The organism is Pseudomonas sp. FDAARGOS_761 (assembly GCF_013343155.1).
Taxonomy (GTDB): domain Bacteria; phylum Pseudomonadota; class Gammaproteobacteria; order Pseudomonadales; family Pseudomonadaceae; genus Pseudomonas; species Pseudomonas aeruginosa.
In genome coordinates this window covers 424,351-481,467 of sequence record NZ_CP054572.1, presented here as the reverse complement: position 1 = coordinate 481,467, position 57,117 = coordinate 424,351, and the positions used below count along the sequence as shown (strand labels likewise).

At 57.1% G+C, this 57,117-nt stretch carries 52 protein-coding genes and 7 pseudogenes (1 of these 59 only partly in view); 36 read left to right on the top strand and 23 right to left on the bottom strand.

Annotation, left to right across the window (positions count from 1 at the left end; genetic code table 11):
• From FOC67_RS02285 to crpP, 7 genes are all read left to right on the top strand, one after another.
• Positions 1–1,190: the 3' portion of an STY4528 family pathogenicity island replication protein gene (locus FOC67_RS02285; protein ID WP_009315868.1), read on the top strand. It extends 136 nt beyond the left edge of the window; the window shows 1,190 of its 1,326 coding nt (coding positions 137–1,326); its start codon lies beyond the left edge, outside the window; it ends in the stop codon at positions 1,188–1,190.
• Positions 1,187–2,212, top strand: coding sequence for a hypothetical protein (locus tag FOC67_RS29685; RefSeq protein ID WP_256679269.1), 1,026 nt, complete (start codon positions 1,187–1,189; stop codon positions 2,210–2,212). The genes FOC67_RS02285 and FOC67_RS29685 overlap by 4 nt, the downstream gene beginning before the upstream one ends.
• Before the next feature lie 156 nt (positions 2,213–2,368).
• Positions 2,369–3,097 carry a PFL_4669 family integrating conjugative element protein gene (locus tag FOC67_RS02270; RefSeq protein ID WP_009315862.1) on the top strand — a complete coding sequence of 243 codons (729 nt, stop codon included), beginning with the start codon at positions 2,369–2,371 and terminating at the stop codon, positions 3,095–3,097.
• 5 nt (positions 3,098–3,102) lie between these two features.
• Positions 3,103–3,648 carry a DUF3158 family protein gene (locus tag FOC67_RS02265; RefSeq protein WP_009315860.1) on the top strand — a complete coding sequence of 182 codons (546 nt, stop codon included), beginning with the start codon at positions 3,103–3,105 and terminating at the stop codon, positions 3,646–3,648.
• 47 nt (positions 3,649–3,695) lie between these two features.
• Complete coding sequence (locus FOC67_RS02260; protein WP_009315858.1) at positions 3,696–4,526, top strand: phage regulatory protein; 831 nt, start codon at positions 3,696–3,698, stop codon at positions 4,524–4,526.
• 29 nt (positions 4,527–4,555) lie between these two features.
• Positions 4,556–5,044, top strand: a complete 489-nt coding sequence (locus FOC67_RS02255) for a single-stranded DNA-binding protein (protein ID WP_003105748.1) — start codon at positions 4,556–4,558, stop codon at positions 5,042–5,044.
• Between the two features lie 133 nt (positions 5,045–5,177).
• On the top strand, positions 5,178–5,375 hold the full coding sequence (gene crpP, locus FOC67_RS02250; protein WP_003109353.1) for an ICE-associated protein CrpP: 198 nt from the start codon (positions 5,178–5,180) through the stop codon (positions 5,373–5,375).
• Between the two features lie 65 nt (positions 5,376–5,440).
• On the opposite strand, the gene FOC67_RS02245 is transcribed toward crpP, so the two are convergent.
• The 4 genes from FOC67_RS02245 to vapB form a co-directional block, all read right to left on the bottom strand.
• Positions 5,441–5,659: a hypothetical protein gene (locus tag FOC67_RS02245; RefSeq protein WP_003105747.1), complete on the bottom strand. Its 219-nt coding sequence runs from the start codon at positions 5,657–5,659 to the stop codon at positions 5,441–5,443.
• A gap of 199 nt (positions 5,660–5,858) precedes the next feature.
• Positions 5,859–6,119: a hypothetical protein gene (locus tag FOC67_RS02240; protein WP_003105742.1), complete on the bottom strand. Its 261-nt coding sequence runs from the start codon at positions 6,117–6,119 to the stop codon at positions 5,859–5,861.
• Between the two features lie 21 nt (positions 6,120–6,140).
• Positions 6,141–6,551, bottom strand: a complete 411-nt coding sequence (vapC, locus tag FOC67_RS02235; RefSeq protein WP_003105740.1) for a tRNA(fMet)-specific endonuclease VapC — start codon at positions 6,549–6,551, stop codon at positions 6,141–6,143.
• On the bottom strand, positions 6,551–6,781 hold the full coding sequence (vapB, locus tag FOC67_RS02230; protein WP_023132185.1) for a type II toxin-antitoxin system VapB family antitoxin: 231 nt from the start codon (positions 6,779–6,781) through the stop codon (positions 6,551–6,553). The genes vapC and vapB overlap by 1 nt, the downstream gene beginning before the upstream one ends.
• Before the next feature lie 318 nt (positions 6,782–7,099).
• Here vapB and topA point away from each other — a divergent pair, with 318 nt between their 5' ends.
• From topA to FOC67_RS02205, 5 genes are all read left to right on the top strand, one after another.
• Positions 7,100–9,019, top strand: coding sequence for a type I DNA topoisomerase (gene topA, locus FOC67_RS02225; RefSeq protein ID WP_031627730.1), 1,920 nt, complete (start codon positions 7,100–7,102; stop codon positions 9,017–9,019).
• 13 nt (positions 9,020–9,032) lie between these two features.
• The gene (locus tag FOC67_RS02220) at positions 9,033–9,779 is read left to right on the top strand and encodes a hypothetical protein (RefSeq protein WP_236079791.1); all 747 of its coding nucleotides are present in this window, start codon (positions 9,033–9,035) and stop codon (positions 9,777–9,779) included.
• Between the two features lie 321 nt (positions 9,780–10,100).
• The gene (locus FOC67_RS02215; protein ID WP_009315844.1) at positions 10,101–11,990 is read left to right on the top strand and encodes a hypothetical protein; all 1,890 of its coding nucleotides are present in this window, start codon (positions 10,101–10,103) and stop codon (positions 11,988–11,990) included.
• A complete protein-coding gene (locus tag FOC67_RS02210; protein ID WP_009315842.1) occupies positions 11,987–13,963 on the top strand; it encodes a DEAD/DEAH box helicase in 1,977 nt (658 codons plus the stop codon). Before FOC67_RS02215 ends, FOC67_RS02210 begins: the two co-directional genes overlap by 4 nt.
• A 109-nt stretch (positions 13,964–14,072) precedes the next feature.
• The gene (locus FOC67_RS02205; protein WP_009315840.1) at positions 14,073–14,399 is read left to right on the top strand and encodes a hypothetical protein; all 327 of its coding nucleotides are present in this window, start codon (positions 14,073–14,075) and stop codon (positions 14,397–14,399) included.
• Here the strand turns inward: FOC67_RS02205 and FOC67_RS02200 are convergent.
• Complete coding sequence (locus FOC67_RS02200) at positions 14,385–15,254, bottom strand: hypothetical protein (protein ID WP_009315838.1); 870 nt, start codon at positions 15,252–15,254, stop codon at positions 14,385–14,387. The genes FOC67_RS02205 and FOC67_RS02200 overlap by 15 nt on opposite strands.
• Positions 15,255–16,421: 1,167 nt before the next feature.
• Between FOC67_RS02200 and pyoS5 the strand changes: the two genes are divergently transcribed.
• Positions 16,422–17,615 (top strand): pyocin S5, encoded by a 1,194-nt coding sequence (pyoS5, locus tag FOC67_RS29890; protein WP_108913459.1) that lies wholly within the window; start codon positions 16,422–16,424, stop codon positions 17,613–17,615.
• 24 nt (positions 17,616–17,639) lie between these two features.
• Here pyoS5 and FOC67_RS29885 read toward each other — a convergent pair whose 3' ends face one another.
• On the bottom strand, positions 17,640–17,855 hold the full coding sequence (locus tag FOC67_RS29885; RefSeq protein WP_372242499.1) for a colicin E1 family microcin immunity protein: 216 nt from the start codon (positions 17,853–17,855) through the stop codon (positions 17,640–17,642).
• 381 nt (positions 17,856–18,236) lie between these two features.
• On the opposite strand from FOC67_RS29885, the gene FOC67_RS02185 reads away from it, so the two are divergent.
• The 11 genes from FOC67_RS02185 to FOC67_RS02135 all read left to right on the top strand — a co-directional run bounded on the left by FOC67_RS02185 (position 18,237) and on the right by FOC67_RS02135 (position 30,187).
• The gene (locus FOC67_RS02185; protein WP_009315833.1) at positions 18,237–19,361 is read left to right on the top strand and encodes a TcpQ domain-containing protein; all 1,125 of its coding nucleotides are present in this window, start codon (positions 18,237–18,239) and stop codon (positions 19,359–19,361) included.
• A complete protein-coding gene (locus tag FOC67_RS02180; RefSeq protein WP_009315831.1) occupies positions 19,361–21,070 on the top strand; it encodes a PilN family type IVB pilus formation outer membrane protein in 1,710 nt (569 codons plus the stop codon). Before FOC67_RS02185 ends, FOC67_RS02180 begins: the two co-directional genes overlap by 1 nt.
• Before the next feature lie 3 nt (positions 21,071–21,073).
• Positions 21,074–22,399 (top strand): type 4b pilus protein PilO2, encoded by a 1,326-nt coding sequence (gene pilO2, locus FOC67_RS02175; protein WP_009315829.1) that lies wholly within the window; start codon positions 21,074–21,076, stop codon positions 22,397–22,399.
• Positions 22,389–22,919: a type IV pilus biogenesis protein PilP gene (pilP, locus tag FOC67_RS02170; RefSeq protein ID WP_009315828.1), complete on the top strand. Its 531-nt coding sequence runs from the start codon at positions 22,389–22,391 to the stop codon at positions 22,917–22,919. Before pilO2 ends, pilP begins: the two co-directional genes overlap by 11 nt.
• Before the next feature lie 8 nt (positions 22,920–22,927).
• Positions 22,928–24,508: a GspE/PulE family protein gene (locus FOC67_RS02165; RefSeq protein ID WP_009315826.1), complete on the top strand. Its 1,581-nt coding sequence runs from the start codon at positions 22,928–22,930 to the stop codon at positions 24,506–24,508.
• The gene (locus FOC67_RS02160) at positions 24,508–25,587 is read left to right on the top strand and encodes a type II secretion system F family protein (RefSeq protein ID WP_003123335.1); all 1,080 of its coding nucleotides are present in this window, start codon (positions 24,508–24,510) and stop codon (positions 25,585–25,587) included. Before FOC67_RS02165 ends, FOC67_RS02160 begins: the two co-directional genes overlap by 1 nt.
• A 21-nt stretch (positions 25,588–25,608) precedes the next feature.
• A complete protein-coding gene (locus FOC67_RS02155) occupies positions 25,609–26,139 on the top strand; it encodes a type 4 pilus major pilin (RefSeq protein ID WP_003099765.1) in 531 nt (176 codons plus the stop codon).
• Positions 26,136–27,077, top strand: coding sequence for an ATPase, T2SS/T4P/T4SS family (locus FOC67_RS02150; RefSeq protein ID WP_009315823.1), 942 nt, complete (start codon positions 26,136–26,138; stop codon positions 27,075–27,077). The genes FOC67_RS02155 and FOC67_RS02150 overlap by 4 nt, the downstream gene beginning before the upstream one ends.
• 4 nt (positions 27,078–27,081) lie before the next feature.
• Entirely contained in the window at positions 27,082–28,410 is a 1,329-nt protein-coding gene (gene pilV / locus FOC67_RS02145; RefSeq protein ID WP_009315822.1) for a shufflon system plasmid conjugative transfer pilus tip adhesin PilV, read from the top strand.
• Positions 28,411–28,438: 28 nt separating this feature from the next.
• Positions 28,439–28,876, top strand: coding sequence for a type IV pilus biogenesis protein PilM (gene pilM, locus FOC67_RS02140; protein WP_009315821.1), 438 nt, complete (start codon positions 28,439–28,441; stop codon positions 28,874–28,876).
• A 921-nt stretch (positions 28,877–29,797) separates the two neighbouring features.
• Positions 29,798–30,187, top strand: a complete 390-nt coding sequence (locus FOC67_RS02135) for a hypothetical protein (protein WP_009315820.1) — start codon at positions 29,798–29,800, stop codon at positions 30,185–30,187.
• Positions 30,188–30,295: 108 nt separating this feature from the next.
• Here the strand turns inward: FOC67_RS02135 and FOC67_RS29880 are convergent, their stop codons facing one another.
• Positions 30,296–30,469 (bottom strand): hypothetical protein, encoded by a 174-nt coding sequence (locus FOC67_RS29880; protein WP_174707703.1) that lies wholly within the window; start codon positions 30,467–30,469, stop codon positions 30,296–30,298.
• A 428-nt stretch (positions 30,470–30,897) separates the two neighbouring features.
• Between FOC67_RS29880 and FOC67_RS02125 the strand changes: the two genes are divergently transcribed.
• The 6 genes from FOC67_RS02125 to FOC67_RS02100 all read left to right on the top strand — a co-directional run bounded on the left by FOC67_RS02125 (position 30,898) and on the right by FOC67_RS02100 (position 34,882).
• Positions 30,898–31,377, top strand: a complete 480-nt coding sequence (locus FOC67_RS02125; protein WP_009315819.1) for an STY4534 family ICE replication protein — start codon at positions 30,898–30,900, stop codon at positions 31,375–31,377.
• A 137-nt stretch (positions 31,378–31,514) separates the two neighbouring features.
• A complete protein-coding gene (locus FOC67_RS02120; RefSeq protein ID WP_009315818.1) occupies positions 31,515–31,673 on the top strand; it encodes a hypothetical protein in 159 nt (52 codons plus the stop codon).
• 73 nt (positions 31,674–31,746) lie between these two features.
• The gene (locus FOC67_RS02115; protein ID WP_009315817.1) at positions 31,747–31,944 is read left to right on the top strand and encodes a hypothetical protein; all 198 of its coding nucleotides are present in this window, start codon (positions 31,747–31,749) and stop codon (positions 31,942–31,944) included.
• A gap of 266 nt (positions 31,945–32,210) precedes the next feature.
• Positions 32,211–32,849 carry a hypothetical protein gene (locus FOC67_RS02110; RefSeq protein WP_009315816.1) on the top strand — a complete coding sequence of 213 codons (639 nt, stop codon included), beginning with the start codon at positions 32,211–32,213 and terminating at the stop codon, positions 32,847–32,849.
• Positions 32,850–33,084: 235 nt separating this feature from the next.
• A complete protein-coding gene (locus tag FOC67_RS02105; protein ID WP_003099791.1) occupies positions 33,085–33,435 on the top strand; it encodes a hypothetical protein in 351 nt (116 codons plus the stop codon).
• 80 nt (positions 33,436–33,515) lie between these two features.
• Positions 33,516–34,882, top strand: a protein-coding gene (locus tag FOC67_RS02100; RefSeq protein ID WP_372242496.1) for an IS3 family transposase whose coding sequence is annotated in 2 segments (ribosomal slippage) — positions 33,516–33,978 and positions 33,978–34,882 — 1,368 coding nt in all. Because the reading frame shifts where the segments join, the coding sequence is not laid out codon by codon here.
• 190 nt (positions 34,883–35,072) lie between these two features.
• On the opposite strand, the gene FOC67_RS02095 is transcribed toward FOC67_RS02100, so the two are convergent.
• The 3 genes and pseudogenes from FOC67_RS02095 to FOC67_RS29870 form a co-directional block, all read right to left on the bottom strand.
• Positions 35,073–35,336: an immunity protein gene (locus FOC67_RS02095; protein ID WP_083842350.1), complete on the bottom strand. Its 264-nt coding sequence runs from the start codon at positions 35,334–35,336 to the stop codon at positions 35,073–35,075.
• Positions 35,336–36,160, bottom strand: coding sequence for an S-type pyocin domain-containing protein (locus FOC67_RS29875; RefSeq protein ID WP_234306255.1), 825 nt, complete (start codon positions 36,158–36,160; stop codon positions 35,336–35,338). Before FOC67_RS29875 ends, FOC67_RS02095 begins: the two co-directional genes overlap by 1 nt.
• A 418-nt stretch (positions 36,161–36,578) precedes the next feature.
• A pseudogene (locus FOC67_RS29870) lies at positions 36,579–36,835 on the bottom strand (hypothetical protein); the annotation flags it as partial.
• 918 nt (positions 36,836–37,753) lie between these two features.
• Here FOC67_RS29870 and FOC67_RS02085 point away from each other — a divergent pair.
• Positions 37,754–38,330, top strand: a pseudogene (locus FOC67_RS02085) (recombinase family protein).
• Between the two features lie 416 nt (positions 38,331–38,746).
• Positions 38,747–39,718: pseudogene (locus FOC67_RS02080) on the top strand (ExeA family protein).
• 181 nt (positions 39,719–39,899) lie between these two features.
• On the opposite strand, the pseudogene FOC67_RS02075 reads toward FOC67_RS02080, so the two are convergent.
• A pseudogene (locus FOC67_RS02075) lies at positions 39,900–40,061 on the bottom strand (IS5/IS1182 family transposase); the annotation flags it as partial.
• A 276-nt stretch (positions 40,062–40,337) separates the two neighbouring features.
• Here FOC67_RS02075 and FOC67_RS02070 point away from each other — a divergent pair.
• On the top strand, positions 40,338–40,739 hold the full coding sequence (locus FOC67_RS02070; protein ID WP_159068402.1) for a hypothetical protein: 402 nt from the start codon (positions 40,338–40,340) through the stop codon (positions 40,737–40,739).
• A 229-nt stretch (positions 40,740–40,968) separates the two neighbouring features.
• Positions 40,969–41,685 carry a M10 family metallopeptidase C-terminal domain-containing protein gene (locus FOC67_RS02065; protein ID WP_083842348.1) on the top strand — a complete coding sequence of 239 codons (717 nt, stop codon included), beginning with the start codon at positions 40,969–40,971 and terminating at the stop codon, positions 41,683–41,685.
• A gap of 332 nt (positions 41,686–42,017) precedes the next feature.
• Here FOC67_RS02065 and FOC67_RS02060 read toward each other — a convergent pair whose 3' ends face one another.
• The 5 genes and pseudogenes from FOC67_RS02060 to FOC67_RS02045 all read right to left on the bottom strand — a co-directional run.
• Positions 42,018–42,389 carry a hypothetical protein gene (locus FOC67_RS02060; protein ID WP_009315811.1) on the bottom strand — a complete coding sequence of 124 codons (372 nt, stop codon included), beginning with the start codon at positions 42,387–42,389 and terminating at the stop codon, positions 42,018–42,020.
• A complete protein-coding gene (locus tag FOC67_RS02055; RefSeq protein ID WP_009315810.1) occupies positions 42,386–42,712 on the bottom strand; it encodes a hypothetical protein in 327 nt (108 codons plus the stop codon). Before FOC67_RS02055 ends, FOC67_RS02060 begins: the two co-directional genes overlap by 4 nt.
• Positions 42,713–42,810: 98 nt before the next feature.
• Positions 42,811–43,068, bottom strand: coding sequence for a bacteriocin immunity protein (locus tag FOC67_RS02050; protein WP_083842347.1), 258 nt, complete (start codon positions 43,066–43,068; stop codon positions 42,811–42,813).
• A 1-nt stretch (position 43,069) separates the two neighbouring features.
• Positions 43,070–43,297, bottom strand: a complete 228-nt coding sequence (locus tag FOC67_RS29865; protein WP_372242495.1) for an HNH endonuclease signature motif containing protein — start codon at positions 43,295–43,297, stop codon at positions 43,070–43,072.
• 19 nt (positions 43,298–43,316) lie between these two features.
• Positions 43,317–43,631: pseudogene (locus FOC67_RS02045) on the bottom strand (integrase core domain-containing protein); the annotation flags it as partial.
• 41 nt (positions 43,632–43,672) lie between these two features.
• Here FOC67_RS02045 and FOC67_RS02040 point away from each other — a divergent pair.
• Positions 43,673–44,218: pseudogene (locus tag FOC67_RS02040) on the top strand (transposase); the annotation flags it as partial.
• A gap of 478 nt (positions 44,219–44,696) precedes the next feature.
• On the opposite strand, the gene FOC67_RS02035 reads toward FOC67_RS02040, so the two are convergent.
• The 6 genes from FOC67_RS02035 to FOC67_RS02010 form a co-directional block, all read right to left on the bottom strand.
• On the bottom strand, positions 44,697–45,683 hold the full coding sequence (locus FOC67_RS02035) for a LysR family transcriptional regulator (protein WP_083842345.1): 987 nt from the start codon (positions 45,681–45,683) through the stop codon (positions 44,697–44,699).
• A gap of 15 nt (positions 45,684–45,698) precedes the next feature.
• Positions 45,699–47,084 (bottom strand): alkaline protease secretion protein AprF, encoded by a 1,386-nt coding sequence (gene aprF / locus FOC67_RS02030; RefSeq protein ID WP_009316320.1) that lies wholly within the window; start codon positions 47,082–47,084, stop codon positions 45,699–45,701.
• 3 nt (positions 47,085–47,087) lie between these two features.
• On the bottom strand, positions 47,088–48,386 hold the full coding sequence (gene aprE, locus FOC67_RS02025) for an alkaline protease secretion protein AprE (protein WP_003082540.1): 1,299 nt from the start codon (positions 48,384–48,386) through the stop codon (positions 47,088–47,090).
• Positions 48,383–50,155, bottom strand: a complete 1,773-nt coding sequence (aprD, locus tag FOC67_RS02020; protein WP_174707702.1) for an alkaline protease secretion ATP-binding protein AprD — start codon at positions 50,153–50,155, stop codon at positions 48,383–48,385. The genes aprE and aprD overlap by 4 nt, the downstream gene beginning before the upstream one ends.
• A 137-nt stretch (positions 50,156–50,292) precedes the next feature.
• Positions 50,293–52,230, bottom strand: coding sequence for a calcium-binding protein (locus FOC67_RS29800; protein ID WP_305965285.1), 1,938 nt, complete (start codon positions 52,228–52,230; stop codon positions 50,293–50,295).
• A 353-nt stretch (positions 52,231–52,583) separates the two neighbouring features.
• Complete coding sequence (locus FOC67_RS02010) at positions 52,584–53,939, bottom strand: substrate-binding domain-containing protein (RefSeq protein WP_009316316.1); 1,356 nt, start codon at positions 53,937–53,939, stop codon at positions 52,584–52,586.
• A 457-nt stretch (positions 53,940–54,396) separates the two neighbouring features.
• On the opposite strand from FOC67_RS02010, the gene FOC67_RS02005 reads away from it, so the two are divergent.
• Positions 54,397–55,791: a formylglycine-generating enzyme family protein gene (locus tag FOC67_RS02005; RefSeq protein WP_009316315.1), complete on the top strand. Its 1,395-nt coding sequence runs from the start codon at positions 54,397–54,399 to the stop codon at positions 55,789–55,791.
• Positions 55,792–55,925: 134 nt separating this feature from the next.
• Here FOC67_RS02005 and FOC67_RS29645 read toward each other — a convergent pair.
• Positions 55,926–56,564: pseudogene (locus FOC67_RS29645) on the bottom strand (transposase).
• Between the last annotated feature and the right edge of the window lie 553 nt (positions 56,565–57,117).

Sequence of the window (57,117 nt, the reverse complement as noted above, 5' to 3'; positions counted from 1 at the left end):
GCGGTAACCCGCATGAAACCGTTCCTCGGCGCCTGCTGCTGGATAAACGCCTCACCCCGCTGGAGCGGAACTGCTGGCAAGTGTTCCGCTTGCTCATCAACGACGACGGGCTGACCGCGTTCCCGACATACGAGCAACTGCGCCCTTATCTCGGCATGCAGCCGGGCAAGATCGCCTCGCGCGAAACCATCGCCAAGGCACTCACGGTCCTCCGTCTGACCCGCTGGCTCAGCCTCGGCCGACGCCTCCGCAACGACCTCAACGGGCAAGTACAGGGCAACGTCTACATCCTCCACGACGAACCGGTATCCCCGGCAGAAGCCCTGGAGCTGGACCCCGACTACATGCAGTTGCTGAGCCAATCTACCGGCCACGGCAACCGAGCCATACGCGAAATCGGCCAGATCACCTGGCGGGAGTTCAGGGATGACCCGGACGTTGGTCGCCGCCTCCCAACCCATCTGGAGAAGCTCGAGGGGCGCTTGAACCACCAGCAATGGGCTATCGATAGTCAGCTCGAAGCGGATCCAGCGGCAGAGTTCGGCATCCGAACTCTGCCCGATCTACCTCATTCAACCCCGAGTTCGGATGCCGAACTCAGTGAAATCAGCGGCAAGCAATGCGCTTTACCGCTGAGTTCGGATGCCGACCCCAGACAGAATCCGCCGAGTACGCCCTTGGTTCGGATGCCGAACTCATATAGTACGTATACATACAAACAAGATTCTGTATGTAAAAAGCCAGTACAACCGCGAACACGCGAGGAAGCACATCAGAACTGGCAGGGCCTCTTGCACGCACTGGAGGCCGAGCAACGGATCCAGGCGGTAAGCGCGCTCCGACGAGTGTCCGAGGATCTTCGGCTACCCATCATCGAGCAGTGGCAGCACCGATGTGCCGGCGGAACCGTCGGTAATCCGTTCGGCTACCTCATGACGCTCATCCAGCGTGCAGTCCAGGGAAAGTTCAACGCTTCTTGGGCTCCGGAAGAAACGGCTGAACGAACCATCCCAGCAGCGGAACGCCCCAGTCGTGCTCCGGCACCAACAAGCCCCACAACGCCTACACAGCCTCAGGTTCAGCCGAAGGGGGATACCCGGACAGGGAGCGAGGTCCTCAGCCGGCTCAAGGACCTCATTCGGCCCAGGCACGGATCGAGCGTGCCATCCGAGCGGGGTGATGAGCCATGAAATACTCACTGTCGAGCAAGGTGATTTTCCCTTGGGGCGACGCCGGCGGTGAGCTGAGTGGTGCCACTGGCAACACTCAGCTAGGAACCGACCTCGGTGCCGACGGCAAGTTGGGTGATGCGGGCCGTATCACTCCACCAGGTCCTGACCTCGGCGCCGGCGGCGAGTTGGGTGTTGCCACTGGCAACACTCCACCAAGAACCAACCTCGGTGCCGACGGTGCGTTTGGTGTTTCGGCCCGAAACACTCTGCCAGGTCCTGGCCTCGGCGCCGACGGGGAATTGGGTGTTGCCACTGGCAACACTCCACCAAGAACCAACCTCGGTGCCGACGGCAAGTTGGGTGATGCGGGCCGCATCACTCCACCAGGTCCTGACCTCGGCGCCGGCGGCGAGTTGGGTGTTGCCACTGGCAACACTCCACCAAGAACCAACCTCGGTGCCGACGGCAAGTTGGGTGATGCGGGCCGCATCACTCCACCAGGTCCTGACCTCGGCGCCGGCGGCGAGTTGGGTGTTGCCACTGGCAACACTCCACCAAGAACCAACCTCGGTGCCGACGGCAAGTTGGGTGATGCGGGCCGCATCACTCCACCAGGTCCTGACCTCGGCGCCGGCGGCGAGTTGGGTGTTGCCACTGGCAACACTCTGCCGGACCTGGCCTCGGCGCCGACGGGGAATTGGGTGTTGCCACTGGCAACACTCCACCAAGAACCAACCTCGGTGCCGACGGTGCGTTTGGTGTTTCGGCCCGAAACACTCTGCCAGGTCCTGGCCTCGGCGCCGAGGGCTATCAACTTCTCCCACCCAATAGGAACCGAAAAGATGTGCGACTCAATCGTGTATGCCCCTATGGACGAACTCGAATTCGAGCGGCTGCTAGGGCTGGCAACCCTATTCAACGACAACGATGAATGTCCTATCGACTTTACGGAGCTGCAGGAACTGAGCGAGCTGCTCGGCAAGCTCAAAAGTTGCGTCGACGTAGCGATAGACAACGCCCCTGAGGGGGCCAAGAGCTGAAGGAAGCCAACCTCCATGAGCCGCAAGCGGGATGATGATGAACCCGCACTGCCAGCGGAAATACCCCAGCGGCAAACCGTGTATTTCCTACTGCGCGCTCCTACCCCAATCAGCACGATGTGGCCGAACCCCTTCCCTATAAAGGAACACTGCACCATGGCTGAAACCCATCGGCTTCAGATCGGCTCTCTCCGCAGCGATGTCGCCCTGACGCTTCACACCTATCACGCCGCCCGCATCTGGACCGGCCGGCAGAAGTCGGATGCCAAGCACAGCATCCTCGGCCTCAGCGGCTTCTGCGCCTACGTGAATCGCATGCACCGCGGGGCAGCACTGGACGATCCGTACTCCGACTGGTGGCTGGTTCAGATCGAAGAAAAAGTCGAGAGCTGCCAAGCCGCGCTCAAGGCCATCGACCAGCGCCTGGATGACGTCATGGCCAAGCTGCCAGCGACCCTCGATATCTCCGAGAACTTGTCCGTCACACCGGTCAAGGTCCCGTTGTTCATCTCCAACCCTCTCGGCTTCAAGGCGGTCTATCTCTTGACCAACTATGACGAGCTCGCCCGCCGAATCCTGCTGGCCCAGCACGTCGGGCTGGTCGGTCGCCGCGACATGGAGGTCTGGCTCGACGAAGGCGCGTCGGTGCTGCGCAGCCTCTTTGGTCTGGCCCAGAGCTACCAGTTCACGGGCGCCACTCGCGACGACTTCGCCGCAAACAATGCTCGCGCCGAAGCCGCGCGGAAGATGTACGAGAAGTTCGGCGAGATCCCGCAGGACATCCTGGAGGGCACTCGACGCTCGAACTTCGCTCCGCCGATCACCCGGGGCCGCTCTGACGGTGATGCCGATGATGACGCTGACCGTGTCGAGCTCGAGGACTGATCGGAATGCGGCAGCTCAAGGACCAGCAAGGCGCTCTGCAACAAAGTGCCTTCCGCCCACTGCAACAAACTGCCTTCCAGGCGCTGCAACACAGTGCCTCACTAAAAGGCCTTTTAAAGCCTTTTAAAGGTAATAGGGAGCTGGCCCAGTTGGCGGAACAGTGCGAAGCCCTGGAGCAGGGATTGCGTGAACTTGCCCAGGGACTGCTGGCCCAGGTTCGTCGCCCTCCCTTCACTCTTCTGCCCACCCGACTCATCGAGCAGCGCACATCCGCCCACACAACCTTTCTTCGCTGGCAGCACATTGCAACCCGGCGGATGGGCGTCGGGGTGTGGGTGGAAATGCTGCGCCAGGACAGGACCCCGGAATACCTGCTGCAAGACCTCTACGAGATGGAGCTGCAGCGCATCACCCTCAACATGCAGATCAGCCTGATCCACTCCATCGGCAAGCAGGCCGCCGAGTGCGCGGAAAAGATGGGCCAGGCCGAGGCCGAGTTCATGGGCCGACTGCAGCAGGGTCAGACCCGCCCTGGTTCCGTGGGCATGTAGCTGTACCGCTCTACCTTCGACGAAACGATCACCAACGGAGAGACAACATGAGCAACATCAGCAGCAAGACCGTTTCCAACACCAAAGCCCAGCCCTCCACCGAGGTCAGCGTCGAGATCATCGGCGGCAAACCCACCACGACCAGCCTCGACGTCGCCAAGCATTTTCGGAAGAGGCACGACAACGTGTTACGGGATATCAAAAACTTGGAATGTCCCGAGGATTTTGCACTCCTCAATTTTGAGGAGTGCTCCCGCACGGGAGCGAACAACAGGCCAGAGCCATACGTGCGCATGACTCGCGACGGCTTCACCCTTCTCTGCATGGGGTTCACTGGCAAGGAGGCTATGCACTGGAAGATCGCTTACATCAACGCTTTCAACAAAATGGAACAGGTGCTCATCGAGCAACCCGAGATCCTCAGCCACAACCACCTGCTCCAGTTCGCCATTAAGACGCTCGACCTGAAGCGCGACCACACCCTCGGCGAGCCTGCACGCCCCAGGACAGAACAGGTCGTATGCAACTACCTGGCCGTCGAGTCCTTGGACGCGGCGAATCCCGAGCAGATCAAGCAGGCCCTGAACTTCCTCCAGGGTCAGATCATCGGTGAGGGTGTGGCCGCCAAATCCTTGCCCAGCGTGGCTGGTTCTTCCATCGCCAAGGACCTGCTCTACGGCTTGCTGCGCTCCGCTCATGACGCGGAGCTGCTGTTCAATTCCCTCTACGACAGCGGCGTCGAAAAGCTGGCCAGCGAAGTGTTCAAGGAGCACATGGCCAACACCTTGGCTGCAACGTCTCGGCAAACCCGTGAACTGCTCGGGTACGTGGCCAGCCGCGCCACTCGCTCCCCCTTCAAACCACGCTCCACCCACTAACCCCCTACTCAACCGACTGGAGATTCATCATGGCTACCCCCGTCTTCTGGGAAGGCAACATCGGCTCGGCGCCGGAGCACCGCAGCTTCCCGAACGGCAACAATCCCCCGCGGCAGTTGCTGCGACTGAACGTGATGTTCGACAACTCGATTCCCGATGGCCAAGGTGGCTACAAGGATCGCGGCGGCTTCTGGTGCAGTGTTGAGTGGTGGCATCAGGATGCCCAGCGTTTCGCCGAACTGTTCGCGAAAGGTATGCGCGTCAAGGTCGAAGGCAGGGCGATCATGGACCGCTGGCCCGACAAAGAGTCAGGGGAAGAAGTCCAGGCGCTGAAGGTCGAAGCCTCGCGCATTTCCATCCTTCCGCATCGCCTGGCCGAGGTCACCCTGTTGCCGTCTACCAACGGCCAGTCGACACAACATCAGCAGTCTCGGCAGGTGCCGCCGCAACCTGCTCAGCAGGATGCGCACTCGCAGCAGGACTACGACAGCGCCTTCGACGACGACATCCCCATGTAGCAGGCGGCTTAATTTTTGGCCGCCCATTCGTGAAGCTGCGGGTGGCAAGCACTACTCTTCGCCGCCCGCAGCCTCTTAAAAACACTCGAGCAACTGGATCAACCACAATGACTCGACCAGTACGAGGTGCCGTGTGTCAAAGAAAGCGACCGATACCGACAAGCTGGACAGACGACACTTCAACGATCCCCACCGGACTGTACGGGCTATTGGTGCTGAGGCCGCGCGGAAAGGGCTACGGGTGTTCGACTGCCCCTACAGTCATCCTGCGATGCGGGCGTCCTGGTTGAAAGGGTTTGCCCAGGAGCAGCAACAGCAGCTCGACTTCTGAAAACTGAGGTCCCTTTTCCCCTCGGTTCTTCCCGACGAGACCTGGCAGATGGACCTTTGCCCTACTTATTCGTCTTCCAGGGGTTCCAACTCCCCGTAGAGAGGGATCTCGTCCAAGTACATGTCTTCGGGACGGGCCAACTCATAGGCGCGGAGAATCTTCTGTGCCAGGGCAACTGCTTGATCCTTCGGAACAACTAAACGTACCAAGTCGGGATAGTGGGACTTCTCGGCCCAGATCGTTTGTCCTTTGCCTACTGTGAATTCGTGATCCTTTGTAGCCATGCTGGTTTCCTCGTTACTGAGCAGCCGAAGTGGGCTGCGGCCCAACCAGATACTCCCCGTCACGAAGCCAGGACTGCTCAGCACCGTTGAATGATTTGAATTTCCTTTCCCACCTCGCCTGGTTGAGCAGCACCGGGCGCGGCTCGGAGACACCGTTCTCGAAGTACCAAAACAGGCCATCGATCTCGGGCATCATTTCCTAAGTGCTCGAAAGTCGAGAACGCATCAACCTCATGGCAACTTCATTTTGCTGCTGCAGCTTGGCGTGTGTCGTTTCGCTCATTGGCAAACCATCAGGCTGAGCCAGATCCGTCAGGCCACCTAACCGACTGATCTGCGCGTGAATATCTCCGCACTCGATCTCTTCCTCGCCGGCCTGTTCAGACCTGATGAGCCATTCAAGCTGGGCAAGCTCTCGCTCTACAACGGTAAGAAGCGCTTGTTCCCAATTCTTATCCATGGTGCTCCGTATCTTCCTCGGTTACACGATTGGGACGACCCAGTCCTCAACTCTCAAGCCGGGTACGCGGTCGAACTCGCGGCGGTTATTGGTGACCACGATCAGGCCCTGAGAGCGGGCGTGCCCGGCAATCATCTGGTCATAGGGGCCGATTTGCTTGCCGAGGCGGGCCAGTTCAGCGCGGAGCTGGCCGGTGTGGGCGGCAGCTTCCTGGTCGTACTTGAGCACCTCCAGACGAGCAGCGAAGCCTTCCACGTCTGCAAGATTGCGCGAGGGGTTCGAGGACTTCTCTGCGCCGTAGATCAGTTCCATCAGCGTCACGGTGCTGATGCACATCTGGTCGTGGTGGCGCAGGAACGCCTCGCGCACCTCTTGCGGGCGGTTTTTGATGGTGAAGATGCAGATGTTGGTGTCGAGCATGAACTTGAGCATCAGAAAGTCTCGCGCTCCTGATCGGCAGGCTGTTCACGCTCTGCCATAAAGTCGGAGGTAACGCCCTCGCCATCGAACCAGCTATCCCAAGACTCGCCGGCAGGCGTGATGATTCTGGCGCGCCCCACAGCGACCACATCCACACGCTTAACGTCATCGGGAAGCGCGACTGCCTTGGGCAGTCTTACGGCCTGGCTACGATTGCTCTGAAAAACAGAACCTTGTTCCATGACACACCTCGCGGGATATATCAAACGTATATCCCATAGTATCCACCTCTCGGGATATGTCAATGGGATATACGACAATGGCTTTATAACGCGACCTCGAAGGCCCGCCGAATGGCGTCCTGACACAAGCCAAGCTAGGTCTTGGAATAGTCCAGGCAGGTGTGCCCGTTGCCCAGGAGCAGCAACAACAGGTCGCCTTCTGATCGATCCCGATCTACAGCACCTCCCGAAAACTGCAACAGCGCACCGTCCATTTCGCATTGTTGGCCCGCTCTCTGACAGCGACAGTTCGACCGACTGTTCCGAGAGACTCCGCCGATGCACCTTGTAATCATTGAAGCCCCGGGCAAGCTGAAAAAGCTGCGGTCCCTTCTCCCCTCCATTCGTCCCGACGTGACCTGGCAGGTCGAAGCGACTGCCGGACATATCAGAGACCTACCCGTTCACGGCCAGGATCCGCAGATGCTTACCGTCGGCGTAGGTCAGGATTTCAAACCCCACTACCAGATCCTTTCGGGCAAGGAAAAGACCGTCGCACGGCTGAAGGAGCTGCGGCAGAAAGCCGTGGAAGTCTACGTCGCATCCGACCCGGATCGGGAAGGCGAAAGCATCGGCTGGCACATCCTCCAGGCTGCTGGGATCAAGAACTACAAGCGCGTTGCCTTCAAGGAAATCACCAAGTCGTGCATCAGCGCCGAGCTCAGCTCGCCGCGTCGCCTGGACCTCCCGAAAGTCGCCTCGCAGGAATGCCGTCGCGTCATCGATCGCCTGGTGGGGTATCTGGTCACGCCAGAGCTGCGGCGCGTGATGGGCAAGCCAACCACCGCCGGGCGCGTACAGTCCGTCGCGGTGTACCTGGTGGTCCTGCGAGAGCGGGAGATTCGCGCCTTCACAGCAATCAAGCACTTCGGGGTGGAACTGGCCTTCGTTTCGCCCAGCGACGGCCGCACCTGGAAGGCGGAGTGGGATCCAGTGCCCACGTTTGCCAGCAAGGAATTTCCGTATGTCCAGGATCGTCAACTCGCAGAACTGGTAGGGGCTATACGCAATGTGATCGTCGAGACCTGCATTGATGGCGAAGAAACCGATACGCCTCCGGCGCCGTTCATATCCTCTTCGCTCCAGATGGCCGCCGGGAATGCACTGAAGTGGTCACCCGACAAGACGATGAAGATCGCCCAGCGGCTGTACGAACAGGGGCTCATCACCTACCACCGAACGGACAACCCCAATATCTCGAAGGACTCGATGCCGGATATCCGTGCTGTCGCCAAAGCCTTGGGGCTGAAGTGTGTAGAGCAACAGCGGATGTTCAAAGCGGACCAAGACGCCCAGGAAGGCCACCCCGCCATCACCCCTACCGACTGGATGGCCGCTTCCGCCGGTGAGACTGCTGATGAGCAGGCGCTGTACCAGCTCATTCGAGTCCGCGCGCTTGCCAGCCAGATCGAAGCGGCCGTGTACGCAGTGAGAACCATCACCCTCCTGGGCGTCGGCCCCGACAAAAAGCCGCTGCGCTTCGGCGCCAAAGCGAAGCTGTTGAACGTGCCTGGCTGGAGAAAACTGCTGCAGGGCGATGATGCCGAGGAGCAAAGGAACGAAACGCCTTCAAACCCCATCCCGGCGCTGGAGCCAGGCCAGATACTCAAGGTCTACAGCGGCGAGGTCCTGGAGAAGAAAACCACCCCTCCCAAACGCTTCACCGATGCCAGCCTGGTGGGCGAGATGAAGCGCCGCGGGATTGGCCGGCCATCCTCCTACGCCTCGATCGTGAAGAACATCATCGACAAGGGCCAGGTGCAGATGAAGGGACGAAGCCTGATCCCCGGTGAACTGGGCGAGGCCACCATTGCGCTCCTGGAGCACAACTTCAGCTTCCTCAGCCTCGACTTCACCCGCAACCTTGAGGTCGCCCTGGACCGGATCGCCAACAGCGAGGACACCTACATGAACGTGGTCCAGCAGTTCTACCAGCTCCTGCAGTCAGAGCTGCAGACGCTGCGCGCACACCCCAGCGCACAGGGCGACCCGCGAGCAAGCTCTACCGCCAGCGCTCCTACGGCGCCGGCCAGTGACTTCCTCTGCGGCAAGTGCGGTCTGCCCCTGGTCCACCGCAAGAAAGCCGGCAAGGGCGGCTTCGACTTCTGGGGTTGCAGCGGCTACCGCAGCACCGGCTGCAAGGTCAGCTACCCCACCAAGGACGGCCAACCTGACTTCGACAAACCGCGCGGGCTATAGGTAATACATGAACATGCAAACCAGCACCGACAGGAACCTCAATTTCGACTTCGTGCGCAGGCAAGTCGAGCAACCGCCAGCATGGGCCTCGGAGGTACTGCAATCGTGGGAGGAAGCCTACCCCCAGGAAAAGCACGCCTTCCTTCAAAGCCACTATTGGACCGAGACGGGATCGATCAATGTGTTCCGCGTCGTGGGTACCGACCGCAAAGACCACCGGGGAAGGTCCTGGATCGACTTCCTCACTGGCGGCAAGCGAATGCAGCGAAACCTCCAGGCCTTGCTGGACAACCCGAGCTACTACCTGCAGCCAACGGAGCGCAGGCCCGCGATCCACTACAACACGCTCGATGGCTTGAGTTTCTACGTCGGCTCCGACGGCAACCACCGCACCTGTATTGCTCGATTCTTCCTGGCCGAGCAGCAGAAGAGCCAGCTCCACGACGTGACGCTCAACCACTACCAGGTCAACGACGCCTTCTACCGCCTGTACGGGCAACTCCGGCAACAGATCCTGCTACAAGGGCTGCCTGTGCAAGTTCATCCGGAGCGCGTGCAGTTAGGCCGGGAAGATACTGCTGGCTGGAAGATGGATACCTACCAGACCACCCTGAACTGGCGGAACCTCAAGACTCAGCAGGAAAGGTCGCTGAACGAAGCCCAGGCGCGGGAGCAACTCATCGACCTCCTGCGTGGAAAGCCCTTTGAGGGACAATCACAAGGTTGGAAAGCTCGGCTGAAACTGCTTATTTCGGGCTGATCAGTTGATCGACCTTGCGCCGCCACTCCAGCCAGATACACTCAATGATACACGCCGCTTATCCCCCGACGTGTTCCCCCCCCCCGACAGGTCTGTTCCCCGCACCCAGCCCTGTCGGGGGTCTCCTATAAGACAGTAGCCATGAAAGCTATAATTTTCGGTATTGTCGGCCTACTGCTATTGGTAATAACCCTTAGCATCTACCTAATGTCTCAAGTCTGGTGAGGCCCAGAAATACAGCCCGCTTGAGCCGAATATTTTCGGTCGATCCGCAGTACCTCTACAGGCCACAGTGTTGCTCGCTTACACAGGAGCACGCGCGTGGCACCACTCGACAACGCCTCCCCTAGCGGGCCGCTACAGGATCCATCCCTGGCCCGCTACAGCGAACGGCAGCTCGCCGTTGCCAATACCTGGGCAACGCATTTCTCCCTCGCAGGGTCAGCTCGAACCAAGTTCATCCGTCACTACCTGCGCAGCACCTCTACGACCAGGTGCTGGTGCATCACCGTCGCTGCGGATAACGGTGCGCGTTACGCCATCATGCGCGCAGGGCCTCTGCTCCAGGTGTTCGACGGTCAATTGATCGGTGCGTGGGAATGCTTGCCTGCACATCGAGTCCCAGCAAGCATGCCATCCACAGCCGGGGCTTTGAAGCTGCTACAGCGCCTCCAGACGTTCGACGACGCCGTTGCTGTACTCAGCTCGTACACCAAGCGAGCTCACGACCTAGCTACCCAGATGGCTAGGGACGATCTCGGACTGCAACGTCGCCTCGTGTATCCGAGCCACAGCAACAAGCGCTACTACGCACCAAGGCGCCAGTTCTACTTGAAGCAGATCGGAGCGGTCTTGCGAACCTTCAGACAGGTCCTAAACCAAAACCTGCTGTTCGCCCTCCGCTCGGTTCGGTGCCTCTCGCCCCAGCTCTACAACTGGCTGGCTCAAGGCGACCAAGTGCGCCGGCTGCAAATGCTGAAGGCTCAGCCGATCTTGACGCCGCTACTGGTGGATTGCGAGGAGGGAGTCTGGCCTCACACGACGACCAACGACAACGGCGAGAGCATCTGCCATTTCCTTCCTTGCCCTTTTTCCCTGCTTGACAGTGAACGACCGCAGGCCGCCGCCGTGCCATGCGACTTGTACCTCGATATGGGCCGTATTCTTGGGCAGGTCGCGGACGAAGGGATTTCGGTCATCAACTTTTTCGCCTGGCTATTTCAGGCGCCACGGTCCTCGATTCGATTTCTTAGTCATGTCAGTCCCGGCCGTGCGGGAGGAGCTCTCTTCCATCGCAAACGGGAAGGCCGATATTCGGGATGGCATGCTCTCCTTATGGCAGCATCGCTAGGTAACCGGCGGCCGATCACTCGCGCTCAATGGACAGCATTCTATGCCACCTACAATGCGATCCCTTGGCAAGTTCACAACGCCAAGCCCGACTACAACCGTCTCTTCAACGGCTGCCCGTCTGATTGGCAGGATCCGGCATGGCTTGCAATCACTGCACGGCTGAGAGATATCAAGGAGTTCTATACCGCCCTCGACCAGGGGAACTCACAGGTTGTTCGGCAGGCGCGCAGTACCCTGAAAGCGTATCTGGGTCATTGTACCTACCGACAGGCTGGCAACCTGGTGGACGACTACCACCAGGTCCAGAGGGAACTGCGCGCCACAGTACAGAGCAGCCTGCCCGATCTGGTCGACACCGACGAGTACACCACCTGGGAGGGAATGCTGCCTGTCGGCCTTATCGCTTGCCCCAATGGCCTGCAGATCGTCGAGCTCCGCTGCCCTGCCGATCTCTATGCCGAACATATCGCGCTGTCCCATTGCATCGATAGCTACGACCAGGCCGCCTACCGAGGAGACTGCCGACTACTCTCAGTACGTGAGGCTGGCCGTCCGCTGGCCTCTGCCGAACTGGAGCTCAGGCGTGAGCATGGCGAGCCTTTAGGTAGGCCCTGGAATCCCAAGCACCTTTCCACGGTGCAACTGCGCGAATTCGATAATGACCCCGTGCCGGCCGACTCTCCTGCCGGCCAGGCATACCGCTGGTTCATGGAACGGATTCGCTCTGGAGCCATAGCGACGAACCTGAACTGGCCCGACATGACCGTCTACATGACGCGCTTCGCCGATGGTCGCTGGAAGGCGGGCCTCGCCGAAGCCACGGCGAAGTGGCTGCTCACTCGGTTGGAAAACCGATGAGCCGTCCACGTCTGGTCAACCGTACCTCCGCGACACCTTCGACGCTTCTGCAGCGGGCTATCTTCGACGGCTACGACTTCGGCTTGAAGATCCCCTACATCGCAGGCAGCAACCGCGCGCTGCTGGAACTGTCCGGCTTCTTCATCAGCGCCCGGGAGCATCCGTTGCACCGCTACTGGCGGGTCCCCAAGGGCAAGTTGCTGCCCGAGCTGGACTCGCTGTACAACCGACTCGCCGAGCTCGTTGGAGGCCTCCACTCACAGTCCTGGCGGGACTTCAGCGGCATGGTCGAATCTGCACAGGCCTCGCTTGACCGACAGGCCTTCACCTGGGGTTTGCTGCTGCGCATCGCGCCGCTGGCCGAGGGCGGCGTCTTGCTGTCAGGCGAGTTCCATCCCGGTGTGGTGGCGGTGGCTCGGCGGATGCGCGGGGTGTTCCTGCGCCCATCGAGCTCCTGGCGCATCGACGCCACAACTGAGCTGCTCCGCAGCAACCTGATCCTGGAGCTTGGCCTCGCCGAGGAACAATTCGAGATCCTGGATACCGTCCAGGAGCTGCTCAGCGACGGTAGCTTCGCGCCGGCGACCGAGCTGCCCAGCATGAGCATCGGCGGTCCACAGCAGGAACCGGCAGCGCCATCCCTGGAGGACGAGTCAGCTTGTGACATCTACCTCGCCGCGGTGCCAGAGATCGAGCGCACCGAGTACAGCTCGGCTGATATCGAGGCGGCGCTTCAGGGCTACTCGCTACTGGCCCACCAGCCTGCCGGCATCGCTCACCTGCTGCAGAGAACCAGCGCCCTGTTGGCCGACGACATGGGGTTGGGCAAGACCCGCCAGGCGGTCATCGCCGCTTCGATCCGCGCGGCGGGCAGGCCAATTCTGGTCATCACCCTGGCCACCCTGTTGATCAACTGGCAGCGCGAAATCCAGCATGTCTATCCCTCGGCCACCGTGGCCATCCAGCAGGACAACCCAGAGGCGCAGTGGATCCTGGTCAACTACGAGCAGTTGAGCCCCTTCGTCGCCAACGCTTCACGCTTCGCCGTGATGGTCATCGACGAGGCGCAGCGGATGAAGGAACCGACGGCGCAATGCACGCGGCACGGTTTCGACATTGCCGCCCAAGTGCCGAACCGCTACCTGCTTACCGGCACGCCGGTGCTCAACCGTGAAACCGAGCTGCACACCCTGCTTCGCCTCTCAGGCCACCCCATCGGCCAACTGCCGCTGAAAGAGTTCTGCGACCGTTTCGCCGGCAACCCGGAATTCCGCCAGAGCCTGCGGGCGGAGCTGGGCGATTGGATGCTGCGCAGGCGCAAAGATGTGCTGCCCAGCCTCAAGGGCAAGCAGCGGCAGTTGCTGACGGTGGCCTTATCCCCCGAGGAACGGAAGCAGTACGACGTGCTGCGCCTCGAGGACCGACCGGTCTTCGCGCGACTCGGCGCGCTGCGGCGTTACCTGGAAACGGTGAAGGTACGCGTGGCGATGGACCTGTTGAGCGAGCTCGACGCCGAGGACAAGGTGATCCTGTTCTGCGAGTTCAAGCCGACCGTGGCTGCGCTGAAGGAACTCTGCGAGCAGGCCGGGCATGGCTGCGTCACGCTGGTGGGCAATGACTCGCTCACCAAGCGGCAGAAAGCGATCGATCGCTTCCAGCAGGATCCCGACTGCCGGGTGTTCATCTGCACAACGGCGGCCGCCGGGACGGGCAACAACCTCACTGCGGCGAACTACGTGTTTTTCCTCGGTCTGCCCTGGACTCCCGGTCAGCAGGAACAAGCCGAGGACCGCGCGTACCGCAACGGCCAGCTCCGCATGGTGGTGGTGAAGATCCCACTGGTTGAGGGCACGATCGACGAGCAGTTGTGGCAGCTGCTCAACGCGAAACGCCAGGTAGCCCAGGACCTCATCGAGCCAGAGCAGGTTGACGGCAATCGCGCGCGGCTGGCGGCAAGCCTAGCCGAGGGCTAAGTGCCGCAGGATAAAAAGATATACCCACCAACCGAGTATTTCTTGCTGACCCTCGCCCCAACAGGAAGCAAGCTTCAGCGTAACGACTATCCAGCAGGAGCCCGCTGAAATGAGATTCGAGCAACCCTCTCCAACTATCGACTACCGACGAAATATGATTCTGCAGGCGCTACTAAAAATAGACATACTCTACGAACTAACCCAAGCCGCCTCTCCTAAGCTGCTAGCGAATATTAGGGAAGCGCTAACCGACCCAGATAAAATTTGCGAAATGGTGACCACGGTCGCCTTATATTATCTTCACCGGGAGCCTACGGTACCGGCGTTATACATAGAACTCGTCGAGGATGGAGTTACACGGCACCCATTCACCCTCGACGAGATAGAGGCAGTGATGAACTCAAAAATCAAGGAAGTACTCCTACCCCACTCTTGAGTGAGCCATGTCCACACGCCGCTTTCGCTTCATATAGTAGTTGTAAAATTTCGCACCATCGAGAATTATCTTTTTCTCATATAAGAATTTAGCTGTATCGACTGACTCTCCCGGAGGGATCTCTACAATCCGCACAGTAATGGACTCTGTACCACCATCTCTCATCGACTCCGCGTGACCGAAGAATAGCAGCCGTATCTTGGAGCGGCTGCCACCTTTCCTTCGGACATAGATAAATCGCCCGTAACGCTTGGCCTCAAAACCTTCGGAAAGAGCATTTATCTTCTCTGCAACCTCATCACTGACCGAGCAACCAAATATATCCTTGGACTCTGTCATGTACGCGAACGCATAGGGCAGGTTGTAAAGATTAATCGCCTTATACTCGTATCCCTTATTTTTGGCAAAATCGTCAAGCATATCCTCCAAAACACGGTCTACGAACCTGACCCCTACATCAGTTTCAATAAATGAGACGACCAGATCAAACGCCATCACTAGCGCCTGCTTTACCTCATCAATTTTCCTCCTCTGAGAGGGAGGGCGCCGAACCCTATCGTCCATATTCGATGAATTGGTAAGATCGCAGTTTAGATATTCTCCCTCATCATAGTTAGCAACACCACGAACATTTCCTTTGTAGTGTTTAGCATAGAAGCTACCGCTGCGCGTCTCAGTTGCAGTCCTATTCACCATAACTGTTGGATTCTTGCACGAGGGACAGATCGCATAGGATCTCAAAACCCCATTCACACTTTGAACATACGGCTCCTTTCTATTTGTTCGCCTGTAATACTCATCCTCGGTCAGGGGAATAGGCTCACCAGGATTATTAATAAGTGCAAATACGTTCATCCGAGTCTCACTTCAAAATTGGACAGTAAAACCAATGACGCCAGTTTCAAACAAGGCTGCAACAACATCACGCAGTATGCCTCAATGACCCTTGCAAAGACGCTCCTTCACATACCTTAGTGTCTCGTTGACCAACGACCGTGAGCGTCACAGCCACGTAGATGAAAATACCCTGGCCTTTCGCCGAGTATTTCCTGCTGAGGCATGGCGAATGCCACTGTGTGCCCCATCATCAAAGGGGGCCTCAATGACCAGGCAGTTGACCACTCTCACGCTGTGCCTGCTGCTCGCCAGCTGCACGATCCACAAGGCTGAGCCGGCCTGGCCCACCTTCGACAGCAGCCGCAATCCAGACCTGCTCTCTCTAAATCTGTACCCGTACGGTGTACGTCCGAAGAAGTAACCCCAGTGCACCCTGGGTGCTGTTGCTAGACCTGATGAGCCCCCAGCCTGATGGTGAGCACGTTTTGATGGCGTAGGTCTCGACGTGAATCTCCCGTTTAGCATGAACCTGGACATCGAGAACGCACATAGCTGTTTCCGCGCCCGCTATCCCTATCTTGGCCCTTGAATGGTGTCGCGGATCAAGTAGCTGTTTTCTGCGGAGAGGCTCACATACTCAGCGTGAATTTTGAGCACATGAATTCGTTATTAGAAATATATAGCCACTAGGAAATACCAGGGTGGGCTCAGACAACCCCATTCCTGAATATCTAGTTTAAGCAGCCGTACTTATTGCCACTACATTACAGCGCATTGACGTGTCTTCTGAGTGCATTGCCCGCACATTGAAGCTTTGGGGTTCAATTTTCAGCGCTGAATCGGCACTGTTTCTGTACCACACTCACCAATGGAGAAGTCTAAATGTCCAATGACAACGAACTACCTGGTTCCATGGTTATTGTCGCACAAGGTCCAGACGATCAATACGCATACGAGGTTCCCCCAATCGATAGCGCGGCCGTTGCCGGGAATATGTTTGGTGACTTGATTCAAAGGGATATATATCTACAGAAAAACATTCATTATCCAGTCCGATCTATTGTTGAACAAGGAACAAAGGAAAAGAAAGAGATCAACAAGAAAGTATCTGACCAAGTCGATGGCTTGCTAAAGCAGATCACTCAAGGAAAAAGGGAAGCCACAAGGCAAGAGCGAGTCGATGTCATGTCGGCTGTCCTGCACAAGATGGAATCTGATCTTGAAGGATACAAAAAGACCTTTACCAAAGGCCCATTCATTGACTACGAAAAGCAGTCAAGCCTCTCCATCTATGAGGCCTGGGTCAAGATCTGGGAGAAGAACTCTTGGGAAGAAAGAAAGAGGTACCCTTTTCAGCAGCTTGTTAGAGATGAACTGGAGCGGGCGGTTGCCTACTACAAACAAGACTCACTCTCTGAAGCGGTAAACGTGCTAAGACAGGAGCTCAACAAGCAAAAAGCGCTAAAGGAAAAAGAGGACCTCTCTCAATTGGAGCGGGACTATAGAACCCGAAAGGCGAATCTCGAGATGAAAGTACAATCCGAGCTTGATCAAGCGGGAAGTGCTTTGCCTCCATTGGTCAGCCCAACGCCAGAACAATGGCTTGAACGTGCCACAAGACTGGTTACGCAAGCAATTGCTGATAAAAAGCAGCTGCAGACCACAAACAATACTCTTATCAAGAATGCCCCAACCCCTCTAGAAAAGCAGAAAGCCATCTACAATGGTGAGCTACTTGTGGATGAGTTAGCCAGTCTACAAGCCCGCTTAGATAAGCTGAACGCCGAAACGACACGACGCAGGACAGAAGCAGAACGCAAGGCGGCCGAGGAACAAGCGTTGCAAGATGCTGTTAAATTTACTGCCGACTTTTATAAGGTAGTAACTGAGAAATTTGGCGCACGAACATCGGAGATGGCGCGCCAACTGGCCGAAGGCGCCAGGGGGAAAAATATCAGGAGTTCGGCGGAAGCAATCAAGTCGTTTGAAAAGCACAAAGATGCGTTAGATAAAAAACTTAGCCTTAAAGATAGGCAAGCCATTGCCAAAGCCTTTGACTCTCTAGACAAGCAGATGATGGCGAAGAGCCTTGAGAAATTTAGCAAAGGCTTTGGAGTTGTAGGCAAAGCTATTGACGCCGCCAGTCTGTACCAAGAGTTCAAGAGATCTACGGAAACCGGGGACTGGAAACCACTCTTTGTAAAAGTTGAAACACTAGCTGCTGGTGCGGCCGCCAGTTGGCTTGTGGGTATTGCATTTGCCACGGCAACAGCCACTCCTATAGGCATTCTGGGGTTCGCACTGGTAATGGCAGTTACCGGGGCGATGATTGACGAAGGCCTTCTAGAAAAAGCAAACAACCTTGTAATGTCCATTTAAAACCAAGCCAGGCCTCGTTAAATCCTACGAGGCCTTTCCGTATTTATAGAATAAAAAAATCATCCCCAAGGGGATTGAAAACAAATAACAAGACAAATAAAAGACTGCATACAGACCTGTTTTGGCAGGGGTTTCGGAGAAAAAGCCCGTGACCCAGAACTCCCTTTCCGTATATTTTAAAGCGAAGTCTTCAACAAGCCTTACCGAGAAAGGAAACAGGATAGTACTGAATCCAGCCACTACCAAGGGGTCAACTGATGCCAGGCTGGGAAAAACGGAGCCTTTCCAAGCCACTAAAGCAAAGAAAAAAGCTCCCCAGAAAAACTTAGCCCAGTAGTATTTAAAGCTCAATTAGCACCCCGTACTGTCAGACCTGAATTCAACAAAGCGCTCTAAACGAATAGAACTCCTATCTTATCCATTTCTAACAACGATTCCCACCTAGCTCGCTTTAGGCGTAACATGAAAAACCTTCATCGTTCCTAATCCGTTTCCCTTACGCCTGCCTCGTTCACCCTCTGCCTAGTCATCGAGAAATCCCCTCCCCTGTTGCCGAGTATTTCCTGCTGAAGCATGGCGGATGGCCTGCCACTGTGTGCCCCATCATCAAAGGGGGCCTCAATGACCAGGCAGTTGACCACTCTCACTCTGTGCCTGCTGCTCGCCAGCTGCACGACCCACAAGGCTGAGCCGGCCAGGCCCGCCTTCGACAGCAGCCGCAATCCAGACCTGCTCTCACCGGACCTGTACCCGAATGGCGTACAGCCGGAGAAGGAGCCCGTCGTGCGCTACGGGCGTTACACCCTGGTCAGCACCCAGCCGGACGCTGGCCAGCGCGACCTGATGGCACAGATTATCGACGTGACCATCCCGTCGAGCATGAACCCGAGCGTCAAAGATGCCATGCAGTACGTGATGAGCCGCTCGGGTTACTCGCTGTGCCCGGCAGAGGCCGGTCATGTGAACATCCTCTACACCCGGCCGCTGCCGGCGGCTCAGTACAAGCTCGGCCCCATGACCCTGCGCAACACCCTCCAGGTCCTCTCCGGTCCAGCCTGGCAGGTTAAGGTCGACGAAGTGGCGCGGCAGGTCTGCTTCGTGCTGCGCCCGGGCTATCAACTTCCCCCGGCGCCGAGGCCGAAACCGGTCCAGCAACTGTATGCGAAGCCCGCTGCCCCAACTCCAGCGGCGGTAGCGCAACCCTCCTCCACGGAAAAAGTCAGCACGCTGGAGTCGCCCGTCGTGGTCGCCTCGGTGCCAACGCCGGCGCCGATCACAACCAGCCCCGCTCCGACCAAGAAGCCTGAATCCACCACTGTGCTCCCCCCAGCCGCACCGGCCAAGGATGGCCACCCCTCTTCTCCTCCCGCGGCTTCGGCACCGATCAAGCCCCTGGCTTCCGCCGTGAAGTCCACGCCGCCCACTCCGGCCACCGTGGCTTCCGCCCCTCCGGTCAAGGTGCTCACGCCGACAGAGCCGAGCCGGCAGTTGACACAGTCCTGGTCAGCCGAAACGGGATCAACCCTGCGCGACACCTTGGAAGCCTGGGCCAAGCGCGCACGCTGGACCGTCCGCTGGGAGCCGCAGGATCTCAACTATCCGATCGAAGCTCCTCTGACCTTCCACGGCTCCTTCGAGGACGCGGTATCCGAGCTGTTCCCGCTGTATGACGCTGCCGAACGGCCCTTCCTGGTGAACGCCAGCCGGCCGCAGTCCCTGATCATCATCAAGGAGCGCAAGAACTGATGCGTGCCCCCCTGAAGAACCTCTTGCCTTGCCTCCTGATCCCCGCGCTGGCCAGTTGCTCGGTCACGCGGGTGAACGAGTCGGCGGATCGTGTCGAAGCTACGGCAGATTCCGCGTCGACGATCGCAGCACAGATGCGCAACACCCGACCGGATCGCCGCGATACGGTGGTGTTCTCCGACAAACCCTGGATCAGCACGAAGCCCCTGAGCGTTTCGCACACCTTGTCCAGTGACTGCATCGTGACGTGGCGCCCTGCAGGCGCAGCGTCGCTGCAGGAGGCCGCCCAGGAAGTCATCAACCAATGCCACCTGGCGGTCAGTATCACGCCCGACGCGCTGAACCCGGCCGCTTTTGCCCTGCAACCTCAGCAGCGCGCGAGCAACGCCCCGCCGCCCATCCAAGGCGGCCAGGACATGGCCACCATGCTGTTTCCTGCCTCCGTCGCCAACGGCATGTCCCTAGGTGCCGGCGGCAGCATGGGGTCGAGCTTCGGGTCCTACGGCCCGCGGTCGCTGTACAACATCAAATGGAACGGCAAGGTCAGCGGGTTCCTCGATCTCATCGCCGCCCGCGCCGGCGTGTCCTGGCGCTACAACCCAACCGAGAAACGGGTCGAGTTCTACTATCTGGACACTCGGACCTTCCGCATCTACGCCTTCGACGACGTCAACACGGTGGACTCCACCGTGCGTTCCGGTATGACGACGGCCGCCGGCATCAGCGGGGACGGCTCCGGATCCACCGGACAGAATGGCAGCTCCGGCATCAGCGGCGACTCCGGCAGCAAGCAGACCACCAGCTCGGAGCTGAAGACATCGATCCTCAGCGACATCGAGAACAGCATCAACTCGATGCTGACGCCGAGCATGGGACGCATGTCGCTGTCGCGTGCCACGGGCACCCTGACCGTCACCGACCGTCCAGAGGTGCTCAACCGTGTCCAGCAGCTGGTCAACCGGGAGAACGAGAGCATCACCAAGCAGGTGCTGCTGAACGTCAACGTGCTCTCGGTTGCCCTGACCGACAAGGATCAACTGGGGATCGACTGGAACCTGGTCTACAAGTCGCTCAACAACAAGTGGGGCATCGGCCTGAAGAACACCATGCCGGGCATCGATCAAAGCGCGATCTCCGGCTCCGTGAGCATCCTGGATACCGCCAACAGCGCCTGGGCAGGATCCAAGGCCATGGTCCAGGCGCTGGCCCAGCAGGGCCGCGTCTCGACCGTCCGCTCCCCGTCCGTAACCACGCTCAACCTCCAGTCGGCGCCGATCCAGATCGGCCGCTACGACAGCTACCTGGCCTCCAGCCAGATCTCCAACGTCGCCCAGGTCGGCAGTACCACCTCGCTGATCCCGGGCGCCGTGACCAGCGGCTACAACATGAGCCTGCTGCCGTTCGTGATGGAAAGCGGCGAGATGCTGCTGAAGATCAACATCAACATGACCTCCCGGCCGACGTTCGAAATGCAGACCAGCGGGGACTCCAAAGCCCAGTTCCCGAGCTACGACATACAACTGTTCGACCAGAAGGTACGCCTGCGCAGCGGCGAGACCTTGGTACTCTCCGGCTTCGACCAGACCACCGAGGACACCAACAAGGTCGGCACCGGCGACGCTGGGTTCTTCGGGCTTGGCGGCGGGCTGACCCGCAATACCAAGCGCGAGGTCATCGTGGTGCTGATCACCCCCGTCGTGCTGGGCTGAACCATGGAGAAGCCTGACCTCGGCAGCCGTGGACCAGACGTCTCGATCCTGAGCTACCACGGCAACAAGTTCGTCAGCGGCCTGTTCTGGCGGCCGCTGTCCAGCCAGCGGCAGTACATGAAGGAAGCGCGCAAGCTGGGCAAGGAAGAGCATCTAGACATCGTTGCCATCCGCCATTCGCCGACGGTGATCCAGGCCGGCTTCGTTTCGAAGTCGCAAGGCGCAGTCAAGGGCATGTACTCCCTGGCCTCGGCACTTTCAGGCCAGTTCGACGGCGACTTCCTGGCCTGCTGGAAAGTCGAGGAGGACCGCTACGCGCTGGTCGCCACGCTCGATGGCGCGATTGTCCCCGGGCAGGATGTGGTCACCAGCCTCGACGAGGCCCGGGACCGGGTCAGGAAGCTCTCTACGCGCGGCGTGCTGCGAAACGCACAGGTCTTCGTTCCCGAAGGGTTCGATTTCCCCGTCAAGGACTTCGACATCGAGGAATTGCTCGCGCCGAAGCGCCTGCGGCGCGACTACCGCCTCCGGCAACTCACCTTCGGCTTGTCCGCCAGGGAGTGGACGGCAGTGGCCCTGCTCGGTTGCGTGGTAGGCGGGTCGCTAACCGCCTACTACCTATGGAATGCCCACCAGGAAGAGCTCGCCAGGCAAGCCGCGCTCCTCGAGGAGCAAAGGCGCCTCGCCGAGCTGGCCGAGAAGAATGCCCAGGCCAAGCAGCCGCTGGACCTGGCGTCATTGCAGAAGCCCTGGACGCTCATGCCTGACCTCGAGGACATGCTACGCGCCTGTAGCAAGGCAACGGGGGTACTGTCGCTGTCGATCCAGGGCTGGCTCTTCGAATCCAGCAAGTGCGACGGCAGGGTCCTGGTCGCCACCTACCACCGTACCGGCAACAGCACGGCAGCCGACCTGACAGCGGCCAGCCAGCACCTGTTCGCCGACCGCCCCGCCTTCGTTATCGACAACGGCAACACCGCTGCCCTGAAGGTCGACCTGAAAGTCGCCATCGGTAGCGATGAGCCGCTGCAGCCAGCCGACGACGCGCTGCAGGCGCTCACCAGCCATCTGTACCGACAGGGTGTCGAGCCCAAGCTGTCGATCAGCCAGGAGACAACTCCGCCCCTTCCTGGCGCGGAAGCGGCGACGGAGCAGCAAGTGGTGTTGCCCTCCTGGAAGAAATTCACCTTCAGCGCCCAGACCAGGCTCCCGGCAGACCTGACCTTCCAGGGGCTGCCCGCCGCCGGGGTCCGCATCACCAACCTCGAAACCACGCTCAAGGACAGCCAGTTGGACTGGACTGTCACAGGAGAAATCTATGCGAACTGAGCCGATCGGCATGGCCGTGGCCCTGCTCCTCCTCGCGTCCGGCCAGGCCTGCGCCGGCACCGTTGGCGAACTGGCGGAGATCCAGGCCCAGGCCATCCTCACCGAGGCCAAGGTACGTCTGGCCACGGCGCAGCGGCAACTGGAGGGCAAAGGCGAAACCGGCCAGGTCGTCAGCGCCCAGGGGCAGACGTTCGCCATGCCGGTGCCGGCGGCGCCGCCGACGATCACGCAGCCGGTTCCGCCGGTGGTGCGGACCATCTACGGCGCCGGCGGCAAGATGACTGCCACATTCTTGTTCCCGGGCGGGTACGAGGTTGACGCCGCCAGCGGCGCGGAGCTGCCGGGCAACTACCGCGTCGAGTCAATCTCGCTGGACCAGGTCGTGCTCACCGACAAGGACGGCAACCGCGTGCCCGTGGGCTTCTCCAGCGTTGCCCCGACCCAAGCCGCCTCCTCGGCCCAAGGCGCCTCGGTTCCGCCGGCGCTACCCGGGGCTGTACCGCAGCCGTTCATCCAGTAGGCACCGCCATGACAAACCTTCAGATTGCCGCGCTTGCGCAGCCCTCCATGGTGACCCAACTGCTCACCGCCGACGGTGGTGAATGGGAGGTATCGAAGCACCTGCAGGAAATCATGGCCCTGGCCGCCGACGGCACGCTCTATCTATCGGAGAGCCACCAGAACGACATTCACGTTCTGTCGTTCATCGACCGTCTCGATCGCCGTGGCTTCCGATACCAGCTCAACCTCACCGACCTGCAGACCATTCACCAGCTCTACCGCGCCGTCGCCATGGACGGCCTGGTCGATAGCGATGGCCAGCGCGCCACCCAGATGCAGGAGCGCGTGGTCAAGATCATTCGTAAGGCCACTGAGCTGCGCGCCAGTGACGTGCATTTCGTCGTGAGTCCCGCCGGCACCGGCAGCAAGATCCGTTTCCGTGTCGACGGCCTGCTGAAGACCGTCGAGCAGTACCGCAGCCAGGAACTGCACGAACTTTGCGCAACCATCTACCAGTCCATGTGCGACGTGGCCGAGCCGCTTTTCAAGCCGCAACTGGACCAGGATGCGCGGATGAGCCAGACCTTCGTCGAGAAGCTCAACCTGTTCAGTGCCCGGATCGCTACCCGCCCGCGTGCCGGGGGGTTCTTGATGATCCTGCGGCTGCTCTACGACGACACCGGCCTCGACAGCCTGGAGCAGCTCGGCTACCTGCCCGAGCAGAACGCACTGTTCGATCGCATGATGCGTATGCCCTACGGCATCAACATCCTGTCCGGCCCCACCGGGTCAGGGAAGTCGATGACCTTGAAGGTCACCCTGGAAGGCCTCGACAAGCTCCATGGCGGATCCAAGCACATCCTGACCATCGAGGATCCGCCGGAATACCGAATCCGCGGTGAAGGCATCAACCAGACCCCACTAGTCTACGACACCACCGACCCGGATGCGGAGCGCCAGGCCTGGGCCGCAGGCATCGCCAACGGCATGCGCCTGGATCCGGACTACATGATGATCGGCGAAGTGCGCGACCTCTTCGCCGCTGTCGCCGCCTTCCGTGGCGCGATGACCGGGCACGGCCTGTGGTCGACCCTGCACACCAACAGCGCGATCGGCATTGTCCAGCGCCTCAAGGACCTGGGCGTCGACTCCGGCTTGCTGTTCGATCCGGCCCTGCTGACCGGCCTGATCAACCAGAGCCTGCTGCCCAAGCTCTGCCCCCACTGCAAAGTGCGCTTCCAAGACCACCAAGACCAGCTCGCGCCCGATCTGGTCGAACGGGTCCAGCGCTTGACCGATGTTTCCCAGGTGTACGTCAAGGGGCCTGGCTGCCAGGCCTGCCGTGGCTCCGGGGTCAACGGCCGCTCGATCGTCGCCGAGGTGGTGCTGCCCACCCTGGCCTTCATGCGTGTGTTCGCCAAAGGCGGCCCAGCCGAGGCACGCAACTACTGGGTCAAGACCATGCAGGGCATCACCAAGCACGCCCACGCCATCCGCCGCATCAACGAGGGCATGTTCGACCCGCAGATGGTCGAGGATTTCATTGGGCCACTCGACTTCGATGAGCATCTGCTCGACGACAGCTTCTACTCGCAGGAGGCGTGCTGATGGGGGGCTTCTGGGAGCAGTTGCAGTTCGCCTTCTACAGCAAGCAGTTCGGCCGCAAGGAACGCCTGCAGTTCTACGAAAGCATGTCCACCCTGCTCGAAAACGGTGTCCCGTTGAAGGACGCTGTGGCAGAGGTGCACAAGATCTTCGCTCATGAGGGGCAGCATCCGTTTCATCCGGTGGCCATCGCCAGTCGCGAAGCGCTGATGGGGCTGTCCAACGGCAAGCGTCTGGCCACCGCCATGGCGCTCTATCTCCCCGCCCAGGAGCGAGCGCTGATCGAGGCCGGCGAGATGAGCGGCAACCTGGTTCAGGCCATGGGCGATGCCGTCTCCCTGGTCGAGGCCCAGGCCAGGATCCGCGCCACCATCTGGCAGGCGCTGCTCTACCCCTCGGCGCTGTCCGCCATGATGGTGTTCCTGCTGTGCATCGTGGCCTATCGCATGGTCCCCAGCTTGGCCAGGCTCTCCGACCCAGTCACGTGGACCGGCCCGCTCGCCACGCTCAACGCCATTGCCAGCTTCGTCACAGGACCTGGTATCTACGTTCTGGTCGCCGTAATCACCCTCACGGTGGTGGTCATCGTCACGTTGCCGACCTACCGCTGGAAAGGCCGGGTCTGGCTGGACCGGATGCTGCCGCCCTGGTCCATCTACCGCATGCTCCAGGGCACCACCTTCCTGCTGAACATGGCTGTCATGCTCAACGCCGGCATACGCCCCTACGACAGCCTGGCCAGCATGATCAAGATCTCCCCGCCCTGGCTGAAGCAGCGCTTGGAAGCCGCCCGCTACGGCGTGGGCCTGGGCCAGAACTTGGGAGTCGCCCTTCGCAGCGCCGGTCACGATTTCCCCGACCGACAGGCCATCCAGTACCTGTGCATCCTCGCCAACCGGGGAGGCTTCTCCGAAGCGCTGGTCAAGTTCAGCCGCCGCTGGCAGGAGACCAGCCTCAAGCAGATCGAGCTGGCCGCCGGGCTGGTGAAGAACTTCGCCCTGATCTTCATCGGCGCGCTGATGATCCTGGTCCTGCTCGGCGCCTACCAGGCACAGCAGCTCATCCAATCCATGAACCACTGAAACCTCACCAAGGAGCGCTCCATGAGCACTACGCAACGCACTTCCCGTCCGACGCAGGGCGGTTTCGTTTCCATCGAGATGATCATCGTGCTGATCATCATCGCCATCGGAGTCGGCCTGGGGCTGGCCGCAGCGGCAGGGATGTTCAGTTCGTCCAACGCCAACGAGGAACAGCGCAACATCAGCGTCATTGCGGCCAACGCACGCGCCCTGAAGACCTCTTCGGGCTACGGCTCCAGCGGTACCAACCTGATCCCGAGCCTGATCGCAATCAACGGCGTGCCGAAGAACATGAGTGTCTCCTCCGGCGTCGTCTACAACGTCTACGGCGGATCGGTCACTGTCTCGTCCACCGGCATGGGCTTCTCGATCACCACCAGCAAGTTGCCCCAGGACGCCTGTATCACGCTGGCCACCAAGATCGCGAAGAACACCTTCGAGCAGACCAAGATCAACAGCGGATCCGCGATCACTGGTGAAGTGACCACCGCAGCCGCGACTCAGGCCTGCAGCAGCGACAGCAACAGCATTACCTGGACCTACAGTTCGTGAGTGTGAACCCGATCATCCAGGCTCAGTTCGTCGACCTTTACCTCGGTGAAGGCTTCGCCGACGTGAAGGGCCTGGCCGGCGCCGGCGTGCGCCGAGTCGAGGTGCCTCGCGAGTGGGAGTCGCACGCCCAGGAACTGCTCCAGCTCTGCAGGCAAACGCTGGAGGAGCTGCAGGATCCTGAGTTCGCCATCGTCGTCGACGGCGTTCTGCTTCGCGTCACCCTCCTCGAGGACGCGTTCAGTGGCAGCGTATTCGTGCTGCGCCGGTCGACCGCCCAATTGCGGGAGTTCCAAGAGATCGGCTATCCGAGCGAAGTGGTTTCCGCGCTGATGGATCCGCAGCTGCAGGGCCTGGTCCTGTTCTGCGGCGAGATGGCGACAGGCAAAACCAGCTCCGCCGCCTCTCTGCTCCTGGCCCGCCTGCAGGAGCTGGGCGGGGTGGGCTGCGCCGTCGAGGACCCGCAGGAAACCAACCTCAGCGGTCAACATGGGCTCGGCCGCTGCATCCAGGTCAGAACCTCACGGCGCTCAGGCGGATACAGCGAGGCTCTGCTGCGCACGCTGCGTGCCGGCGCCGACCTGGTGCTGATTGGCGAGATCCGCGACGAGGACACCGCCTACCAGGCCTGCAAGGCCTCTCTGACCGGCAGCCTGGTGATCGCCACCATTCACGCGAAAAGCTGTCATCAGGCGATTGAGCGCCTGGTGACGCTCGCCCAGCCACTGGCGAGAAACGCCTACGACGTGGTTGCCGAAGGCATCCAAGCGGTGGTCTGCCAAGCGCTGGAGAGCGATGGCTCTTCGCGCCGCCTGACCGCCGAGCCACTTCTGTTCACCGGCGACGACGGCCCGTCCATGCGCGACAAGATCCGCCGAAAGGAGGCTCATCTCCTGCAGGACGACCAAGCTCGCCAGTCCCGGCAAAGCCTGTGGAGATAACACCATGAGGAGTAAGCGCAGCAGTGGATTCATCTCGATCGAACTGATGATCGCCCTGGTCGTGATCGCCATCGCGACCGCCAGCGGCATATCGGTCCTGATGAGCTACCTGGACGGCCTGGACGAACAGCACGCGGCCCAGCAGCAACAGCAGGTGGCCAAGGCAGCGGAGAAGTACCTGAAGGACAACTTCAGCACGGTTCTGGCCAGCGCCGGCGCCACGGCCCCGGCGGTGATCACCGTCCCGATGTTGCGCAACACCCGTTACCTGCCCGCAGGCTTCCGCGACACCAACATCTACGGCCAGCAATACCAGGTACTGGCCCGCAAGCCGGCGGCCAACCAGCTCGAAACGCTGATCGTAACCACGGGTGGACAGGCAGCTTCCGAACTCTCTATCCGCCGGATCGCGCAGCTCATGGGAGCCACCGGGGGCTACATCTCGAAAACCAACACCAGTATCGCCCAAGGCACCGCTTGGCAGGTGGCCTTGAGCAATTTCGGTAGCGCTCCCGGCGCTGGACACCTGGCGACGGCGCTGTTCTTCCAGGACGGCGCCATTGCCAACGAGTACCTTTACCGCAATGCCGTCCCGGGTCATCCCGAACTCAACCGGATGAATACCACGCTGGACATGGGAAGCAACAATATCGCCGCGGCCGGGGCGATCACGGCCAGCGGCAACATCACCACCAGCGCGGACATCAGCGCGCGCAACGTGACAGCCACTGGCACGGTGAAAGCCGGCACTGCTGACGTCGCCGGCGAGACGTACACCGGAGGTTGGTTCAGGACCCGTGGTGACACGGGCTGGTACAACGAGAAATGGGGCGGCGGCTGGTACATGAGCGACAGCACCTGGGTGCGCTCCTGGATGAACAAGAACGTCTACACCGGCGGCGAGATGAAAGCGGGCAAACTCACCGCCGAGGGCCGGACGGAAGTGGGCGAGTACCTACAGCTCAAAGGCGTGGCCACCGAAGGAGCCAACTGCACGCCGAACGGGCTGGCCGGCATCACCAGCACCGGACTCTGGCTGTCCTGCCAGAACGGGAAATGGGGACGAACCGCTGCCTCCATGCGCCTGAACACCACGGCCGGCGTGATCAAGGACTGGTGTACGTTGCATGGTCAGGATAGCGCCATGGTGAACTACGACTACGTCCGCTACGCGATCACCTGCGGCGGCCGATTCTGCGCAGTGGGCTTCAACCAGACATTTGGCACCAACTACTCGTTCGGGCTAATCACTGAGATCGGCCCAGGCTTCAACTACCCGGAACCCTACAAGACCCCCGACTCGACCAACGTGACCGTTACCTGCGTGAACTAGCAGGTCGCCACGACTCAAGGACTACCGTATGCCGCTGATGTGGATCGTCCTGGTGCTCGCGCTCATCACCGGTACCTGGCTGAGTGTACAAAGCGACCACGCGACCTCGAGCGCCGAACTGGCCGAGGTCGACACCCTGGCCAGGAGCTTGCTGCTCTACCGCTCCAGTCTGGCGGAGTACGCACACGCCAACCCCGGTTTCACCGGTTTGCCGGCGGACTCCGCTCTTGGTTTACCGGCCTGGTTCCGCAAGCCAGCGCGGCTTCAGGGCTACATCGCCGCCGGCACCAGCTACGCCTTCATCGCCTCGCCGCCGGCGGGGCTGGCGGCGGCCGTGGATGCTGGTACGGAATCCGACCTGGTTGGCGTCAGGCGCAACGGCCAGTTAGTCACGCGCCGCCTCGGAGCCACTGCCATTGCGCTCCCTGCGCCCATCCCCGAGGGCGCGGTGGTCGCGGTCAAGTAACCTCCACAGGCCAGTAAACCCCGGCGCTGCTTGATAAACCAGCCTTCTGAACACATAATGCCATCAACTTTGATTTCACCCCGCTGGCTACTGACGGTCATCAGTAGCGCCCTGGTGATGCAGGTTCGCCTCATTACCAAACCGTAAGCACGCTACAACACCGGGTGGGGCGTGCGGATCTGGTTGAGAATTCTCCCTGTGTCTCCCTGTTCTTTTGCTTGCCATGCAGCCGTCAACTCGTGTCGAGCGAGTTTAAAGGCACATAGGGTTCTCAAGAGGTTCGGTGTTTCCTCGATTTAAGGGTCGTACTGGTGTTACGGCCCCTCCTTTTCCCCTCTCCATGGGTAGCCTGATGCTCCTGCTCCAGGACCATCAGGCTACCCATCGGGATCCTTCTCCCTGCCGGTGGCCCGCCGGTGATACGCAGGGCTCCCTTTGTACGCGGATGCGTGCCTACTGTTTGCTGGCCAAGCCACGATAATGGCCGGGTGATGGGATCGAGACGATCAATGCCCAGGGATCGACGATTCAACCACAGGTGGCTCACTTGACTCCCCTTCCAGACACGGCTGGGGAAACCTTTGACAGGGTTTCTACCAGCCGCGCTCTTCCGCCCTCGCTCTCCGCCCGCTGCATCCTGCATCCGCTCCCCCTCCTGCTTGACCTTGACACTTTCGCCCCCCGCTTCGATGATGAGCGCGTGATCTGCTGACGTTGTCAGCGACATGCCCCCATGCAGCTCGGATCCGAAATGCTGCAGCACAGTCCACCGTGTTGATCCAACCCAAGACCGCATAGCTTCTGGTAGCGCGGTCGGTCGGCCCCGGTCGATAGAAGCTCCCTTCCGCAACCCAGCGGGGAATCCACTTCCCCGCCAGGGCCAGTGTTTTCTCCGCACCCTCAACCTGCAGGAGAAACACCATGTCCAAGCAATCCACCAGCTTCGAAATCGGCTTTGCCCTCGGCAGTGTTGTGCGTGAGTTCCGCAGAGCGCTCAGTCGCCCTCCGGTCGTAGTGCAAGCACAAGCGCCGGTTGCGTTGAGCGTCCGGCGTATCGAGCCCGCCATGCTTGCTGGCCCGACCGCCAAGGAGCTGGAACACATTAGCGACGTCCCGGCGATCGTCCGGTTGAAGAAAGTCAACCTCAATGACTGGTATCTGACCAACACGCGCGAGGTGCAAAAGCCCAAGCGCGCACGCAAACCCAAGCCGGCCAAGGCAACCGCCAAAGCTGAAACGCCAGTCAGGAAGGAGCTCAAGCTGGGTTCCCTCGATCAACTGATCGCCCCGGTTGATCCGCTGACCAGCTGATCCACACCTCCCACCAACCCTGCCGGGAAACCATCCCGCAGGGTGGTTTTCCGGTATTCATCGAGGAAAACCATGGGGTCCGCAAAACTTTCCGCAATCGCAGAAGATTTACGCAAGATTGGAACCACGGCGGTAGCCGCTGGTTTGATCGGCATTTTTCTCGGCGAGCATCGCATCCTGACTGCCCTTGCGCTGTCGGTAGGTGTGGTAATCTGGTCCACAGGTATCTACCTGACTCAGGAGGAATCTTGAGATGAGCCAAACGACTTTCGGCGTGATCATGCTGACCGCCTTGCTTGTAGTGTGCTTGTCGATGGCGGCCTGGGCCGATTGGCCCAACCTCAAGCGCAAGCTTACGAAGTTGAACCATCGGCACCGCCCGCACTGACCTCAAGCCCCTCCGTGTGAGGGGCTTTTTCATTCGCGGGGGCTTGACAACTGCAACAGGCCTTTTCATTCTTTGCACCGTGAGCTGCTGACGTTGTCGGCAACCCTCCCCCAGTAGTCATGATCTGAAAGACTACGACACGGACTTCCGTGTAGATCGAACCCAAGATCGCACCAGCTTCCGGTAGCGCGATCAATCAACCACAGGTTGATGGAAGCCCTCTCCCTCAGATTTACCTCCCAATACCGACCCATGCGGGGAATACTTTTCCCTGACGGGCAAGGTGTTTCTCCGCTTTCGCTTACGAAACTGGAGAACCATCATGAGCAACAACACCCAAGCCCAAGAAGCCAAATATTTCGACCTGCACACCACCGGTATCGGCTACCTCAATCGCATCCGCGAAGTACCGATCCGCCGAGGTGAACCGTTCCTCGCCGTAACCGTCGCAGCCCTCCATGGCGCGGCAGACAGCGTGGAATACTCCTACATCGACTGCAAAGTGGTCGGCGCCCAGGCTGAAAAGCTTGTCCGCCGTTGCAAGGAAGCAGTCGAGGCCGAGAAGAAGGTGCTGATTTCCTTCCGTATCGGCGACATCTGGGCGGATCCCTTCACCTACGAGAAAGGCGAGAAAAAAGGCCAGTCCGGCGCAAGCCTCAAAGGCCGGCTGCTCTTCATCTCCTGGATCAAAGTGGATGGCACCACCGTCTACGATGCGAAGGAAGAAGCTGAGAAAGCCCAGCAAGGTCAAGGCGAACCGCAAGGTGAACCCGCAGCCCCTGCTGAACAAGCCGCTGCTTGAGCACGGCTTGATTGAATACCGGCCCTCATCCCGAGGGCCTTTCACTACCTACGCTATGCGCCACTCTTCATCGCATACCCATCCGGGGGGCACCATCTCCCCCAGGGCTTGGTGTTCTCCATTATCTGGAGATCATCATGAGCAATATCCAAATCGTAGATCTGCCCGCCCTGCCGGAAGTAGAGGAAGTTTGCCTCTCTGACATCGAGGACGAGTTGCTGCTCAGCAGGCATTTCTGCAACCTCGCCTGGCTGTTCCTAGCCAGCAACAATGCCCAGGTATCTGCCCTGGCCTAACCGCCAAACATTTCCCATTTAGGGGACCTCAGTCCCCTTGGGACTGGTGTTTCCTACCGAAAGGAGAATCACCATGCAATACGGAAAGCGGGCACTCGCCCATCTTCGTCTCGAACTGCCGCTGCAGGTTCTTATGTCCAACGCCGGCTTCTATATCGGCACCCTTGATGAAGAAGGACCAGCCTCGCGCGAGTCGGTTGAATATTACCCCTCACGCGAACTTGCCCAACAGGCATTAGACAACGGCACTTGGACGCAACGGGAATATTAAGTCTAACCCGTTTTGCTATGTGCTTCTGCTAGTTCAACCCAGACGGGGTCATCCCCTGTCGGGTGGTGACTTCTCCGAATTGCGTTAACCGCAACGACTCTACATCACCAGGGCGCTTCGGCGCCCCTTACTTCCCCTGGAGGTCCATAGCCTCCAAGGGCATGGGCTTCCCGGCTACTGGAGATACCCCATGACTCAATATAATCCGTTTATCCACGGCTATACTGACTTCAGAATCGAGCGAACGCTACAGATAACATACGAGGATGATTGCCCCCCCCTGCTATCGCGCATTGCATCCATCGCAGCAAATCCTCTCCGATACTCAACTACAGTGCTTTCCATGCATCTTCAATGACGACTTCGCCCTAGTTACTGAAGGTAGAGAGATCAATGCTGCACTTTCTGACCGCTGTCCTTACAACGGTCTGGTGCGCAATGTGCTCTACGGCATCCTTGCCGAGCAGGACGGTCAGCAAAAGCACATAGGCGATCTGTATTCCTTGGCCGAAGCCCAGAGTGTCGTTCGTCACCTTTCGTTCGGCGGCGGTTACAACCGCTGCTGGGAGATCAGAAAAACACATCTGCCCATCACTACATGGAATAGCCTCTACGAAAAGTTCTCGACCAAGATGCCAATCCGCTTGCCCTCGGTGTTGGTATCGCTCTTCTGGTGTAACGAGCACGGTGCCGTGGGCTTTCGCTTGCACAACACCCCTTGGACGGATGAGTGTCTGGAGATCCTGGAGATGACCGCAGCCGCTCTTCGACAAGAACAGCTTGCCTTCGGCCTCGACGAACACCTGGTCGATCTGCTTCACCTCGCGGGACAAGCAGACATTCGGCTCCTGGTACTTGATCCATTCGCGCCCACGCTCAAGGGCCTGCCGCTTTATGACGATTGAGCAATCTGGCCGGCGGGAAATCCCGCCAGCCCCCGAATTCGAATTGGCTCGCTGTCGTTGACAGCGCCTCCCAAGGAGCCGGGGTTTAAGGCTCCGGCGCGCAAGCGCTAACCCACCCAAGACCGCTACAGCACTCGGCAGCGCGGTCGCATCACGCAAGTGATGGAGTGCATCCTACCCACCCACGCGGGGACCTCATCCCCGCGGGAGAGGCCTGCGTATTCGGAGACCTCTCATGACCTCTCTCAACAACCACTCCAGCGCAGGTCACACTGCTGCGTACCTCAAACTCCCGATCGTTCTCACCAACGCGGCCTGGCTGCGCCTGGTCTATCTCGCCAACCCTGCCAGGGTCGACGAGATGGGCACCCGGCTGGCCAGTGTTGTTCAAACCGCCTGGCAGGAGCTTTCGCTCCAGCCGACCGCGAAGCACATCCAATTCCACCTGTACCACAAGGAGGAAGAGGGGCAGGACCGCGCGCTCGCGCTGCTGGTCCTCTCGATAGTCGAGCCGTCCGATGAGCCGTCCTACCTGCGCATCGAGCTGCAGGAAGAAAGCCTCCCGGGCAACCCGGATACCGAGTAGCTCTCCCCTCACCACGATCCCGCTTCGTGAACTGCACCCCAAAAATTGGACACCAAGCCAACGAGTAGGGGTGTAGTTTTATGAGCAGGGCGAAGCTTTCGTTAAGTTTCAAGTTACAGGTTGTTAAGCACTTTCTTTCTACCGATGACGGGCAAAGAAAGACGGGCGCTCTATTTGGGGTTGACCAGAGCAATGTTCGCCACTGGGTCAACCTTTATAAGCAGCATGGCATAAGCGGCTTGTATGCAGTCAGGCACAAATACACGGCCGAAGAAAAAGAGCGCATCATAATTTATATGCGAGAGAACAAGCTCTCGGCTCGACAGGCCGCTGTGGAGTTCAATATCAAGACGCCACACTCCATCGTTCTCTGGGAAAGGCGCTATGATGAAGGTGGACTGACTGCCTTGTCTCGAAAACCCAGAGAGCAATCCACCGTGCCAAAGAAGCCAGATATCCCCGCACCACCGCCGGAGAATGATCGACCTCTCAGCAAGAACGAACGGGAGGAACTGGAGTATCTTCGTGCCGAGAATGCATATTTAAAAAAGCTAGAAGCCTTAATTCGACAACAGAAGTCGTCTGCGCGAAAGTCAAAGCGCAAATAGTTGACGAATTAAGGCAGGAATACTCCCTGGTCTGCTTGCTGGCAGCGGCTGGACTTGCCAGAAGTACCTTTTATTATCAGAAGAGCATCAGTGACCGACCCGACCGGTACCAGCGTGAAAAACAGCTCATCCTCGACATCTTCCACCGTCACCGAGGACGCTATGGGTACCGCCGCATCGCGGCTGCGTGCCGCAATGAGGGCATATCCATCAGCCCGAATACCGTCCAACGGCTAATGCGCGAACTGGGTATTGCCTCCTACATAAGAAGAAAGAAATATCAGTCCTATAAGGGCACCATTGGTAAGGTCGCTCCAAATATTCTTCAGAGAAAGTTTGTGGCCACCCAGCCGAACCAAAAATGGGTTACGGATGTTATAGAATTCAAGATCGAAGACAAAAAGCTATATCTGTCACCGGTTCTTGACCTGTTCAATGGAGAAGTTATCGCCCATCAATTGGCTGAGAAGCCAGACTTTAACTTAGTAAGCAATATGCTAACTAAGGCAATAGCCACCTTGAAAGAAGGTGATGCGCCTTTGATCCACTCTGACCAAGGATGGCAATATCAATCCATTCACTTTCAGCGAGAACTTGGTAGGCATAACATTGCACAAAGCATGTCAAGAAAAGGCAACTGTTATGACAACGCTGTCATGGAGAGCTTTTTCGGCACGCTGAAGGCTGAATGCTATAATGAGAAGAAGTTCAGCAGTGTCAGCCAGTTGAAGGCTGAGCTGAATGAGTACATCAAGTACTACAATCATGACAGGTTAAAACTTAAACTAAATGGCCTGAGTCCAGTGCAATACCGAACTCAGGCCTTGTTGCCCGCATAGAGACTGTCCAAATTTCTGGGGTCAGTTCATTACCTGATGCACCGCTACAACTAGATCAGGCCGCATCAATTCAACGACGGGCTACCGCCTGCGGTGGCCGAAGAAAGACTCAACCCACTGTCCGGGATGGGTTGACCACTACAGTGTCGCCGTATAGAAAGGCCCCGTGGTTGCGGGGCCTGGATATAACTCACACGATTCCGTATTTCTTTTCGGTCACAAATTTAGGTTCTTTCCAGTTAGGACCTTTTTCTGGAAGAGGTTTTTCATTCTCTAACAACTTACCTTCACGAACTAATCGTTGATATGTTTTTAGTAAGCGGCCGTCCGCGACGATCTCAAATTTATAATTAACATACATCCGATCGATACTCGGGTAAGGAGTTCGAGGGGCGAAATACAAAAGAACATCTTCTACACTTTCATTTTTATAAATACCTTCAAGATCTAACATCACTTACCCTCCTCTGCTTTGCGATAGGCTTCTTCAGCCTCAACCGTATACAACGGCTGCGTTTTCTCATTAATTTTATAGTCTTCTAGAGTTGCGGTATGGGTGTTATTCCAAACCTCAGTCCGATTTTTTGGCCGTTCCCCATCTTTAACACCAAGATTCCTATACCGCTCTAGCTCCCTGATCTCGTGAGTATAAAACCGTTTGTCGGTATCTGTTATCTGCAATTCCCCCTTCAGGATTCTCTCCAGACGGTCAATCATCACAGTGTTATCCGCTGATACTCCAAACCGTCCAGTATGCAGCTTCACCTTGTCCACACCTGCACGGTCAATTTTGGCAGTTCTCCAGTCCAAATCTAGGATTGGGCCACCAGCTTTTTCCGTATTGTAATCCCGCCCACTGTATTTCCCTCTAGCATTCGTTTCACCATAAGGGCTATTGAACATCACATAGATCGGCTTGATCCCCGAGTCGGCCGGGAAGCCGATGATCAGGTCTTCCGGTAGTGTAATCACCCCAGGATAGGTTTCCGGGGTAGCCTTCACCGGTGTAAGGGTCGCTCCCTCATATACCGGCACCGGCTTCGGTACGACCGGAGTGATACTCGAAGGGTTCTGGTTTCCTGGAGGGCTCACCGGCGTCCAAGTCAGGATCAGTGGCGGCGCTTCTGCGGTCGTAGAGGGAACCGTAACCTCGTACAGGCCTGTCGTGGCATTGTAGGCCGCCATCCGGACCGGAACGGCTTTCGGAACGCTCACACCATCGGTGCTGACCACCGAAAGGGTCGTTGTGTTGCCTCGTGCCTCGTTGGTCAGTCGCATAGGCAGATCGACGGTACCGCCTGCTTTTGCAACCGCGTTCAGATTTACGCTGGAGGGAAGCCCCAGCTTACTGGCATCCATGCCCAGGGCGTAACGAACGCTATCGGGCGTTTGGTCCTGCCATTGCTCGGCAGTCCGGGAGGAGTAGGTCAGGCTGGCAAAGCCCACGGCCATTACCGATGGAGCTGAAGCCAGGACCCGGCCCAGGGCGGCAATGGCGTCGGAGATGGCTTGAGCAAGGGATGCGGCGCCTTGCGCAACCTGGATCAGGCCCCGACCTGCGATGGTGACAACAATGTTGCCATTGGCCGGCATGGCATAGGTATTGGCAGCCCTGATCGCCGCTTGGCGAGCAATTTCCTGACGTCTTGCCGTTTCAGCGTTCAGTTTGTCCAACCGGGCTTGCAGACTGGCGATTTCATCCACCAGTAGATCGGCGTTGTAGGTTGCCTTTTGCTTCTCCAGTGCATTGGGGGCTTTGGCAATCAGGGCATTGTTTGCGGTCTGCAATTTCTTCTTGTTGGCGATTGCTTGCGTAACCAACTGCGTAGCACGTTCAAGCCACTGCTCTGGAGTCGGATTGTTCAGTGGAGCCAGTGCATTTCCCGCCTGGTCAAGCTCGGACTGTACTTTTTTCTCGATATTTGCCTTGCTGGCCTTGTAGTCCGCTTCCATTTTGATCTGGATCTTACGAACCGCAATTAGCTCTTGTCGAGCTTTCAGGTTTTGTATTGCCTTGTTAAAAATATCGACGTTGTAACTAGCAACAACGGCCGTCATTTCCTCGTCGAGCAAAACCTCGAATGGATTCTCGTAAGGAATCTCGTTATTGAAGTATCGACGCTGAAAGTCTTTCATGGTGCTATTTTTAAAATCAACACCAGGATACTTGGCTAGAATGGCCTGATTGGCTTTAAGGCCTATTGTTTTTTGATCAATCAATGACTGAATGACTTTCAGAATGTTATCCAGCTTCTGGGTCTCGCTAAGCCCTGTTTGTGGACCTAACTTCGCCACAGCAGAGTCAACCTCCTTCTGAATGTTACTCTCCCAGCTGGCTAGAGCTGTTTTGTACTGCTCATCCAAAGGCTTTCTTGCAAAGTTATAGTTTACAAGCCAGTTTTCTTCAGTGGGCGGTTGATACCCAGATCCGTGATGATCAGTGATAATCCTAGGGGAGTAGGCACTATTTCCGCCTCCCTTGCCAGGCCCCACATCTACAGTCCCGTCAGCATAGATTATCATGGGATTTTCTATATTAGACATCAATTGCTCCTCCTAATGGTTGGAGACTCGAATTTCCCTTTTTTTCTGCATTTATTGAAGACTGTTCAAGTTAATGCACGTTAAAAAACAAGCAACACACGGCAATCAACTGCAATATCTCGGGATGAAGGTACTGGAGGTTGCGGTCCAGTCTTTCCTTTGCGCTGTCGCGTCGTCCGTGGAGGCATCCATCAAACGGCCGTTTTCTGGACGCTACCCTCTTTCACTTCGGCCGCCCCCAGAAGCCGCGTACCTATAGTCCAGTAACGATTTCTCGCTTTCAAAATTCACCTATGCTGACCCTTTCGCGAGTTTCTGGACGAAGTCATGCTGATTGGGTACGTGCGCATCTCCACCGACGATCAACTGCTAGGCCTGCAACGCGATGCGATGGCCAAGGCGGGGTGCGAGCGGGTGTTCGAAGACACAGCCAGCGGCGCCAAGGCCGATCGGATCGGCCTGGCCGCGCTTCTCGCCAATCTACGGCGCGGCGACACGGTGGTGGTCTGGCGGCTGGACCGGCTTGGCCGCTCGATCAAGGACCTGATCTACCTGGTCGAGCAATTGGAGGATGCCGGCGTGGGTCTGAAGAGCCTGCAGGAGAACATCGACACGACGCCGATGGGAGGGCGTTTGGTTTTCCATCTCTTTGCCGCGTTGGCCGAGTTCGAGCGCAACCTGATCCGTGAGCGCACTCATGCGGGGTTGTCGGCGGCACGTGCCCGCGGCCGATTGGGTGGCCGTAAAAAAGCGTCTGGATCCCGCCAAGCGCAAAGTCGCCCTGAAGCTCTATCACGAGCGCCAATACATCGTGGTGGAGATCTGCCGGATGATGGGAATCGGTCGCTCGACGCTCTACAACTACATCACCGAGGCAGAACGGGATGCCCGCCAGCAGGCGTAAGGCCATTCCCGTCGATTCGCTGCTGCAACTGCGGCAGCGCCTGGATCACTTGCCGAAGAAGAGCCCGGAGCGGGCCCGTCAGGTGGCCCTTGTAGCTGAGCTGTACGGCGTTTCCTCCAGTACGGTCTATCGCGCCCTGGCTCTTCTGCACAGGCCTAGGGCAAGCCTGCCGAGGTTCGCGCGTTGTTCAGCAATACGCTGGACCCGACGCGGCCGACCGAGCTTCGGGAAAAGATGCAAAGTGCCGGATTACCGGTATGAGCGTCAGTCGCAAAGAGTGTGAGCCCACGGCGGTGGATTGCAAGCCCGGCGCATGGATTGCAAGCTCGCTCGCAATTAATGTGAGCCCGCCGCCACCGTCAGTCGCAGATAATCTGAGCCCAAAATCGCGCTGATTGCGAGCCCGCCGGTTTTCGATTGCGAGCCGCTACAACTACGGACTGAGCACCCCCTTGAATCAGGCGGGCTATTTCGAAACCGCCCATCATCAGCAGTTGATGAGAGACATCCGCGGCGCCACCTTCGAAGGCCGGCTGATCGCCCTGTGTGCGTGATTGGCAGCGGCAAGACGGTGATGCTGCGTCGTTTGCAGCAACTGCTGGAGGAAGAAAAGAAAGTCACGGTGTCCAGATCGATGGCCATCGAGAAGCACAACATCAAGCTGGCCACCTTCATCGCCGCGCTCTTCTATGACCTTTCCACCCAGAAGCAGGTATGCATTCCCACCCAGATCGAAAAACGGGATCGCGAACTGTACGATCTGGTGAAAAAGAGCAAGCGCCCCGTGGCCCTGTTCGTTGATGAAGCCCATGACCTCAATGGCCATACCCTGACCGGCCTGAAGCGACTGCTCGAACTGGTCGAAGACGACAGCGGTCGGCGACGTTTGTCCATTGTTCTGGCCGGCCATCCCAAGCTGCGTAACGATCTACTCCGTCCTACGATGGAGGAAATTGGCTATCGCACCGACATTTTCTCGCTTGATGGCATTGCTGGGAGTCAGCGCGAGTATCTTCATTGGTTGTTGGACACCTGCACGGAAGGACGTGCCAGGGCTGAAGAAATCGTAACCGAAGAAGCCCTCGACCTACTGGCCAGCCGGTTGCGCACGCCCCCTGCAGATCCAGTTACATCTTGGACTGGCTCTGGAGGCCGGTTACCAGACCGGCGAAAAGCCTATTTCGGCAGAGCTCGTCCAGTCCGTACTGTCTCGGCAACTGGATGACTTGGAACCCACACTCACACGCCACGGCTACAACGCGAAAAGCCTGGCAGAGCAGTTCGATGTCAAACCTGCCGAGGTTCGCGCGTTGTTCAGCAATACGTTGGATCCGGCACGAGCGGCTGAGCTTCGGGAGAAGATGCAGTCGGCCGGGCTTCCCGTGTGAACCCGCCCCGCTTCAGCCGCAGATAATCCTGGTCGGCCGCGACGGATTGCAGGTCGGCGCGGATCATTGCAGGTTCATTCGCATTTAATCCTGGTTTGCGGGGCGGGATAGTCGCAAATAATCTCGGTCGGAAACGGCGCTGATTGCAGGTCGGGGCCTGTTCAATTGCAGGTCGCCACAGATACGGCCTGCGGCCCATGCCTGCCTTCGGATAGTACGGTTCGATCAGCACAACCAAGTCTGTCCAGGGTACGACTTGGTTCATCTCGGCCAGAAAACGCTCTCGGCGCGTCTGCTTGCGTTTGCCGGCGTACTCAAAGTCGGAAAAGCTCATCTGGCTCATGTGCTGCGCTGCTGTGGGTAGCTGAACGGAAGGAACCTATTTCAGCACAGAGTAGCGCCCGGCTGCTGAGTTATTCGGAGAGCTCTTTGGTATTATATTGATAGATGTATGCGTGCCACCTCGTTAAGGTATTCGTGAGTGCAGAAAAATTGAACATTGCGACTCAAATTTTCTACCGGTAGAGAGTGTATCCTACCAAGCCGTTATCGCGAAACAAGTTCAATATTTTTATATTTTGAACTTTTACTTTAAATTTAAATGCTGTGAGGATTGAACATGAATCGGTCAAGTGCGAATAGACTTCTAGATGATTTTATTTATGAAAACTCTCGTGGTGACAAAGAAATTGGCGGGATAAAATCTAAGACTATTTATGACGCCGTGGAAACTATTACAAGGGCCAGTAAAGGTTGGGGGCCAATAAAGAATGCTGCTGTTGGAGAAACAGTAGAGTTGACTTTCAAGTTTTCACCTGAAGAAAAAGGAAAAAAGATTGCACTGGATCTTGAGTCGAGAGCGGCCTTCAAGGCTCAACTGGATCGAGTCAGCGATGTTGCTAATATAAAATTCGAAGAATATACTGGTCCTGATCGAGCTGATTTAAACGCGGTTATTATCTCCGGTCTCTGGAAGACACAAGGGGGGGGAATAGCGGCTATCCTTCAGCTAATGGGGTAAATATAAACTATGCATATAGCGCAAAATTATTGATGGAAACACCAACAATAATACTTCCGGAATAAATATATACCTTCATGAGATTTCTCACTCGCTTGGGTTGGCCCATCCTGGAAGTTACGATACCTCGACTGGGGTAGGCAAGTCTGTAGCGTATCTTGAGGATAATGATGACTATTCAATAGTTTCCTATAATGATGGTCTAGCCCCGATTGGCTCAATTGGTCTAATGATTGATGACATAGCATCTCTCCAGAAACTGTATGGCGCCAATTATAATACTCGAAGTGATGATACTGTCTATGGATTTAATTCTAATACAGCAGATAGCCAGTTCCATATCGCCAGCGGCAAGGAAAAGTTGCCGGTTCCATTCACTATCTGGGATGGCGGTGGCACTGACACTCTTGACTTCTCAGGCTTCTCTCAGGACCAACGTATTGACTTAAATGACGGGGCGCTTTCAGATGTTGGGGGGATGAAAGATAGTGTAGGAATAGCGCGGAGCTCATTTGTTGAGAACGTAATAAGCGGTAGTGGCAATGATACGATCATTGGAAATAATGAAGCCAATAATATTCAAGCCGGTGCGGGTGACGACATTATCTATGGGGCTGGAGGTGAGGACCAGTTACAGGGCGGAGAGGGCTCAGATACTTTTGTTTTCCGAGAAGTATCTGATTCATTTGCCAGTTCTCCAGATAGCATTATGGATTTCACCAGTGGTAAGGATAAAATTGACGTCTCGGATATTTTGACTACAATCGGTGGTGATATAACTCTAAGCTTCTCAGAGTCTTTCACTGGTCAGGTTGGTGAATCGGTGCTGAGTTTCGACCCATCCACTCAGAAAGGATACTTAGCTATCGATCTAACCGGGCTTGGTATGGCAGATTTTCAGGTTAACCTAATAGGCCAAGCTGTTTCCAGTGATATTATCGCTTGAGCTAAAAGTCTCCCATTTATTTCTTTAGCCCGGATTTTGAACTGCACCCCAAAAGTTTGACACCAAGCCAACGAGTAGGTGTAGCGACCTGCAAACGAAAACGGTCGGACCTGCAATCAGCGCCGTTTCCGACCGGAATTAACTGCGACTGACCGGCCCCGCAAACCAGGATTAAGTGCGAATGAACCTGCAATGATCCGCGCCGACCTGCAATCCGTCGCGGCCAACCAGGATTATCTGCGACTGAAGCGGGGCGGGTTCACACGGGAAGCTCGGCCGACTGCATCTTCTTGGGGATGTGTGCCGGAACCACCGAAACCTCCGTCAGTTGATCAAGCTGACTTGCCTAGCCTTCGGTTTATGCGCTCTTGCATCGCCTGCATGACTTCTTCCTGAGTGTACGACTTGGAGTTGGGGTATTCGACCTCCCGCAGGGCTTCAGCGACCTCGCGGATCATCCGCGCGTAATCATCCGGCCACAGCGCTTGCTCCATGCGCAACGATGCCTGACCCAGCAGATGCAGCAGGCCGAACAGGCGCATGTCGTTGGTGGCGACAATGTGTTCTCGAATCCACTCTTGGATTACTCCGCAGGCCCGATGTGTTTCTGGCGTTGACGTGCCGTCGTAGTCGGCAGGGAATCCCACTTCTTTGGCGAGTTGTGCCCAGGTGCTGGCCAGTGCCTGGATGCAGGATGTACTCATTTGCTCATCCACTTGCGCAGCAGTCGCTTTTTCAGGGCGGCCCGCTCTTGCGGGCTCCGCCCCTTGAGGTTGGCGATGCGATCCGCCGTAGCGTCCTGACGTTTGATGGGCCAGTAGGAGCGACCATCCTTGCCCATTGATCCAACGTTGCTGACCTGATTCTCCAGCAGCGGCAGATGGGCGCTCAGTGCGTCCGGCGACGCGCTGGCCAGCGCGGTGCGCTCGCCGGTTCGCCAGCGCTGATGCCAGAGCTTCTTGTCCTCGCGCTCGCTACGGCAGGTCGTGTGCCCGACGATGGGCGGTTTGCGGCGGCTGCGACTCATAATGTGATTGTCTCCAAGAGTATTCAGGGCAGACTGTCAGGGTAGAGCACCGTCAACATGGAACAAGCCCCGTCGGAACGGGGCTTGTTGATGGCCAACTAGTCGGCCTTAAAGCCAGGAAGCCCCTTGGCAGCACGCCATTCTTTTACCTCTTTTACGATACCTTCTGGACTGTCTTCACGATTGTCCCTAGGGTAATAAATTAGGTCTGATCCGTCGGGATGTTCAGTTAAACGTCTAAATTCATTGACTAATTTGTTATCATCTTCTTCCGTGGCACCTTCGGCGCGACAAATCTTCCTGACAAATTCCAGAAATTCGGCTTCCGTATAATCAGAAATCGTTCTTTTTTCCATCTCACTTGCCCTCTTTATGGATATCGATATGACGTTTTTGGGTCGTCACGCGAATATTATCAATATCATAAACCGCACCATTGCTCTTAATCTGCTTAACATGATGAAGTTCGAAACGTTGACGCCCTCCAACTCGCCCTGACTCAGGAACAAATGGTGATTTTCCCTTTGTAACGTTCGTCTTGTTTTGACTTTTGAACTGCTTAAGTAACTCTGTGTCTTTCCCCACTTCAGTCCAGATGTAGTGGTCAACCCATCCAGGACAGTGGGTTGAGTTTTTCTTCGGCTACGGCAGGCGGTAGCCCGTCGTTGTACTGATGCGGCCTGATCCAGTTGTAGCGATGCATCAGGTAATGGTTGATGTCCCGCTGGGCCTCCTGCACCGTCAGGTAGCCCGTCGACGGGATCCACTCCGACTTCAGGCTGCGGAACAAGCGCTCCATTGGCGAGTTGTCCCAACAATTCCCCCGACGACTCATGCTCTGCTGCATCCGGTAGCGCCAGAGTCGTTGCCGGAACAGGCGACTGGCGTACTGGGTGGATTCAACCGGTCGTTGCAACACCTTTGATCGTGGAGGTGTTTATGGGGCGACCTGCAGGGTGGATGCAGGAGTTGACGGGGCGAGGGGCAATGCGCTCGCCAGGTGCCCCGTCACTTCGCCGAGAGATCGAGCGGCTATTCTGGGAACAGATCGCAACCGGGATCACAAGCGAAAGGGCGGCAGAGGCTATTAGCGTATCGTCAGCGGTAGGCACACGCTGGTTCCGTCATCGCGGCGGAATGCCATTATTCATGTCGAACCACATATCAGGAAGGTACTTGTCGTTCGCTGAGCGAGAAGAGATCGGGCTGCTCCGGGCGCAAAGTGTTGGTGTGCGTGAGATTGCTCGCCGTCTTGGACGAAGTCCGTCGACCATTTCACGGGAGCTGACTCGTAACGCAGCAACTCGTAGCGGCCGGCTCGAGTATCGCGCTTCAGTCGCGCAGTGGAAGGCTGAATTGGTTGCCAAGAGACCGAAGCCGGCGAGATTGATGACCAACCCGCAACTGCGCCATTACGTGCAAGAGCGCTTGGAAGGCAAGGTTCATAACGCTAATGGCCGTGAGATTGCCGGTCCTCTACAGGCACCATTCAAGGGACGAAATAAACGTATCCGCTCCATAAACCCCGTCTTCCTTTGACGAGTTGCGGTGATCAGGATGCGCTCGTCGGCGGGCAGTTCCACGGCAACAGCGCTTCGAAGTCTTCGATGCTGTTGGCCGTCAGCGGAATCACAGGACCAGTCATTACAGGCTATATAAACGACTTCTCTGACTTAAATAACCCTGGAATGATATTTATCATTCCCAGCAGCCTGTTCTGCATATCAATAGTTCTGCGCCACGCCCAAAATGAAAGATAGGAAATAAAAACCCAAATTACCTAACCCATCACAACCCATCACAACCCATCACAACCCATCACAACCCATCACAACCCATCACAACCCATCACAACCCATCACAACCCATCACAACCCATCACAACCCATCACAACCCATCACAACCCATCACAACCCATCACAACCCATCACAACCCATCACAACCCATCACACACTGAAACTATAAAAACATCTAACCACCAACTAATTTACAACTTCATTATACTCCACCCGCCCTCCACTCACAATAATACGCTCAATCTCCTTAACTAAGAAATTTACTAAAGCTTTTACACGGGCATTATCTCTATGCACCGCCCTATAAGCAACGGAAACATCCCCAGCATCTATAATACAGTCACTCAGCACCCTAACCAAGCGGCCGTCTTTTATGAAGTTACGAACAAGAAACTGAGGTAACAAACTAATACCAATCCCATCAAGAGTCGCAGAAAGCATAACAAGTGCATTGTCAGAGATTAAACGCGATCTTACTTTAAAAAGCTCATCCCGACCATTGAAACCAATCCTCCACCCACCTTGCATGAGCCTATTTTTATATAAAACGCCATCATGATCTTTCAAATCATAAGGTGTCACAGGGGTTCCGTGAAGCTTTATATAAGCAGGAGATGCACACATATAAATACTATTTCTTGCAACCTTCCTCACAATAAGAGAATGATCAGTATTTACCCCTACTCTAACAGCAACATCATAATCCTCTTCCCGGAATGAGACATGTTTATCTGTGCTATCCACGTCCAAAAAAACATGTGGATGCTGAACGGCAAAACTAGAAAGAATTGGAGAAATATACTCCGAAAAAGTCACTGGAATAGATACCTTTATTACCCCCCTCAAATTGGAATAACTATTTTTTATAGACTCCTCGATACTCTTTATCTCCTCTAAAACCTTAACCGCCCTCTCATAATAGACTGCTCCTTCTCTCGTTAACGTCGTTTTTTTACCTCTCTCCAATAATTTTATACCAAGACGTTTTTCCAGCACCGCCATGCGGTAACTAATTGACGACTTTGCCACCCCCAACTTCTTTGCCGCCTCAGTGAACGTTATTGACTCAGCGACAATTATAAAGCAACTCATATCAGAAACGCTATTATGCATAACCTCAACCCCCCTCAAAATCAAGATGTAGAGTTTCTTTAGGGCTTTTATTTCTTTCAAGCTATAATAAAATATTTAGCCATCAGAGCAGCTTCTTCCATTGCAAATTTTGGTCGTTTCGCCGGAGACGAAGTTCGCCGCCACCTGTTCCAGGTCGGCTTCGTTCAGCACCCCGGCGTAGAAACGCAGACGTGCCCAGGCCGTGAGGTAGTCGTACTTGGCCTTGGACAGCTCGTTCATCGCGCTGTACAGCGCCTGCTCGGCGTTCAGCAAGTCGAGGTTGACCCGCACCCCGGCGGCGATGCTCTTGCGCGTGGCCATCACCAGCGTCCGCGCCGAATCCACGGTCATCTCGTAGGCGCGGATCTTCGCCGCGCTGCTGCTGCTCTGGTTGTACATCTTGCGCACCTGGTTGAGGGTCTCGCGGACCTTGTCGTCCAGGTCGTAATGGCTCTTCTCCATGCGATGCGTGGCCTGGCGCGTCGCCGCCAGGGTCTCGCCGCCGGAGAACAGCGGAACGCTCAACTGGATGCCGACGCTGTCGGTCTCGTAGCGCTGGTTGTAGGTGTTCTCCGAACCGGACTTGGACTTGCCGGTGCTGGCGTACAGGCCCAGGCGCGGCAGGAAGTCGGCGCGGTTCTGCTCGACCTCGTAGCGGGCCACGTCCACCGCGTGGCGCAGCGAGGCCAGCTCGGGATTCTCGGCCAGCGCCAGGTCGCGCCAGGCGGTGTAGCTGGCGGGGCTCAGCGGGCGCACCTGGAAGCGTTCGCCGAGCGGCGCCAGGTCGGCGATCTCCAGCGGCGCCCCGACCAGTCGCTCCAGCTCGCGCAGGGCGGCATCCTGGCTGTCCCGCGCCTCGATTTCCTGGGCCTGGGCCAGGTTGAAGCGGGCCTGGGTCTCCAGGGTGTCGGTGCGGGTGCCGTTGCCGCGCTCGAACTGGCGCTGGTTGAGCTGGAACTGCTCGCGGTAGGAGCGTTTCTGCGCCCGCGCCAGTTCGATCTGGTCCTGGGCCAGCAGCGCGCCGGTATAGGCTTCCAGGACCCGGACCAGCAGTTCCTGGCTCTGGCTGCGGAAGCGCTCGTCGGACAGCAGCGCCTGGGCCACGCCCTTGCGGTAGCGGCTGAAGGCCTCGTAGTCGAACAACGGCTGTTGCAGGCTGAGGGTGGAGACGTAGCTGTCGTAGTCGCGGTCTTCCTTGAAATCGCCGCGGGTGGTGGCCTGGGTCACATCGGACCAACTGCGCCCACGGTTGTAGCTGTACACCAGGCGCGGCAGCAGCGCCGCGCGGCCGAGCGCACGGTATTGCCTGCCGGCCTCGTGCTCCTGGATCGCGGCCTGGAACTGCGGGTCGTTCTCCAGGGCCAGGTGATAGCCGTCCAGCAGGCCGAGGGCGAAGGCATCCTCGCGCAGCAGCAACAGGAAGGCGCCGAACAGCCAGGTCATCAGGCGGCGCATGGTCATCGGTCAGTTCTCCGCCAGCGCCACGTGGGCGCGGTCGAACAGGGGCTTGAACAGGTAGTTGAGCAGCGAGCGCTCGCCGGTGCGGACGAACACCTGCACCGCCATTCCCGGGCGGATCTGCAGGCCCTTCAGCTTGCCCATCGCGGCCGCGTCGACCTGGGCGCGCAGCGCGTAGTAGGGCTGCTTGTTCTGCTCGTCGAGCAGGCGGTCGGCGCTGACCATGGTCACCTCGCCGGTGACCCGCGGGGTCTTGCTCTGGTTGAAGGCGGTGAACAGCATCTCCACCGGCAACCCGCTGTGGATCCGGTCGACCAGATTCACCGCGAGCTGGCCCTCCACTTCCAGGCTGTCGCTGTTGGGCACGATGTACATCAGCAATTCGCCGGGGCCGATCACCCCGCCATCGGTGAACACCTTCAAGCCGGCCACGTAGCCGCTGACCGGCGCGCGGATCTCGGCGTGCCGCAGTTCGTAGCGCGCCGAGGACAGCTCCTCCCAGAGCGTCCGCGCATTGACCTGGGTTTCCGCCAGTTGCCCGTTGACTTCCTTGCGGTACTCCTCCTCGCGTTGGGCGATGCGCATCTGCGCCTCGGCGATGCTCTGGCGGATCTGCCCGAAGCGACCGCTGCTCTCCGATAGCCGGGCGTTCACCTCGGCCAGTTGGCGCTCCTGTTCGAGCAACTGGTTGCGCGGCATGTAGCCTTCTTCGGCGAGGTCGCGCGCGCCGCTCAACTGGCTGTTCAACAGGCGTTGTTGCAGGCGCTGGTTGCCCTCGGTCTGGCGCAACCCTTCGAGCTGGGCGCGCAGCCCCTCGATGTTCGCCCGCAATGCGGAGAGTTCGTTGGCCAGCGCGGTCTGGCGGCTGTGCAGCAACTGCCGCTGCAACTCCAGGCGCTCGCCGAGGGTCGGCAGCGGGGCCTGCTCGGCCAGCCCCGCGGGCATCTCCAGGGTCCGCCGGCCGTCGTATTCGGCCTGTAGGCGCGCCTGGTTGAGCCGCGCGTTGGCGTACCGGTTGAGCAGCGAATCGACGTTGGCCCGGGCCTGGGTCGGCTCCATGCGGATCAGCGGCTCGCCCGCCTCCACATGCTGGCCGTCGCGCACCAGGATGTGCTTGACCACCCCGCCCAGCGGATGCTGCACCGACTTGCGCTGGCCGGAGATGATCACCGTGGCCGGCACCGCCACGCCCTGGTCGAGCGGCGCGAAGGCGGCCCAGAGCAGCGCACCGCCGAAGCCGAACAGGACCAGCAGCCAGCCCAGTCGCGCATAGGCGTTCTCGTCGCGTTTCACCGTGCGGGTCATTCCACACCTCCCTGGCGCGGCGCGGCCACCACCTGCGGCGCGCCGTAGCCGGCCACCCGGTAGTCCGCGCGCTGCTGCGACGCCGACGCGGCGCGCTGGTTGTTCAAGGCGGCGAGCACCTGGTCGCGCTCGCCGTACAGGTGCAACTGGCCGGCGTTCAGCGCCAACAGGCGGTCGGCGCAACCCAGCACGCCGGCCCGGTGGGTGATCAGCAGCACCGTGCAGCCACGCGCCTTGAGCGCCTGGATCGCCGCCAGCAGCGCCTGCTCGCCGCTGTCGTCGAGGTTCGAGTTGGGTTCGTCGAGCACCACCAGGGTCGGCGCGCCGTACAGCGCCCGGGCCAGGGCGATGCGCTGGCGCTGGCCGCCGGAAAGCCCGGCGCCGCCGACGCCGAGCACGGTGTCGTAGCCCTGCGGCAGGCGCAGGACCAGTTCGTGGACCCCGGCCAGGCGCGCCGCCTCCACCACCTTGTCGGCCTGCACCTCGCCGAAGCGGGCGATGTTTTCCGCCACCGTGCCGGCGAACAGTTCGATGTCCTGCGGCAGGTAGCCGATGCGCGGGCCGAGGGTCTCGCGCTCGTACTGGCGGATCTCGGCGCCGTCCAGGCGCACGCTGCCGTGCAGGGTCGGCCAGATGCCCAGCACTACCCGCGCCAGGCTCGACTTGCCGGAGCCGGACGGACCGATCACACCGACCACCGAGCCGGCCGGGATCGCCAGGGTCAGGCCACGCAGGGTGCGCGCCTCGCTGCCGGGCGGCGCCGCGTCCAGCGATTCCAGCAGCAGGTGGCCACGCGGCTCGGGCAATTCCATGCGCCGCTCGCGGGCGGGGAATTCGTCGAGCAGGCCGCTCAGCCGGCGATAGGCATCGCGCGCCGCGCCCCACTGCTTCCACACGCCGATCAGTTGGTCGATGGGCCCCAGCGCACGGCCCATCAGGATCGAGCCGGCGATCATCATCCCCGGGGTGATGCGTCCCTCCACCGCCAGCCAGGCACCGAGGCCGAGCACCAGGGATTGCAGGGCGATGCGCAGGTATTTGCTCAGCGCGTTGATCCGCGCCGCGCGCTCGCTGGCCAGGCTCTGCTGGTCGAGGAACGCCTGGTGCAGCCGTTCCCAGCGCCCGCGCATGCTGCCGAGCATGCCCATCGCCTCGATCACCTCGGCGTTGCGCAGGTTGTTGCTGGCCAGTTGGCCGGACTTGATCGACAACTCGCCGGCCTTGGCCAGCGGCGCACGGGTGGCGCGTTCGTTGAACCAGGCGAGGGCCATCAGGGCCAGCGCGCCGACCAGCGAGAGCAGGCCGAGCCAGGGGTCGAAGAGGAAGATCACCAGCAGGTAGACCGGGAACCAGGGCGCGTCGAAGAAGGCAAACAGCGCCTGGCCGGTGATGAACTGGCGCAGGGTGGTCAGGTCGTGCAGCGCCTGGCTGGCCTCCTGGCCGCCGGCGCGCAGGTTGCGTTCGAAGGCGGCGGCGTAGACCCGCCCGTGCAACTGGCCGTCGAAGCGTTCGCTGACCCGCACCAGGACGAAGCTGCGCAGCGCCTCCAGCGCGCCCATGAAGACGAACACGCCGAGCGCCATCAGGGTCAGCATCAACAGGGTGACTTCGTTGGCCGAGGACAGCACGCGGTCGTACACCTGCAGCATGTACAGCGAGGGCACCAGCATCAGCAGGTTGATCACCCCGGAGAACGTCGCCACGCTGCGCAACGCGCCACGGCTGGCCGCCAGTGCCTGCCGAATCTCACCATATTTATTTATTTCCATTTTCGCCCTACCAATTCATATCGAACATATATTTACCAAAAGCTCAAAAATAAAAGCGAAAGATAAGCCTATGAAAAATAATTTAATAGCAAAAAATGTTGCTGACGATATCTATCGCCAGCAACACACTAGAGCATTTACGAAATCACAAAGGATTGTGCAGAGATCTGTTCGACCGCAACTCCGATGAAAGTGATTGAACCGTCCCCAACAGATAGGAACGCTCCTTCTTCACCCTGTACAATAGAACCAAGAACCTCTTCTTCCGTTGCGAATACGCTCGAAGAAAACTCAACAATATCGACACCATTTCCGTGAATATTGAAATCGGTAATTACATCGTTTCCAAACCCACGCGAACCAAAGGAGAAAGTATCACTCCCGACCCCGCCACTCAGATAATCGTCACCCACTCCGCCTACTAAACGGTCATCGCCCGCCCCACCGAAGAGTTGGTCGCTACCTGCACCACCAAATAACAAATCATTTCCCGATCCGCCATGCAACAGATCATTACCGGCCAACCCAGAGATACTATCATCTCCATCCAGCCCAAAGATCAGGTCGCGCTGAGAACTACCAGCCAAGGTGTCATTGCCCTCTACGCCTTGAATGGAAGACTGGTATTCCTTGTCTCGACCAAACAATGCATTAGATTCCAGCTTCGAGCCCAACACATCATATGACGGCGTCAGCACCGTAGAGACCTGCTTGATAATATTTCCAATAATAGGAAGCGTCGAAAGGGTCGTGACAGTTTCTGTCTCGAACTCTACAGTCTCGACACCAGAGAGTTCCTTGAGGCCATATTTTCCACCACTGTCATACAAAAAGAGCGTGCCATCATTCAGACGTACCGCCTCATAGTTTGCTGCATCTCCCGACAAATAGACTTTATCTTCCCCCACTCCTCCTGCAACTAAATCAGTACCAGTGGACAAGCGGAACTGATCACTACCTTGGAAACCATCAAGAAAGTCATCACCGGCTCCATCCTGCAGCTTGTCCCCATTTTCGGTTCCAAGTAAAAACGCCGGCTTTCCATAGTGATTAGAAGTTGAAGTATCTTTATCGCTTACCCAGGAGGTCAAACGACTCACGGCATCTAGGTTACTAAGCACTACGACACTGTCTCTTTCAATATAATCATAGAAAGAAGACTCACCTATGCGCTGAATGGGATTGGTAAATACCCCTCCAACATGAGCAGACCATCCGGTCAGGTTGGCTACCGAAAATACGCCATAAGGCCATACCGGCAAAGAGTACAACGTATCAAATAGTACGATATTGTCAGTCGTAGAAACATACGACGTATCGTTACCAGTAAGAGCATTAAGCAGTGCAGGAGCGAGACCTTGCGCATCATCTCCAACGGCTCGATAGACCACATCATTTTCAAAACCAAAATTGAAAACCCCCTCACCATCACTGATTACAGGAGACTCTGCGCTGACAAATGATGCATCTTTGTAAAAACCATCAGACAGGCTCTCTCGCTGCGTATAAAAATTATTTACAGCAGCCGCTCCCAAGCTATACCCGGTCACCACAACATCAGAGCCACCCAGACCATTGCCTACCGCATAGTCCTTTACGGCACTCAGAAGATATTCAAAAGAGTTAATGTAAGTCCCGTTCGCCATTTCCACATATCCAGGAACCAGATCCAAAACGGAGCTCGTCCCAGCGACAGAGAATGCGACCTTTACCAGCGCGCCGCTGTCATTAAACTCCCCCAGAATCTTTGCTTGAGATCCCAAAAGACTCTCACCTTTGAAACTTCCGGTAATGTCCAACCTATCTTCACTCAGCCCAAGCTCAGATGGCGTCAACTCTCGCCATCCGGCAGGTGGAAGAAAGTTATTCGTAGCATTGTCCACTACAAGAGAAGGAATTTTATAAAGCTCTCCCGCAGCGGCGATACCGTTCGTATAGGCAGAGATGGTCCATGCATCAGAAATCAGTTTGCGTGCGTCCTGCCCCTTGTAATCAAAAATTGCCATATTTCCTCCTAGCATAACCAAGTAAAAATCAAGAATTAAGAAGCGCCGAAATGGCAAGATGATATTCACGGTGAAGTGTTACAAAAAGCAAGCTAGCAGAGACTATCAAAACTTCGCCCTAGCAAATGCAACCATTTGTTTTTATTGAAAAAAAATAATGTTCAATTTTTTAGATCGAAAAGTATTCAGAAACGAAACCAACCTTCTTTGGAAGAGCCACGGATAAAAATAAAAATTGCGAGCGGCATAAGCAGCCAATTAAGATCTTTACAGAGACCTTTGAAATTGCGAGAGAGAAACGGCAGCACTGCAGAAACACCAATACTTTAGCCTGAGGTACAAAAAGCCGTTTATTTGAGAAACTGAATTTATAAAAAAGCGGATCTACATAGATAGACCCGCCTTCCTAAAACGGAAAAGAATTATTTTTTCAAGGCATTCTCTGCTGTCGTTAGCCTTGGATTGATACCATCAATCCAAGCATACCCTTGATCTTTCACCGTAGAAATGTACTTCGAACTATTAATATTCTGATCTCGATAACCCGATCCCGAGTTGAAAACTCCAAACAGCCCCTTTATTGCTTGAACCTTATCATCGGTTATATGACCAGCCCTATGACTAACCAAGTATGAAATATTCTTTATAGGATATCTATCGGTCGGGTAATTTTCAGGCTTAACAATTGTCATAAGCCCATTTGAACCTTCAGGAATATTGGGAATAGAGGAAAAATTCATAGCGCCGCGTGTAGCCGATGTCGACGGTTGATTTGTATCATTCTCCGCTTGATCGGTAACATATGCAGAAGAAGGTAGGAGCAGAGGTGTAAGCATACCTTTGAACGGATCCTGCCCATCAACCAAGAAGTACCTGGATGATACCGCTGCAGCAGCTACTACGTATCCGATAGCACCGTTATTCTGGTTAGTCTTTATCACTACATCGTTGGCATTCCGTCCCTCTATGACGGTAGGTCTTTTACTTGAATCTTGAGCTGTAGCAGTGGAAGCACTAAAAACTGTATGAACAGTAAAGTAACGATCCCCCTGCAGTATCGGCTTTCGTCTATTTAAGTAGTTAAATAGGCCAAAAGTATCGCCATTCCGCCCTTGTGGAACAGACAATTTAATGGGGCGACTGGGCAAAGTGATTAGCGCACCAGACCCATTTCTCAACGGCAGGTTTTTCCAATCGGTAATTTCACCTGCGAACACTTTTGCCAAATCTCCAGTGGCAATATTTACGCTATCCTGTCCATCCAAGTCGGAATTACTAAAGACAATAGCAATACTATGGGCCATGACAGGAGTTTGTACTATAGACTCCCGACGGGTCTTTACAGGGCCATTGTCAATAAACGCTTTGTATTCAGCTAGAGTCAGTGGGAAGTCTATCGCAATGAGATCGACACCTTGATCATCCTTTTGAATAGCTCCAATACTACTATCCTTGCCATTTGGCGTATATCTAAAGCTCAGTTTAAAGGGTACATTACTGGCATCAGCCCCAAATTTGCGCTCAGCCTCCGCCGTGGCAGCATAAGCATTCAGAACTGACTGTGAACCAGTAGAACTCCCCTCCGTTACCGTCGGAATCGGCTCGCTAGTTTGCGTCGGAGCTATCTCTTTATTTCCCAGAAAGGCATATGCCAAGCCAGACTCACCATAGATAACAACCTCCGTCGGTGCAGCATAAACAACGCCTGCCAAATATGGCCCTACACCTAGAACCCCAACAACCATAGCATGGCGTAACTTCAACTTTAACATCTTCATAGATTATTACTCCAACGTTAGAAACACTCATCAACACCTCTAATCAAGTTATAAAGCATCAGGCATCAAGTCCAGTAAAAAAAGAATAGCTATCATGCCCCTAACACACTGATTTATCTAATATTTTCTCCGCTCATCAACAAACAAGTACGCAACAAACAAAAATTCAGAACAAAGACATCTCACCTAATCAGATGCTTCAGGGACTCCCCATCAGCCATCTGGAATAGCCTAAAAAACCAAAACTGAACAACAGTTTATTCGTACCACCCCAAGAAGCCAACTCAACGCTTTCTAAACCATTAGAAAAACAGCAACTTAGAAACTAGTTATCAATATTTCATAAAAGCCATTTCCTAAAAAAAAGAAACTGACAAATCTGTAATTGGATCAATCCGGATAAAGCTAATAAAACAGTAAATGCGATACCCATCAAAAGCCATCCTGGAGATGATCCATGTCAAAAGCATCAACTCTAAAAAGTAGCTTACTAGCAGCAATTCTTAGCTATGCAAGTTTAAGCGAAGCAAGCCCACGCCAAGAATCAGGAAAAGCTCTACAAGATCTAGCCGACACACTAGTCTGGACATCACTTGAACAATGTGCCGTTACCTATAACCTTATTAGTGATCAACTGAGCAAAACTCAGGCCGCTATTGGTCAAGCGCGTACCAGCGCCCCCTGGGACAATTACCTAACCCTCTTCATAGACAAGCACTTAAACAGCAAATTTTCATCTCTTTCTGAGGAAATTCAATATCTCCGCAACCGCTGTATCGCCACAGACTATGACGGTTCATCTAGTAGCCTAGAGCGTCCCAGCCGCCTCCAGCAAATGCTTCAAGAATGGAGGTCAACAATCCTTTGGGCTCGCGAAGCAATTTTGAATAATTACCAACCCAGAACAGAGCAAGTGCTAATGAGTGAAACACTGGTTCCACCACGCACTCCAGAACCTTTGCAAAAATTCCGGGACTGTGCAGATGTGTATTGCCAGGAGATGGTCATAGTGCCAAAAGGTAGTTTCATTATGGGGGGCACCAATGAAGAAGCTATTAGTGAAGGAGTAAACGCTACCGTAGCATCATGGGAAAGGCCTCAACATATGGTTACTATCCAGAAACCATTCGCGATAGCAACGACAGAAGTCACTCTAGGAGCTTTTAAAGAGTTCATTCGTGAGACGAACTACGCACTCCCTCAAGGCTGTACATCACTGAAAGCGCCTTCTGACCCAGCAACAGGATTAGCTACTCTAGCTTTTATTGAGGATTATAACTATGAAAATCCCGGGTTCTCACAGGACAATGACCATCCCGTAGTTTGCGTTCGCCGCGAAGATGCTAGAGCCTACGCAAACTGGATATCTAGAAAAACAGGAAAAAACTATCGACTACCAACGGAGGCGGAATGGGAGTATACAACCAGAGCAGGAACACAAACTATATACTTCTGGGGAGACGATAAGAATGAGGCCTGCCTCTATGCAAACGTCTATGATCATAGCAGCGATGCAGAAAATCTCTATGGATACCAGCGTTTCGAATGCAGCGATTCTTTCCCATATACAGCTCCAGTAGCATCATTCCTGCCAAACAATTTTGGAGTATATGACCTTCTAGCCAATGCTCGTGAATGGGTTGATGATTGCTGGCATTATAGCTACCAGTCCGCCCCCACAGATGGATCTCGCTGGGGATCTGAAAATAATGGTCTCTGTCGATTCGGTGTTTTACGAGGCGGAGCCTGGGCTTACAACACATTCAATGTAAGGGTGGCTTATCGAAATGCTTACTTCTCATCTCAGGCCCGTGCATCCATGTGGGGCTTCCGTCTAGCCCGCGAAATCTAACTATCATAGGTGCATAGTCTAATGGAGCAATTCTAGCAGGGATGCTAATTCTCAGGAAAGAATTGCATTTAAAGACAGCCTCTAGCAGTCTCTCGCTTCTACTACGACATACATGCTTATTGTAGTTATAATAGCTATAAAAAACACGGTTCCTCACGGAACACCGGGGATTCAGCTTTGATCTTCATGAAGAAGAACTCGCTGTCCCGGTACCCATAGGACATACGCTTGATCACCTTGATGCGATTATTGATGCCTTCCAGTTGGCCGGTGTGCATGGGCCAGCACACGCGACTGAGGATACCAAGCCAGTACCTGCTCAGACGTTTGGCAAACTGCATCAGTGCGAGGATCTGGCTTTCCTGGGCGTACCTGAGCCATTGCCGTCAGGCCGCTCGCCACTGCTAGGCGTCGCCTGCCGTCCATAGCATCTTGAGCTGGGTCTTCATCAGGTAGATGGCCATCAGCATGCGGTTGGCGTTGAGCAGATCCTGCAGATGAATTTGCTGCTCGGAGTGGCACAGGTTTTCCGGGTTGCGCAGCAGAAGCCAGCGCGCCTGCTTGATCACCCAGCGCGCCGGTTTATCGTGGCGCAGCCGATTGGCCTCATCCAGGCACACGCAGTCGATGACTTCCCGGCCGTATTTCGCCACCACATGGAAGAGGTCGTACACTACCCGGATCTTGAGGCAGTGCTGGCGGACTTCCAGGTCAAAGGCAGTGTTCATGTCCATGCCCATCGCCTCGATACGGGCGTAGCCCTGCGCTCCCAACTGCTCGAAGAAGGACCGGACGGCCTCGCGTCTGCGTCTCTCGCCAATCCAGAGGACGCTTCAGCTTTCGGCGTCCAGCACGGCATAGCGATGCCCCTTGTTAGAGGGCGAACTCGTCCATCACCAACCGTCTGGGCTCCGGCGCTGAAGCGTGGCCAGCCTCGCCTCGAGGGTGCTCCATTCGAGCAAGCGCACAGTGCTCCAATGCAGACCAAACATTTCGACCGCATGGCGGACGGGCAACCCGCACCATAGCGCCACGGCCTCGACCAGGCGCAGGGACAGGCGGGCATGATGCTCCAGCCAACTGACCCACTCGGCACGACGGTCACAGCCGCTACAGGCCATGCGCCACAAGCGTACTCGCAACAGCCCCGGTCGCCCCAGCATCGGCAGGTAGCGGATGCGCCACGAGCGGTATTCGTGAACGGACGGGCATAGCCCCAACAACCGCCACAGCGTGGTACTTGCAGCGGAAGCGGGCGGCGGTCAGCTCGGTCTCAAGCGTTTCGGTTTCGGAGCCGACGGAACCAACAGCCCCCTCCCAAAACGA

Coding starts and splice junctions, on each gene's coding strand:
- FOC67_RS29685 (WP_256679269.1), top strand. CDS start 1,187: ATGAAATACTCACTGTCGAGCAAGGTGATTTTCCCTTGGGGCGACGCC.
- pilM (WP_009315821.1), top strand. CDS start 28,439: ATGCCGCTGATGTGGATCGTCCTGGTGCTCGCGCTCATCACCGGTACC.
- topA (WP_031627730.1), top strand. CDS start 7,100: ATGCACCTTGTAATCATTGAAGCCCCGGGCAAGCTGAAAAAGCTGCGG.
- FOC67_RS02155 (WP_003099765.1), top strand. CDS start 25,609: ATGAGCACTACGCAACGCACTTCCCGTCCGACGCAGGGCGGTTTCGTT.
- FOC67_RS02260 (WP_009315858.1), top strand. CDS start 3,696: ATGAGCAACATCAGCAGCAAGACCGTTTCCAACACCAAAGCCCAGCCC.
- aprE (WP_003082540.1), bottom strand. CDS start 48,386: ATGACCCGCACGGTGAAACGCGACGAGAACGCCTATGCGCGACTGGGC.
- pilP (WP_009315828.1), top strand. CDS start 22,389: ATGCGAACTGAGCCGATCGGCATGGCCGTGGCCCTGCTCCTCCTCGCG.
- pilO2 (WP_009315829.1), top strand. CDS start 21,074: ATGGAGAAGCCTGACCTCGGCAGCCGTGGACCAGACGTCTCGATCCTG.
- FOC67_RS29880 (WP_174707703.1), bottom strand. CDS start 30,469: ATGATCACGCCGAAAGTCGTTTGGCTCATCTCAAGATTCCTCCTGAGT.
- FOC67_RS02270 (WP_009315862.1), top strand. CDS start 2,369: ATGGCTGAAACCCATCGGCTTCAGATCGGCTCTCTCCGCAGCGATGTC.
- FOC67_RS02160 (WP_003123335.1), top strand. CDS start 24,508: ATGGGGGGCTTCTGGGAGCAGTTGCAGTTCGCCTTCTACAGCAAGCAG.
- FOC67_RS02060 (WP_009315811.1), bottom strand. CDS start 42,389: ATGAGTACATCCTGCATCCAGGCACTGGCCAGCACCTGGGCACAACTC.
- FOC67_RS02005 (WP_009316315.1), top strand. CDS start 54,397: ATGTCAAAAGCATCAACTCTAAAAAGTAGCTTACTAGCAGCAATTCTT.
- FOC67_RS02070 (WP_159068402.1), top strand. CDS start 40,338: ATGAATCGGTCAAGTGCGAATAGACTTCTAGATGATTTTATTTATGAA.
- FOC67_RS02200 (WP_009315838.1), bottom strand. CDS start 15,254: ATGAACGTATTTGCACTTATTAATAATCCTGGTGAGCCTATTCCCCTG.
- FOC67_RS02255 (WP_003105748.1), top strand. CDS start 4,556: ATGGCTACCCCCGTCTTCTGGGAAGGCAACATCGGCTCGGCGCCGGAG.
- FOC67_RS02220 (WP_236079791.1), top strand. CDS start 9,033: ATGCAAACCAGCACCGACAGGAACCTCAATTTCGACTTCGTGCGCAGG.
- FOC67_RS02205 (WP_009315840.1), top strand. CDS start 14,073: ATGAGATTCGAGCAACCCTCTCCAACTATCGACTACCGACGAAATATG.
- FOC67_RS02065 (WP_083842348.1), top strand. CDS start 40,969: ATGATTGATGACATAGCATCTCTCCAGAAACTGTATGGCGCCAATTAT.
- FOC67_RS02010 (WP_009316316.1), bottom strand. CDS start 53,939: ATGAAGATGTTAAAGTTGAAGTTACGCCATGCTATGGTTGTTGGGGTT.
- FOC67_RS02135 (WP_009315820.1), top strand. CDS start 29,798: ATGTCCAAGCAATCCACCAGCTTCGAAATCGGCTTTGCCCTCGGCAGT.
- FOC67_RS02265 (WP_009315860.1), top strand. CDS start 3,103: ATGCGGCAGCTCAAGGACCAGCAAGGCGCTCTGCAACAAAGTGCCTTC.
- FOC67_RS02125 (WP_009315819.1), top strand. CDS start 30,898: ATGAGCAACAACACCCAAGCCCAAGAAGCCAAATATTTCGACCTGCAC.
- FOC67_RS02165 (WP_009315826.1), top strand. CDS start 22,928: ATGACAAACCTTCAGATTGCCGCGCTTGCGCAGCCCTCCATGGTGACC.
- FOC67_RS02050 (WP_083842347.1), bottom strand. CDS start 43,068: ATGGAAAAAAGAACGATTTCTGATTATACGGAAGCCGAATTTCTGGAA.
- FOC67_RS02120 (WP_009315818.1), top strand. CDS start 31,515: ATGAGCAATATCCAAATCGTAGATCTGCCCGCCCTGCCGGAAGTAGAG.
- pyoS5 (WP_108913459.1), top strand. CDS start 16,422: ATGTCGGCTGTCCTGCACAAGATGGAATCTGATCTTGAAGGATACAAA.
- FOC67_RS02095 (WP_083842350.1), bottom strand. CDS start 35,336: ATGTTAGATCTTGAAGGTATTTATAAAAATGAAAGTGTAGAAGATGTT.
- FOC67_RS02245 (WP_003105747.1), bottom strand. CDS start 5,659: ATGGCTACAAAGGATCACGAATTCACAGTAGGCAAAGGACAAACGATC.
- aprF (WP_009316320.1), bottom strand. CDS start 47,084: ATGACCATGCGCCGCCTGATGACCTGGCTGTTCGGCGCCTTCCTGTTG.
- FOC67_RS02115 (WP_009315817.1), top strand. CDS start 31,747: ATGCAATACGGAAAGCGGGCACTCGCCCATCTTCGTCTCGAACTGCCG.
- vapB (WP_023132185.1), bottom strand. CDS start 6,781: ATGGAACAAGGTTCTGTTTTTCAGAGCAATCGTAGCCAGGCCGTAAGA.
- FOC67_RS02110 (WP_009315816.1), top strand. CDS start 32,211: ATGATTGCCCCCCCCTGCTATCGCGCATTGCATCCATCGCAGCAAATC.
- FOC67_RS02180 (WP_009315831.1), top strand. CDS start 19,361: ATGCGTGCCCCCCTGAAGAACCTCTTGCCTTGCCTCCTGATCCCCGCG.
- FOC67_RS02055 (WP_009315810.1), bottom strand. CDS start 42,712: ATGAGTCGCAGCCGCCGCAAACCGCCCATCGTCGGGCACACGACCTGC.
- FOC67_RS29875 (WP_234306255.1), bottom strand. CDS start 36,160: ATGCGACTGACCAACGAGGCACGAGGCAACACAACGACCCTTTCGGTG.
- pilV (WP_009315822.1), top strand. CDS start 27,082: ATGAGGAGTAAGCGCAGCAGTGGATTCATCTCGATCGAACTGATGATC.
- FOC67_RS02105 (WP_003099791.1), top strand. CDS start 33,085: ATGACCTCTCTCAACAACCACTCCAGCGCAGGTCACACTGCTGCGTAC.
- FOC67_RS02210 (WP_009315842.1), top strand. CDS start 11,987: ATGAGCCGTCCACGTCTGGTCAACCGTACCTCCGCGACACCTTCGACG.
- FOC67_RS02185 (WP_009315833.1), top strand. CDS start 18,237: ATGACCAGGCAGTTGACCACTCTCACTCTGTGCCTGCTGCTCGCCAGC.
- aprD (WP_174707702.1), bottom strand. CDS start 50,155: ATGGAAATAAATAAATATGGTGAGATTCGGCAGGCACTGGCGGCCAGC.
- vapC (WP_003105740.1), bottom strand. CDS start 6,551: ATGCTCAAGTTCATGCTCGACACCAACATCTGCATCTTCACCATCAAA.
- FOC67_RS02240 (WP_003105742.1), bottom strand. CDS start 6,119: ATGGATAAGAATTGGGAACAAGCGCTTCTTACCGTTGTAGAGCGAGAG.